Below are 57,671 nucleotides of genomic sequence, written 5' to 3' on the forward strand. Positions count from 1 at the left end.
CGATCGCGCAGGCGTAGTCGTACCCGGCCGCGCGCACGGCGGCCACCTCCCGGGGGCCGACGGCACCGTACGGGTAGCAGAAGCCCGCCGGGGCGCTGCCGGTCGTCGCGCGCAGCGCCTCGCGACTGCCGCGCACCTCCCGGCGCAACTCGTCGGCGTCGAGATCGGGCAGGGAGCGGTGCAGCAGGCCGTGCGAGCCGATCTCCACGCCCGCCCCGGCACAGGCCCGCACGCCCTCCGCGTCCAGCAGGGGCTTGCGCGGCCCCTCGGGGTCCCAGCGGTTGTCGGCGCCGAAGAGGCCGGGCAGGACGTACAGGCTGGCGGTGCAGCCGTGACGGCGCAGCAGCGGCAGCGCGTGTTCGGCGAAGTCGGCGTAACCGTCGTCGAAGGACAGGCCGACCAGACCGACGGAACGGCCCGCCGCGTGGGCCGCGAGGAGTTCCGCGATCGAGACACCGCGCAGTCCGCACCGGCGCAGCAGGGCCAGCTGGTGGTCCAGCCGGGCGGGGGTGACGATGAGCCGGTAGGGGTCGTCCCCGGGAGAGCGCGGGTACGTGACGGAGTGGTACATCAGCACCCGCAGGGGCGCGGCGGAACGGCGGGACCCGGGTGAGGCGCCGGTGGCGGGGACGCGGGCGGGGAACGACAGGGGCGGGATCATCGGTCGCGGCTCGCTTTCGGGGAGGGGCCGAGGGACGGCACCCGCCCGGGGCGGGTGCCGGACCACCGGTGAACGGCGGGCGGGAGGGGCGGAGGGCACCGGAAACGCGGGAGGGACCGTGGGCGAGGAGGTGACCGGCGTCGGACCGGGACGGGGCTGATCGCCCGTGCCCGCCGGACGGGGCGCGCCCATCGGGCGGGGCGGGGCGGCGCCGGGACGGCCCGGGTCCCCGGTCCCGAACGGCCCGCACGACACCGGGACGGCTCCGGTGCCGGTATGCGGCCGGGGCGCTCCGGGTGGGCCCGGCCCGACGACGGAACGCCCCGGCGGCACCGCCCCGGCCCGATCGGGGGGAACACCGGGACCGGGGGGACCGGGGACACCGGGGGGACCGGGGGGAATGAGGTCCCCGGTCCCGAACGGCCCACACGTCGCGGTGGGCCGACCGGCGGAAGCGGAGGCGGAACCGTCACCGGAGGGGTCCGGGGCACCGGCGGCGGCGGCACCGGCGGGACCGTTCCCACCTTCCGACCCATCGGGGCGTCCCCGACGGGCCCGCAGCGCCGCCGGAACCCCGCGCGCGCCGGGCACTCCGACCACGACACACACCGCCGCGAAGACGACCGCGCAGACCAACCCGCCCGTCGCGGCACCGAGCGCGGCGGCGGCCGGTCCCGCCGGTAGGAGGCCCGCCACGGCGTCGGCCGCCGATCGGGCCGCCGCGCCGGCCGGCAGGGCGGCGATCGTGAGCCGGGCCAGGTCCGCCAGTACCCGCCCCGGGCGGGTCGGCACCACCCGGAACCGGCCGCCGCACAGCATCAGCAGCGCCGTCACCGCGACTCCCAGCACGTTGGCCGCCGCGATACCGGGGGCGCCCCACCGATCGACGGCCGCCACGCCGGCCACCACCGTGACCGCCAGTCCCGCGCACATCACCGCGAAGGGATACCAGCCCGGCCGCCCCGCGGCGCAGTAGGGCCGGATGAGCGCCCCGACCAGGGTGTGGCCGAGGAGTCCGAGGGCGTAGACGCGCAGCACGTCGGCGGTGGCCGCGCCGGCCGCCGCGTCGAAGGCACCCTGTTCGAACAACAGACGGACCAGTTCCGGCGCGCAGGAGACCATCCAGGCGGTGCCGAGCAGGACGACCGCGCCGGCGAGCAGCAGGTCGCGCTCGACCCGGTCGCGGGCCCGTCCGAGGTCGCCGTCGGCCATCGCCCGGGCGACCAGGGGAAGCGTGACGGTGCAGATCATCAGGGCCGCGACCATCGGCAGCTGGCCGATCTTCTGTGCGTAGTTCAGGTGCGAGATGGCACCGGCGGGGAGGTCGGAGGCGAGATTCCGCTCGATCAGCACCTGGGACTGTCGGGCGAGTGCGAACAGCGCGACGGGCAGCACCACCGCGAACGTCATCGTTCCCGCGCCGTCCGGGGCCCGCGAACCCCGCGCGTCCCCCGGTTCACCCGGCTTCCCCGGCCCCTCCGGTCCCGGCACGTTCCGCTCGCGCAGGCGCCGCAGGACGAAGGGCAGTTGCACCAGTGCCATGAGGACCCCGCCCGCCGCGACGCCCACGGCCGCCGCCCGGATGCCCCACGCACCGTTCAGGGCGAGGGCGCAGACGACGATGCCGACGTTGTACACCGCGTACACGGCGGCCGGTGGGGCGAAGCTGCGGTGGGCGCGCAGCAGGGCGCTGAAGTAGCCGGCGACGCCGAAGGCGAGCACGGTGACGGCCGTCAGCCGGGTGCAGGCGATGGCGGCGGTCGGGTCGGCGAGACCCGGCGCCAGCAGGCGCACCACCAGCGGGGCGGCCAGGGCCGGGACGGCCGCCGCCGCGGCCAGCAGGAGCGCCAGTCGGGGAAGGGTCGCGGCGACCAGGGCCCGGACCGGGTCCGGTCCGCCCGCGGCCCCGCCGGGGAGGTCGGGGGTGCCGGGGACCCGCCGGGCGGCACGGTGGGCCAGGGCCAGGCTGAAGGCGGGGACGAGCACCAACGCCATGGCGTCCTCGATGAGGAGCGTGGAGGCGAACTCGGGAATCGTCCAGGCGACCAGGAAGGCGTCGGTCTCGTCCCCGGCGCCGTACAGACCCGCGATGGTCCGGTCACGGAGCAGGCCCAGCAGGGCGCCGGCGGCCAGCAGCAGACCGGTGACGCCCGCGGCCCGGGCGACGAACCGGTCCTCCCGGCCCGGGCCGGTGCCGGGCCCCGCTTCGCCTCCCGGCCCGCGCCCGCTCGCGCCGGAAGCACCGGGGGCGCCGCTCGTCCCGGCTCCGGTCCCGGTGCCCGGTCCGCTCACCGCCGCGCCCCGGTGTCCCCGACCCCCGTGGCGGACTCCGGCGCCAGCGCCCACCAGGCCGCCAGGCCGAAGGCCAGGCCGGTCACCACGGTGGTGGGTCCGCCGATGTCCGCGTACAGGAAGTTGACCAGTTGCCAGAGCAACAACCCCGTGGCGGCCAGACCGAGCCGACGGGACGGTCCCGGCGGGACGATCCGCAACCGCCGCAGGCAGCCCACCAGGAGGACCGCCCACGCGCCGAACGTCGCGGTCGCCCCCAGTAGGCCCTGTTCGGCCAGGACCAGCAGGTACATGTTGTGCGGGGAGAGCAACTGCTGCCGCTCGAACTCCCACCCCGCGCCACCGGTGTCGCTGCCGGAGGACAGCGCGACGGAGGCCGCCGCGTCCCGGTGATCGGCGAAACCGCGCGGCCCGACGCCGGTCCACGGCTCCTCTCGCCACATGGTCAGGGCCGCGTCCCACAGCGCGTACCGGTCGATCACCGACTGGTCGGGGGTGTCGGTGACACGAACGATGCTGGTGAGCCGGTCGGCGACCTGCCCGGAGCCGGCGGCGGCCAGGCCGACCGCGAGCACGCTCCCGCAGGCCAGCAGGAGCAGGACGCGCCGCGAGAGTCGCCCGGCGAGCAGCAGCATCGCCGCGCAGGCGACGGCCGTGGCGATCCACGCCCCACGGCTGAAGGACACCACCAGCGGCACCAGCAGCGCCACCGCGCACAGGGGCGCGGCGAGCGAACGCGTGAGCGCCCGGGGCGTGCGCGTTCGTCGGGCGTCGGGAGCGCGCGGTGGCCCGCCGAGCGCGAACGCGACGGCGACCACCATCCCGGCCGCCACCACGCCCGCCATGCCCATCACGTTCTGCGGGCCATAGGTGCCCACCGCCCGGATGTCCTCGCCCATATACGAGGCGCCGGTTCCGGTGAGGTACTGGATCGTGCCCACCGTTCCCTGGACCACGGCGGGCAGCAGGAGCAGTGCGGCGGCCCACCGGGCCGGGCCCGGCGCGCGCAGCGCCACCAGCAGCGCCAGGGGGATCAGGACGAACACCTGGAGGTGTCGGGCGAATCCGGGGACGGCGGCGAGCGGGTCGCCGGCCGCGACGGTCACCACCGCGCAGGCCACCGCCGGGACGGCCACGACGAGCAGGACCCGGGGCGAGAGCCGCTCCGCCCCGGCGGGCCGGGGCCGCAGCAGGAGCGGCACGCAACACAGCACCAGGAACAGAGAGGCGAGGTCGGCGACCCCGGTGGCGGCGGCGCCGGGCAACGGCAGAGGGACCGGCACCGCGAGCAGCAGCGTGACGGCGGCCATCGGGACGAGGACCGGAGCGCGCCGAATCGCCTCCGCCACACTCCGCGTCCGGGCACGTGGCCCGGCGGGGTGGGGACGGCCCGGCCGGTCACCCGGGGCGGCGCCCCGTTCCCCCGCCGGGCCGGGGACGGAAAGGACGGGCCCGGGTGGGGAGCCGCCGGACACCGCGACGGCTGCCCCGGCGGTCGTCCGACCGGAGCGGACCGCCGCCTCCGCGCCGCCGCAGGCCGTGGCGACGGAAACGGGACGAATCACCGTCCCCGCCCCGAACGGGGAACCGGCGGACCCGACAGCCGAGGGGAGGGTGACACCCCCCGCGTCTCCATAAACCCCGGCGGCGGACACCGTGGTGAGGGGAACCCCGCACACCGCCGTCCCCGCCCCGAGCGGGGAACCGGCGAACCCGACAGTCGGGGAAAGGGTGACACCCCCCGTGCCTCCGGGCGTCCCGGCGGGTGGAACCGCATGGACCATCTCCCCCGACGAATCGGCGGACCCGGCGGTCGGAAGGGGCGTATTGGAAGCGGAACCCGCCGACGCCCGGTCACCCGCCCCGGCCGACCGAACGGCCGCCGGGTCCGGGGAGAGGGCGGCGCCGGCGGGACGGACCATTACGACGGGAACCGGACGGTCCGCCTCACCCGCCTCACCCATCGAGCCCGACGCCGCCGCGCCGCCGGCGACCGGGGAGAGGGCGGCGCCGGCGGGTACCGGGGCGGTGGAAGCCGGACCGACCGTCGCCCCCACCGTTCCCGCCACCTCCGACGAAGCGCCGGTCCCGACGGCACCGGCGGCCGGGAGGGTGGGTCGGGGGCCCGCGCCGCCGGGGACGAGCCCGGCCGAAACCGGCCGGAACGGTACCCGGGCCCCCGTACCGGTTCCCCGGTCGGTGACCGGGGTCGCCTTCCGGCGCCCGACGGTGCCCCGCATGATCGGGGCGGGGTCGATGGAACGGAGGACCTCGGCGGCCCGGGCGGGCCCGGTGGAGCCGGCGATCAACCGACGCAGGACACGACGCACCATCAGGCTCCCTTGCAGCGCACGCACTCGGCGGCGGTCCGGGCGAGGATCCGCAGATCCCGCCAGAACGACCAGGTGTCGATGTAGTGGTTGTCGAAGCGGACGCGGTCCTCGATGGAGGTGTCCCCGCGCAGGCCGCTGGTCTGTGCGAGTCCGGTGAGGCCGACCGGCATCCGGTGGCGCTCGGCGTAGCCCGGGTACACCTGTCCGAACCGCTCGACGAAGTGCGGACGTTCGGGGCGCGGCCCGACCAGGCTCATCTCGCCACGCAGCACGTCCCACAACTGCGGGAGTTCGTCCAGCGAGGTGCGGCGCAGGGCCCGCCCCACCCGGCTCATCCGCCGGTCGTCGGCGATGGACCAGCGGGTGGCGGCCTCCCGGTCGTCGTTCGGTCGGAGAGTGCGGAACTTGTGGATGACGAACGGCCGACCGTCCCGGCCCACCCGTTCCTGACGGAAGATCACACCGGGTCCGTCGGCCAGCCGCACGGCCAGCGCGCAACCGGCCAACAGCGGCGCGCCGAGGACCAGACCGGTGGCGGCGCCGACCACGTCCACCGCCCTTTTGGCGGCGCCCGCCACCCGGCGACGCGGCGGGGGGTCGAGGCGGCGGCAGGGGTGACCCCACAGGTGCGCGCCGCGCACAGCGGTGCCGCCGGGTTCGGCGAGAGCGGGGCGACGCAGGGCGGGATCGGCCTCCACCAGCCAGGCGACGCCACCGCGTTCCCAGAGTCGGCGCAGCAGCGCCGCGTCACCGGGGCCGGCCGGGTGGTGGGTGAACAGCGCGTCGACGGGGCCGTGCCGCCCGATGAGCCGGTCCAACTCCCGGGGCACGGGCGGCACGACGGGGAGTTCGCCCGGGTCGACGGCCGGTCGTGAAAGCGGGCCCGGGGCACCGCGCGCCGACGCCCCTCCGGCACTACCCGTCCCACCCGTCCCACCGGCCGGTCCGGCGGGCCCGGCCGACCCGGCCGACCCGGCCGGGGGTGGGCCGGGTTCCCCCGCGACCACCCGGGCCACGGGCCGCAGGCCGTACTCGGGGTGTTCGCGCAGCACGGCGGCGATCCGTCGACCCGGTCGACCGGCGCCGATCACCACGGTCGGGCGGGGTGCCCGACGTGCCCGCCGGCTCCGGGCACGCAGCACGGCGGCCCGTCCCGCCCAGGCCAGGACCGTGTGGACGGCGATCAGGGCCGGCAGCGCCGGGGCGGCGCCGGCGCCCGTCCCGGGCCGGCTCATCGGTGGCTTCCCCCCGGGGTTCGCCCCGGGCTTCGTCGGGCGGCCCATCGGGTGACTCATCGGTGGGGTCGCGACCGCCGTGCCCGGTGGGCGGGGGGCGGTGGGCAGGGGCGGCGGTGGGCTCTCGGTGGTCATCGCCCGCCCGCCTCGCCGTCCGCCACCGGAGGGGTCTGCCCGGCCCGGACGGTCGGGTGGGGGCCCGGGGGGAGCCGGCCCGGTACGACGCCGCGGGGCCGGCGCAGGAACACCCGGGCGCCGGCCGGCAGGCCGGGACGGCCCCCGATACCCCCCGGCCCGACCGGTCCGACCGGTGGCGCCGGGTTGTTCCCCGCCCCGGTGACGGCGCCCGGTCGGGTGACAGCGCCCGGTCCGGCTCCGGCTCCGGTCTCCGGACCCCGACCGGCGGAGCCGGGAACGACGCCACCCGCCCGGCCGTGCGAAACCGGGACCGGAAGCGAGGCCGGAACCGGGGCCGGGAGGACGACGGGGTCGGGCGCGCCCGACCCGTCACCGCCGTCGGTCGGGTCCGTGCCGGGGGCCGGGAGGTCCGGCAGGAGCGTGCGGTACAGCTCGCGCACCGCCGCCGCCGTGCCCCGCAGGTCGTGATCGCGGCGGACCCGGCGACGGGCCGCGACGCCGAGGGCGACGCGCGCCGCCGGGTCGGCCAGCAGGCCGACCGTCGCCGAGGCCAGCGCCCGGGGGTCGCCCGGCGGCACCAGGCAGCTCGCGAGGTGTTCCTCCGGCAGGCACTCGCGGGCCCCGGCGACGTCGGTGAGCAGCACCGGCCGGCCGCAGGCCATGGCCTCCAGCGGGGTCAGCGCCATGCCCTCCCAACGGGAGGGCTGGACGACCAGGTCGGCGGCGGCGTACCAGGGACGGGGATCGTCCACGGCTCCGGCGAACAGGACGCCGCGCGGGGCCGCGATCCGCAGCGCCTCGCCCGCCGGGCCGTCACCGACCAGCACCAGGCGGGCACCGGGAAGCCGACGCGACACCCTCGGCCAGGCCCGCAGGAGCACGTCCTGACCCTTCTGTCGGGACAGCCGACCCACGCACACCACCAGGGGGGCGCGCGGGGGGACTGCGTGGACGGCGTGCAGTCCGGCGCGAACCCCGCGTCGCGCGGCGGAGTCCAGGGGTGTGAAGTGGGCGGTGTCCACGCCGTTGGGGATCACCGCTCCGTCCGCGACCACTCCGGCGTCCAGGCCGGCGGCGCGTTCCCGCTCGCTGACCCACAGCAGTCGGTGGGTCCACCGCACGGCGTGCCGCTCCCAGCGCGCGGCGACGGGGCGCAGCGGCCCGGCGGCCTCGAAGGACCACGCGTGCGGTTGGAAGACGGTGGGGTACCGGCCGCGCAGGGCGAGCCGACCGGCCAGGCCGGCCTTCGCGCTGTGCAGGTGGATCAACCGGGGGGAGAGTGCCTCGACGGCCCGGAGCACGCCGGCGGTCTCGCGGGCCAGGCCGGGTCCGGGCTCGCGCCCGGCGGGCCAGGGCAGCACGGTCGCGCCGAGTGCCCGGGCGGTCGGCGCGAGCGGGCCGGTGGGGGGACACAGGAGGGCGGGCCGCAGTCCGCCGGCGACCTGGTCGCGCAACAGGTCCAGGACGACGCGCGCGACACCCCCGGTGGTGGGCTGCACGACGTGCAGGACGACGGGCATCGCGGACACGGGAGGGCACGGGCGCTCCCGCCGATGGGTGGGTGGACGCGGATCGGGGTGGGGTGAGGAGTACCGCATGTCGGGGACGGGACCTTCCGTGCCGGGCCGGCTCAGCGGCGGTTCTCGGTCTCGACCTGCAGGAAGACCGCGCCCAGGTGGTAGCGGTCGCCGCGACCGGCGAAACGCGGGGACAGCCGGTTGGCGCCGTCCCCGAGGGCGGGTCCGAGGTCGAGGAGGTTGGAGTCGTAGCCGAGGGTGTTGCGGTGCGCCGGTTCACGAGCGGTGACGTGGCGTCCGAGATCGGCGATGGTGGAGTTCATGACGTCGTCGGCGGGCGAGGTCGCGTCGCCGAGGGCGACCGCCGGGCGGAGGTCGGGGGTGACGGTGAGGATGTCCCCGGCTCCCGGGTCGCCGTCGTAGCCGATGACGCCGAGGGTGCCGGTCGCGCCGGCGGGCGCGCGCAGGGAGTCGACGGTGAACGTCAGGTCCCCCTCACCGCGTCGGGCGGTAAGACCGGGCACCCCGGCGAGGCCGGGCGGCGCCGACGGCAGGTCGGCGACGAGGTCGCCGCCGTTCCCACCGACGGTGCCCCAGCCGTCCCACAGCGAGAGGACGCGCAGGGGTTCGTCGGGGTGTTCGTAGAGGACGACGAGGGTCCAGCCGCCCCAGGTGCCGACCGGGGAGTGGCCCATGGCGACGTTGAGCTGGGCGACGGTGTAGGCGCCGGGAGAGGCGTACCGCACGAGGTCGGTGACATCGGCGGAGGCGGTGAAACCGTCGTCGACGGCGGTGGGACGGTGACCGATGACGGTGTCGGCGAGGATTTCCTTGTAGTTCCCGCCGGGCTCGGCGAAGAGTACCCGGGCGTTGTCGGCGGCGGGTTTCCGTTCGCCGGCGAGGAGGTTCCCGCCCCAGTACAGGCGGGCCGTGGTGACCCGTGCGCCGGGGGGAAGTCGGAGGTCGGCGCGGCTGGAGTTGTAGGTGTTCGGATCGTCGTCGACGTCGATGTAGAACATCTCGTAGTCGCCGTTGGTCCCGGCCGCGCCGGCCCGTGCCTCGGGGCAGGGCACGGCGTCGGGGAGGGCCGGCGCGACGCAGGTGATCACCGAGTTCGCGGCACGCGCGATGCCGCCGTGCTGGACCACGCGGTACCGCTCGGTGAAGGGGAGTTCCGGTGCGTCGGGGGCCGCCACGGCGGTGCCGGGGAGGCCGAGGAGGAGCAGGAGCGCGGCCAGGGCGCCGAGCGGAGCGCGGAGTGCGGAGCGGCGGGTCCGGGCCCGGGCCCGGCGTCCCGTCGCCGACCGTCGATCGGGCTCCCACCGTGTTCCGGCGGGTGTTTCCGGAATTCCCTCCGGCGTCGGTCTTCTCATCAGTTCTGTCACCAGTGTCACCAACCCACATAACCAAGGATGATCGGAAATGCCGACGAGTCGGAAAATCGGTACCCGCGGGCCGGGAACGGCCTTTCGACCGGGCGGTACATGACTCTGACAGAAAGTAAATGCCCATTCCCGCACAACTCGCCGACCGAAAATGACCGTACGGAAAGAGGGAAAACAGGAAAAGATGAACACGCTGACTAAATGAACGAATGACAAAAGGGCCGTTCGCGTGACGCCGAACACCCCTCGCGCCCACCCCCGCGTCGCGCACACCCCCGCGCACGCCTCCGAGAGCACCCCGGAGCGAGAACCTCAGGCGCTCGGCGCGCCCGCCGGGGGGTCGGTGAGGCCGAGCCTGAGGTGCTCGGCGTGGTGCAGGGCGTGGTCGAGCAGGTCGGCGACGTGCCGGTCGTACAACGCGTACACCACCGACCGCCCCTGACGGGTGCCGGTGACCAGGCCCAGGTCCCGCAGCAGACGCAGCTGGTGCGAACAGGCGGACTGCTCCATCCCCACCTCGGTTGCCAACTCCGTGGCGGGTAGGGGGCCCTCCCGCAGGCGGGCGAGGATCAACAGCCGGGACGGGGTGGCCAGGGCGCGGAGCGTGGCGGCCACCCGCTCGGCGCCGGCGGCGTCCAGCCGCACGCGCGGCACGGCACCGCCGACACCATCCCGATCACCGGCGACGACTCCATGGCCCATGGGCGACAGGGTACCGGGGAAGCCCACACGGATGAATGAACGAATGAACACATGTTCATTGATTCATGTATGGTGGGGCCGCCCGATCGCCCCGAGCCGAGGAGCGCCCGTGTCCGCACCCCCCGTCGGCCCCTCCGCCGGACCGCCTTCCACCGGCCCGGCCCGCACCCCGGAGCCGGCCACCGACGAACCCGTCATCGGCCCCGCCCGGCGATCGGGCCGGCGCACCGCCCCCCTCGACCTCCCCGAAACCCGGTGGGCCGCCATCGCGCTCGCCCTCTTCCTGCTCGCTCTCCCGCTCCACCTGGCGGGCGCCCCCGGTTGGCTGTGGGGACCGCTCTACGCGGCCGTCTACGTCACCGGCGGATGGGGGCCCGCCCTGGAGGGGCTGCGCGCCCTGCGGGAGAAGACCCTCGACGTCGACCTGCTGATGGTCGTCGCGGCCCTCGGCGCCGCCTCGATCGGTCAGCCCATGGACGGCGCCCTGCTCATCGTGATCTTCGCGTCCTCCGGCGCCCTGGAGGCCATCGCCACCGCCCGCACCGCCGACTCGGTGCGCGGTCTGCTCGACCTCGCCCCCGCCCGCGCCACCCGCCTGCGCCCGCCCGGCGACGGCGGGGAGCGGGTGGAGGAGGAGATCCCCGCGGAGGAGCTGCGCACGGGGGACCTGATCCTGGTCCGTCCCGGCGAACGCCTCGGAGCCGACGGCACCGTGGTGGACGGTGTCGGCGAGGTGGACCAGGCGAGCATCACCGGCGAGCCGCTGCCCGTCGCCAAGGAGCCCGGCGACGAGGTGTTCGCCGGCACCCTCAACGGCTCCGGCGCGCTCACCGTACGGGTGAGCCGCGACCCGGCCGACTCGGTGATCGCGCGCATCGTCGCCATGGTCGAGGAGGCCTCCCGCACCAAGGCACCGACGCAACTGTTCATCGAGCGGATCGAACAGCGCTACAGCGTCGGCATGGTCGCCGCCACCCTGCTCATCTTCACGGTGCCGATGGCCTTCGGCGCCGACTTCTCCTCGGCCCTGCTGCGCGCCATGACCTTCATGATCGTCGCCTCGCCGTGCGCGGTCGTCCTGGCCACCATGCCGCCGTTGCTCTCCGCGATGGCCAACGCCGGCCGACACGGTGTGCTGGTGAAGTCGGCGGTGGTGATGGAGCGACTCGGCCGGGTGGACACCGTGGCCCTGGACAAGACCGGCACCCTGACCGAGGGCACGCCCCGGGTGACCGACGTGCTCCCGCTGCCGGCCGACGAGGGCGGCGGCGGTGACGGCGGTGACGGCCTCGACACCGACGGCCTCCTCGCCCTGGCCGCCGCCGCCGAGTACCCCAGCGAACACCCCATCGGCAGGGCCGTCACCGGGGCCGCCCGGGAGCGCGGCGCGCGCCCGCACACCGCCCGCGACTTCGCCTCCGTTCCCGGCTCCGGCGTGACCGCCCGGGTCGCCGTCAAGGACTCCGGCGAGCGGGGCGGGCACCCCGACCGCGCCGACCACGACGTGCTGGTCGCCGTGGGCAGTCCCCGCCTGCTCGCCGACCTCCCCGTCCCGGTCGCGGCCCCCGCCCGGCGGCTCGTCGCCGACCTGGAGGAACGCGGTCGCACCGCCGTCGTCGTGCTGCGCGACGGCCTGCCGGTGGGCGTGCTCGGCCTCGCCGACCGACTGCGTCCGGACGCCGCCGACGCCGTGGCCGGCCTCGCCGCCCTGACCGGCTCCCGGCCCCTGCTGATCACCGGCGACAACCCCGGCGCCGCCGGCCCGGTGGCCGCCGAGGTCGGTCTCGACCCGGAACGGGACGTGCGGGCCGGACTGCTGCCCGCCGACAAGGTCGCGGCCGTGCGGGAACTGGAGGCGGCCGGACGGCGGGTGATGGTCGTCGGCGACGGCGTCAACGACGCTCCCGCGCTGGCCGCCGCGCACACCGGCGTCGCCATGGGTCGGGCCGGCTCCGACCTGGCCATCGAGACGGCCGACGCGGTCGTGGTGCGCGACGAGTTGGGAGCCGTGCCCACCGCCGTGGCGCTCTCCCGCCGGGCCCGCCGGCTGGTGGTGCAGAACCTGGTGATCGCCGGCCTCTTCATCGTCGCCCTGGTCACCTGGGACCTCGTCGGTCACCTCCCGCTGCCACTCGCCGTCGCCGGTCACGAGGGGTCCACCGTGCTGGTCGCGCTCAACGGGCTGCGTCTGCTGCGGGAGTCGGCCTGGCGGAACGCCCGCCCCGGCCCGGCTCCCGCCCCCCGGAGGCCGGCGGCGGAGCGGGAACCCGCGCCCCGGGGCTGAGCAGCCGGCCGGGATCGAGCCGGCCGTCCGGATTCCCCCGGGCGGCCGGCTCGACACCGACGGGCACCGCGCGTACCGCGCCCCGGCGGGGACGAGCGGGGCGGACCCCGCCCCGGGCCCGTGCGTCCCGGGGCCGACGCGGGGAACCGGCCCCCGCCCCGCTACGCCGTCAGCGCGCGGCGCAGACGCCCGGCCTCGGTGACCAACCGGCTCCCGCCCTTCCGGTCGGCCAGGGGATGCAGCCACCCGTGCTCCCCCCGCGCCCCGCAGGTCTCCACCGCCTCGGCCGCCGCCGCCAGCAGATCGGCCGCGCCGCGCGGGGGCGTGCCGCCCGGGGCGAGCAACGCCGGCAACAACACCGAGAGCACCGCCCACGCCGTCGCCGGGGCACCGGCCGGGACGAGCAGGGCCAGGGCATCGGTGACCCGGTTGACCTTGACCGCCCCGAGCCCGACCAACTCGGCCAGATCGCTCCCCAACCGGGCCGCGTCGAACTCCCCCCGGCCGGCCAGGGCGAGGATCGCGTCCACCGTCGCCAACCGGTCGTCGGGGTGTCGAGCGCTCAGCCCGTAGGCGATCGCCAGGTGCAGGGCGGGCCCGGCCGGGCCCGGCGCCTCGGCCAGCGCGATCAACTGCCGGGTCTCGGGACGGTCGTTCCACAGAGCGGAGTTCTCCAGGTGCTGGATCAGATGAATCGCCACGCCGTCGGGACGGTGGGGCACCAGGGACGCCCAGTGCGAGGCGTGCGAGAGCGCGCAGTGGCACCAGAGGTGGGAACGGCCGGCGGCGGCCGGGCCGGAGAGGTAACCGTCGCCGAGCTCGCCGAGTGACGGCAGGAGTGCCACCGGGTGGGGGAACGGTGGTGACACCATCCGCAGACTCTCGCGCCCCTCCACCACCTCCGCCCTCACCCGCTCGGTCGGGAACGGGGGCAGGCCCGGGCCCTCCAACCATTCGGCGAACCGTGTGCCCTCCGGCGTCCCCACCTCCCGTGCCCGGGCGGCGAGCACCGAGGGGTCGTCGGGGCGGCGTGAGCGCAACAGCGCGACATCCAGGTCGATCGGGACCGCCGACACGCCCTCGTCGCGATACGACCGCAGGCGGTCCAGGAGGACCTCGGGGTCCAGCGCGCCGGACTCGTCGTCGGGCATGGACAACAGAAACGGCGGCACCGAGGTGAGCAGCGCGTACGCGATCTCGACGGTGCGTCGACGGTGGGGCAGGAAGAAGCGGATGTGCCGGCACCTCTCGTACTCCAGCGTCCGCCGGACCTTCAGAATGTCGTCGACCGTGATCCCACCGGCCGCCGCGGCCACCGGAAGCATCAGGTCACCACGGCCGTACTGAAGCCAGTTGGTCCCCTTCAACCACTCCGGGTGGGCCTCCGTGACCGGCGCCAGGGCCGCGACCAGCGCGGCGCGATCCCGATGGGCGAGCCGGACGAGACCGTCCAACACCCACTCGTACCCGAGGGCCGTGCCGCTGCCGCGCAGGTCGGCGGTGAGGGCGGCGTTGAGATCGGCGACGAACTCCTCCGGGGTCCCGGCGGGGGCCGGCAGCGGGAGCGGGGCCCGCGGTTCGGGCAGCGCGTCGATGTGCGAACCCGCCGGCTCGGGGCCGGGGAGAGCGAGGAGGTCGGGCGCGTCTAGGAGTTCGGCCGCCGTGTCCAGCAGACCGGGCCCCAACAACTCGGCGGCGGTGATCAACTCCTCGCACGCCGCCCGATCCGCGTGCCGAACCCGGCGACCGACCACCCTCAGGGCCCGCTCGCGCAGCGCGGTGTCGGTGTGACCGAACACCTCACCGATGGTGGGCAGCAGGAGGGAGACGGTCTCCGGGCGGGCCCGCATCACCGCGTCCAGCAGCGACAACTGCGTCCGGATCAGTTTCTTCTCGGTGCGGAAGAACACCGTCCGGGACGCCTCGGCGAGCCGTTCGACCGGCAGCCGGTCCTTCTCCCACAGGTCGCGCAGCACCTCCTGCGCGTACCCGGCCGCCGGGATCGGCGCGTCGGCGAGCAGACGCGTCCAGTTCCCCATCCGGTCCGCGGCCTCCTCGACGGTGGGCTCCAGCGCGCGCAACAACGCCACGTGGAACCGGACGTCGGGCAGCGTGTGGCCGGCGCGCACCGCCACGGCGAGCGCGGTCCCGATCATGGCCCCTCGATCGAGGAGCCCCTCCCCGGCCAGGTGGGCGAGGGCGCCGGGCCAGGTGTCCAGGGGATGTTCCACCCCGGGAGGGGGCTCGGGGAGGGTGTGCAGGCGGCCGGGGCACTCCCGGGTGTCCAGCAGGACCGGCATCAGGCGCGGGGTCAGCGGATCCTCCCGCAGGAGGGTGAGCAGGTCACCGTGCGGTTCGACGGGGTCGGTGGACCCGGGGTCGGGGTCGGTGGACCCGGCGGCAGGCCCCGGGGTCCCCCGCTCCCGCCGCGCCCGTCGGCGTCGCAGACGGGTCCGCTCGTGCAGCACCCCGTGGACACGCGTGCTCCATCCCGCCACGAACCCCTCGGTGGGGGGCGGTTCCACCCCCGCCGCGTCCGCCAGGCGAATCAGGAGGTCCACCTCCCACGGCTGCAACTCGGAGCGGTCCGCGAACCGTTCCACGACCTTCGCCAGGAACTCCGGCGGCCGACCGGCCAGAACCTCCAGGAACGGTGTCGTGTCCCGCCACTCGAAGAACTCGCCCCGAGCGGCCAACCATGTCGCGCAGGCCACCGCTCCGGTGTGACAACCCGCGCCGGCGAGGTGGGCGGCACGGTGTATCCCCGGCCTCCGCCAACGGTTCTCCCGACGCAGGCGCTTGAGTTCGGGTACCAGGGCGCGGCGCGCCGCGTCGTCGAGGTCGGCCAGCAGCGTCGGTATCTCCCGTTGGGCGGCCTCCTCCACCGCCGACACCAGCGCCGCGGAGGGCTCACCACCCGCCTTGCGCCGCAGCCGGGCCAGGGTCTCCGGGTCGGGGAGGCCGGCGGTGGCCCGGGAATCGGTCCGGCCGGCGGGGCGGTTGATCGTGGGGCTCATCGGGTGCTCCCTGTGGGGTTCCGGGTGGAGTCGGGATGGGGGACACCGGCCGCGCCCCGGCGGCGAACGATGCGGACGGCGAGGGCGTGCTTGCAGGGACCGCGCCGCCCCCGGTGGTCGGCCCACCAGCGGCAGGTGCAACTCGGCACGGGCTCACCGGGGGTGGAACGCACCAGGTGGACGCGCTCCCCCGACCGCACCCGGGCCGTGAACGCCCCGGACGGGTCGAAAGCTGTGACGCCGTCGGGCCCCCCGCCGTTCCCGCCGCCATCGAGGAAGGTCACCGCCCCCTCCGCCACCAGCGCCCGCGCCGACACCAGCCGGGGGTTGTGCCGCTCCACCCGGTCCGCCTCGTACGGCAACTCCCGGTGGAAATAGGCGGCCTCAAAGATGTCGTAACCGACGCGGCCGGCGGTGCCCAGCCGCACCAGCGCGGCCCACACCCGTTCGCGCGACAGCCCCGAGCCCTCGGCGAGTTCCGCCGGGTCCACGCGCGGCTCCCAGGCGAGCAGCACGGCGATCAACTCCGCGTCGGCCGCGGCCTCGTCGCCCGCCAGGGCGTCCAACACCGCGCCCTCACCGCTGAAACCGCGCGCGACGGCGGGTGACAGCAACAGCGTCAGCCGCATCCCGGGCAGCAGCACCTCCCAGGCACCGGCCACCGGCGCGCCGTCCGCCTCCACCGGCGGTCCGTACAGCCGCAGGCCGGTGACGTGCCGCAACACCCGGTGTAGGACGCCGAGTCGGACCGGACCCGGCAGGCAGACCGCACCGGGGGTCGGTCGACTCGAGGGCCGCAGACCGCGACCGGCCGGGACGAACCAGCGGACGGTCCCGTCGGCGCGACCGGCGCGACCGGCGCGCGGCAGCGAGCGCAGGAACCGGACCGCCTCGGTGGCGTCCAACTCGGCCCGCAGGTCGAAACCGGCGGAGATGACCTGGGTCTCGGCGAACCCGCGCAACCAGCGTTCGGGCAGCGGTACCTTCTTCTCGACGACCGCGCCGTCGAGGGTGGTCACGGCCAACTCCTCGGGACCGACGCGCAGATGCATCGGGTCCCCGGCGCCGACCCGGCCGAGGGCGTCCCGCAGCGGGTTGTTGACGTCCACGTTGGTCGTGCCGTGCAGCACCTCGCCGCCGTCCAGGCCGTCGCCGAGGATGTCCAGGCGGGCGTGGACACCGCAGCAGCCGGAGAAGGACTCGAAGCGCAACCGGTCACCGTGCGCGGTGACCACGGGGTCGCGCAACCGGGCGAGATCCGGGCGGTGATGGCGCGCGGCGGCCACGTCGGCCACCGCGAGCAGAGCCGCCGCGGCGGCGGCGGGACGGGTGAGGAAACCGGTGAAGAAGTGCGGTCGCACCGCCGGGCCGGCGGGGGTCAGGCCGCCGGAGGTCTCCAGACCGAGGGTCCCGCCGCACACGGCGGAGGGCCGGGCGTAGGCGTATGCCTGCACGTTGGACGTCATGTCGGGGACGCTAGAACGCCCCTCTGACAACCACCACCGCCGTCCACAACCGGGACCGGGGGAGTCACCGGCCGTGACGCGCGCCGGCCCGCGCGGCCCTCCTCGAACGGCGAACGGCGAACGGCGTCCGTCCGTTCCGCCGGGGCGCCCCGGGCCCTCTCGGCCGAGACGTCGCTCACACGGGAGGATCCCCACCGAACGGGGCCGGCCCGGGGCCGCGAACCGATGAACCGGTGCCCCGGGAGAACCCTCCACCGGGCAAAGCGAAGTGGGCGGCACATGTGTGCCGCCCACTTTTCTCTGTGCGCGAGGGGGGAGTTGAACCCCCACGCCCTTTCGGGCACTGGAACCTGAATCCAGCGCGTCTGCCTATTCCGCCACCCGCGCATTGGGTGTGTCCTCGGGTTCATTCTCCCACATTCCGAGGGGTGCTCCCGCACTTCCCCGGGTTGGCCCGTGAGGGCCTGTGGGCGGCGAACCCGCCGACATTCAGAAGGCTAGCACGGCCCCGGGGGTGCTCTCACACCCGTTTCCCCCGCGCGACCGGCACGACGGGGCGGCCGTCGACGGGCGGGCACCGGACGGAGCGGACGACCCTCCCTACCAGGGGGAACGTCCGGACCGAGGGAAGCGGAGGGACTGCCGGGGCTCCTCGGGCGGGGTGTGGCGGAGCACACTCGCGCCGGGAGGGAAGGTCGATGGAAACGTCGCACGGCGCCCCCGGGTTCGCCGGGATGTGACGAGGGGCGGTGGGTTTCGCCGGTGACGGCGCCGGAGGAGGGCGGCAGGACACGGGGCGTCGGAAGGGGGCGAGGGCGACGACCGCCCCTTGTTCACCGCCCGGGTCCGCGCCATCCACACCGGCCGACCCGTACCCGATTCCCCACGGGAGCCGGGCGGGCCCCGGGCCGGTCACCTCTTCTCCGGGTTCTCCGGGTTCTCCGGGTTTTCCGGGTTCTCCGGGTTTCCCTCCCCGGGCCTTCCCGCACCGTGCGGCCCGCTCCCCGGGGTGCCGCGACCCAACCGGGAACCGGCCCGCGTCGCGCCCCGGAGGGCAACGGATCGCGCCGCGTCGGGGCCCGAGTGCCCGGGCGTGCCCGGAACACCCGCGCGATGCGGGACACTGGGAGCCGCGAGGTTCACCGCGCACCCGCCCCACTCCGAGGAGTCCCGGCCGTCATCCGGCCGGGCACACCCGGAACACGGCGTTCCGCCCGGGAACCATCGCATCCCCCGCCGCGTGGATACGATCAGTAAGCACTACGGATCCCCCGTCGGGGTATCCGTGATCATCGTGACCTGCGATGGCGGTGAGGACGGCGGTCTCCCGGGTAGTCCCCCGGAGGGACCGCCCGGGGAAGCGCCGGGAGTCGAGACCGGGGTTCCGCCCGGAGAAGGAGGTGCACCATGGGACTACTGAAGCGCTTCGAGGAGCGCTTGGAGGGCCTGGTCAACGGCACCTTCGCCAAGGTCTTCAAGTCCGAGGTGCAGCCCGTGGAGATCGCGGGCGCCCTGCAGCGGGAGTGCGACAACAACGCCACGATCTGGAATCGTGACCGCACCGTCGTCCCCAACGACTTCACCGTCGAGCTGAGCCCCGGCGACCACGAGCGACTGGCCCCCTACGCCAACCAGTTGGGCGAGGAACTGGCGGGCATGGTCCGCGAGTACGCCAAGCAGCAGCGCTACACCTTCATGGGGAACATCGCCGTTCGCCTGGAGCGCGCCGAGGGCCTGGACACCGGCCTGTACCGGGTGCGCAGCCGCACCGAGGCGGGCAGTGCCCCCGGCGCGGGGCGGGACGCCCCCGGCCTCCCGCCCCGGCCACCGGCCGGCCCCCCGCCGATGCCTCTTCCCGGCGGCGGCCCACCGGCCCCCGCGTACGCGCCGCAGACCCGCGTCCGGCACTGGGTGGAGGTCAACGGCACCCGCCACCAGATCTCCCGCGCCACCCTGGTGATGGGGCGCAGCACCGAGTCCGACGTGCGGATCGACGACCCCGGCGTCTCCCGCCGGCACTGCGAGATCCAGGTCGGCGAACCGCCCGTCGTGCGCGACCTCGGCTCCACGAACGGCATCGTGGTGGACGGCCGACCCACCAAGCACGCTACGCTCCGCGACGGCTCGCGGATCATCGTGGGCAGTACGACCATCATCTACCGGCAAGCCGAAGGGTGAAGCGGGGGCCATGTCAGAACTGACCCTGACGGTCATGCGGCTGGGATTCCTGGCCGTTCTGTGGCTGTTCGTCATCGTGGCCGTTCAGGTCATCCGCAGCGACCTCTTCGGCACCCGGGTCACCCAACGCCGGGTCGCCGCCGCCGGGGCCCGTCGCGGCCCGGACCAGCGGGCCCCGCAGGGCCGCCGGCAGCAGCCGCCCGCCGACCGCTCCGGCGGCCGGCGGCGACGCGGCGCGCCGACGAAGCTGGTCGTCACCGAGGGTTCGCTGACCGGCACCACTGTCGCTCTGCAGGGGCAGACCATTACGCTCGGCCGGGCACACGACTCGACCATCGTGCTGGACGACGACTACGCCTCCGGCCGCCACGCCCGGATCTACCCCGATCGCGACGGCCGGTGGATCGTGGAGGACCTCGGATCCACCAACGGCACCTTCCTCGGTCGTTCCCGGCTGACCGGCCCCATGCCCATCGAGCCCGGTTCCGCGGTGCGAATCGGCAAGACGGTCATCGAGCTGCGGAAGTAGGGTCGGACCCACACATGACGACCAGAGGGCGGGCACCGTGCGGAGTTCCACGGAACCGATGGATGAGGCGAGCATGAGCCTGGCACTGCGATTCGCCGCCGGATCCCACACCGGCATGATCCGGGACCACAACGAGGACTCCGGCTACGCCGGTCCCCGATTGCTCGCCGTGGCCGACGGCATGGGTGGCCAGGCTGCCGGTGAGGTCGCCAGTTCCGAGGTCATCTCGTCCCTCGTCCAGCTCGACGACGACATCCCCGGTTCGGACATCCTCACCTCGCTGGACACCTCCGCGCAGCGGGCGAACGCCCGGTTGCGCGGCATGGTGGAGGAGGACCCCCGGCTCGACGGCATGGGCACCACCCTGACCGCCCTGCTGTGGACCGGCCGCCGACTGGGCCTGGTGCACATCGGTGACTCCCGCGCCTATCTGCTGCGGGACGGTCTCCTCACCCAGATCACCCAGGACCACACCTGGGTGCAGCGGTTGGTGGACGAGGGCCGGATCACCGAGGAGGAGGCCGGCACCCACCCGCAGCGTTCGCTGTTGATGCGGGCGCTGGGCAGCGCGGACCAGGTGGAGGCGGACCTCTCGATCCGGGAGGTGCGAACCGGCGACCGCTACCTGCTGTGCTCCGACGGCCTGTCGGGCGTGGTCAGCCACGAGACGTTGCAGCAGACCCTCGGCTCCTTCGCCCCGCCGCCGGAGACGGTGCGCGAGCTGATCGACCTGGCGTTGCGCGGCGGTGGCCCGGACAACATCACCTGCATCGTGGCCGACGTGTTGGACACCGGCCACGGCGAGGGCGACACCCTGGCCACCCAGCTCAACGACGCGCCGCAGATCGTCGGCGCCGTCGCCGAGGTGCGGCCGAACCATCCGGAGCCGGGAGGCGGCGGGACGCCGGCGGCGCGTGCCGCCGAGCTGAACCGTCCCGCCGGGGACGGTCGCAACGACGAGGACGACGTCCTGGGCTCCTTCGGGGACGAGTACCGCGAGCCCCGCCCCCGGCGCCGCTGGTGGAAGCGCGGGATGCTGCTGGTGCTGGTGCTCGGTCTGGTCGGCGCCGCCGCCTGGGCGGGGTGGCGCTGGACGCAGGAGCAGTACTTCGTCGGCGCCAACGGGGACCACGTCGCGGTCTTCCGGGGCGTCAGCCAGGACCTCGGCCCGCTGAGTCTGAACAGCGTGCACCGCGACCACCCCGAAATCGCGCTGGAGTGCCTGCCCGAGTACCAGCGGGGCCTGGTCGAGAACGCCATCCCCGCCCGCGACCTGCGCGAGGCGGAGGAGAAGATCGCCGAGCTGGGCGAGGACACCGCGACCTGCCGCGAGGACGCCGAGGCCGGGGACGCCCCGACCGAGGACCCCGGTACCGACCCGACCGACGACCCCGACGCCGAGGAATCCACCACCGAACCGGAGGGGCCGGACGACCCGGACTCCCCCGCACAGCCCACCGGCACCCCGGACACCGCGGACGCGGCCGGCGCCCCCGACCGCGTCCCGGCCCGCGCCGGGAGCTGACGCCGAACGAACGAGCCATGAGCAGCACGCGCACTCCGACCGGAACCCCCGGCGCCGCACCCGGCGCCGACCCGGCGACCGGCAACACCACCGTGGGCTCCCTCGCCCCGCCGAGCAGGCGCAACACCGAGTTGGCCATGCTCCTCTTCGCGGTCCTGATCCCCCTCCTGGCGATGGCCAACATCGGCCTGGCCAAGGACGGTTCCCTCCCCTCCGGCATGGTGGGGTACGGGGCGGGTCTGACCGCGATCGCGGGCATCGCGCACCTGGTGGTACGCCGCTTCGCCCCCTACGCCGACCCGTTGATGCTGCCCATCGCCACCCTCCTCAACGGGCTGGGCGTGGTGCTGATCTGGCGGCTGGACCTCGAGCCGGCCATCACCACCGCCCGCCTCGGCGGGGCGATGGCCCCCAACCAGCTGATGTGGTCGGCGGTCGGCGTGCTGCTCTTCCTGGGCGTGCTGATCCTCCTCAAGGACCACCGCATCCTGCAGCGCTACACCTACATCTCGATGGTGGTGGCGATGATCCTGCTGATCTCGCCGCTGTTCTTCGGCGAGGTCAACGGCGCCCGGATCTGGGTGACCATCCCCGGCGTCGGTTCCCTGCAACCGGGTGAGTTCGCCAAGATCGTGATAGCCGTCTTCTTCGCCGGCTACCTCATGGTCAAGCGGGACGCCCTCGCCCTGGCCAGCCGCCGCTTCATGGGGATGTACCTGCCGCGCGGGCGGGACCTGGGCCCGATCCTGCTGGTGTGGGCGCTGAGCCTGATGATCCTGGTCTTCGAGACCGACCTGGGCATGTCCCTGCTGTTCTTCGGGATCTTCGTGGTGATGCTCTACGTCGCCACCGAGCGCACCAGTTGGATCGTCTTCGGCCTGCTGCTGTCGGTCAGCGGCGCGGTCGTCGTGGCGAGCTTCAACAGCCACGTCGGCCACCGCGTGGACAACTGGCTCAACCCGCTGGCGCCGGGCGCCAACGGCGGTGTGACCGAGACCGCGCAGGCGATGTACGCCTTCGGCTCCGGCGGGCTGCTCGGCTCCGGCCTCGGCCAGGGCTACTCCCGACTGATCGGCGGCATCGCCACCAAGAGCGACTACATCCTGGCGACCGTCGGCGAGGAGCTGGGGTTGGTCGGCCTGATGGCGGTGCTGCTGCTGTACGGCCTGCTGATCCAGCGCGGCCTGCGCACCGCGCTGGCCGCCCGCGACCCCTTCGGCAAGCTGCTGGCCGTGGGGTTGAGCGGGGTGTTCGCGCTACAGGTCTTCGTGGTCGCCGGCGGCGTCACGGCGCTGATCCCGCTCACCGGCATGACCATGCCGTTCCTGGCCCAGGGCGGCTCCTCCGTGATCGCCAACTGGGCCCTGGTGGCGCTGTTGCTGCGCATCAGCGACACCGCCCGCCGCCCCGCACCGGAACCGGCGGCCGGGATCGACGCCGAACAGACTCAGGTGGTCCGCACATGAACAAGCCGATGCGGCGGGTCGCGATCTTCTGCGGCCTGCTCATGCTCGCCCTGCTCCTGCGCGTGAACTGGGTGCAGTTCGTCCAGGCCGACGAGTTGCAGACCGACCCCAACAACCGCCGGGTGGCGATCGAGCGGTACGCGCACCCGCGCGGCGACATCATCGTCGAGGGCACCGCGATCACCGGCTCGCAGGAGACCGACGGCACCGACTTCCGGCACAAGCGCACCTACACCGACGGCGAGATGTGGGCGCCGGTCACCGGCTTCGCCTCCCAGGTCTTCGGCACCACCCAACTGGAGAGCATCTACGACTCGATCCTCACCGGCGACGACGACCGGCTGTTCTTCAGCCGCACCATCGACATGCTGACCGGGAAGGACAAGCAGGGCGGCAACGTCGTCACCACCCTCAACGAGGCGGCGCAGCGCGCCGCGTGGGAGGGGCTGGAGGGCAAGAAGGGCGCGGTCGCCGCGATCGACCCGACCACCGGCGCGATCCTCGCCCTGGTCAGCGCCCCCTCCTACGACCCCTCCACCTTCGCCGGCGGCTCCTCCGAGGACGGCGAGGCCTGGTCGGGGCTCCAGCAGGAGAACAACGACAACGCCCCGATGCTGAACCGGGCGCTGCGCGAGACCTACCCGCCCGGCTCGACCTTCAAGGTGCTCACCGCCGCGGCGGCGCTGGAGAACGGCCTGCTGGCCGACGTGGACGAGTCCACCGACTACCCGGAGCCGTACGTGCTGCCGGACACCGCCGGCGTGGAGCTGGGCAACCAGATCACCGGGCGGTGCGAGGACGCCTCCCTGCGGATCGCGCTGATGGACTCCTGCAACACCGTCTTCGCCGGGCTGAGCGCCGACATCGGCAACGAGGGCATGATCGAGGCCACCGAGTCCTTCGGCTTCAACGAGGAGGTCTTCGTCCCGGTCCGGGCGGCGGCCAGCGTCTACCCCGAGGACAACCGGCCGCAGAACGCGATGGCCGGCATCGGCCAGGCCTCCAACCGCGCCACCCCGCTCCAGATGGCCATGGTCACCGCCGCCATCGCCAACGACGGCAAGTTGATGGAGCCGTACATGGTGGAGAAGTTGGAGGCGCCGAACCTGAACGTGGTCGAACAGCACCGGCCCTCCGAGATGAGCCGGCCGATGTCTCCGGAGAACGCCCAGTCGCTGCAGAGCGCGATGGAGAGCGTGGTCGAGGAGGGCACCGGGCAGAACGCCCGGATCGACGGCGTGCGGGTCGGCGGCAAGACCGGTACCGCGCAGCACGGCGAGGACAACGAGAACCTGCCGTACGCGTGGTTCATCTCCTACGCGATGCCGGAGGACGGTGGCACGCCGGTGGCGGTCGCGGTGGTCGTCGAGGACGGCAGCGCGGAGCGCGACCGGATCTCCGGTGGCGGTCTGGCCGCGCCGATCGCGAAGGCCGTGATGGAGGCCGTGGTCTCCGGCGGGTGATCCGTGCCGGGCGCCGGGGGTTCGCGCCCCGGACGCCCGGGACACGCCCGAACGGTGGGGGACGTGGCCGACACCACGGGGACCGGTGATCGACCGGTTTCCGCCGTGATGTCGCGCACCCCCGTCCCGTTTCCCGGGCGGTGGCCGGACCGTCCCGGGGCGTCGCTCGGCGCCGGGGGTGTGCGCGGGGGTGTGCGTGTGGAGTCGCGCGCCGCCCGGGCCGTGGTTCGAGACGGTCGTCCGGACCCCGGCCGGGCCACCGTTCCCGAATTCACTCCGATCCCGCGTGTTTCCCGTCCCGCGACACGTCCGGCGCAACCGATCGGCTTCCCGGACAGTCCTATCCGTGATGGCATCGAAAGGCGCCCCCCGATGGGGCGGGGCGTCACGGGTGCCGGACCCATTCGGCGGGCCGCTCGGGCGACCCGCGCACCGCGGTTCCGGTTGCACGTCGGCGGGTCTCCCCTGTAACGGGGCCCCGGCCGCGCCGGGTACCGTATGCGCGGGCCCCCGGGCCCGCAGCAGACCACTCGCCCGACCGGGGAGGCCGGGACCAACGGAGAGGGCTGGAAGCATGGAAGAGCCGCGTCGCCTCGGCGGGCGGTACGAGCTGGGACAGGTACTCGGACGCGGCGGCATGGCCGAGGTCCACCTGGCCCACGACACGCGTCTGGGCCGCACGGTGGCCGTGAAGACGCTGCGTGTCGACCTCGCCCGCGACCCCACGTTCCAGGCCCGCTTCCGGCGGGAGGCCCAGTCCGCCGCCTCGCTCAACCACCCCGCGATCGTCGCCGTCTACGACACCGGCGAGGACTACGTCGACGGCATCTCCATCCCGTACATCGTGATGGAGTACGTCGACGGCTCCACGCTGCGCGAACTGCTGCACTCGGGGCGCAAGCTGCTGCCCGAACGCTCCCTGGAGATGTGCATCGGCATCCTCCAGGCGCTGGAGTACTCGCACCGCAACGGCATCGTGCACCGCGACATCAAGCCCGCCAACGTCATGCTGAACCGCAACGGCCAGGTCAAGGTGATGGACTTCGGCATCGCCCGCGCCATGGGCGACTCCGGCATGACCATGACCCAGACCTCCGCGGTCATCGGCACCGCCCAGTACCTCTCCCCGGAGCAGGCCAAGGGCGAGACCGTGGACAACCGGTCCGACCTGTACTCGGCGGGCTGTCTGCTCTACGAACTGCTGGCGGTCCGGCCGCCCTTCGTCGGCGACTCCCCGGTCGCCGTGGCGTACCAGCACGTCCGCGAGGAGCCGCAGCCGCCCAGCGTCCACGACCCGGAGGTCCCCCCCGAGATCGACGCCATCGTGCTCAAGGCGTTGATGAAGGACCCCGACTACCGCTACCAGTCGGCGGACGAGATGCGCGCCGACATGGAGGCGTACCTCGACGGCCGCCCGGTGGCCGCCGCGGCGGCGATGGGCGCGGCCGGGTACGGCGGCGGGTGGGGCGAGGACCGGCCCACCCAGGCGCTGCGGGCGCAGTCCGGCGGTTCCGCCACCTCGGTGATGGCCCCGGCGGACGACGGCTACGGCAACGGTTACGACGACCGCGACTCCCGCCGCAGGAAGAACAACACCTCGACGATCCTGTTGATCGTCGCGGGCATCCTGGTGCTGATCGGCGCCGTCTTCATCGGCCGGGTGGTGTTCGGCGGTGACCCGCCGAACACCACCTCGGTGCCGAGCGTCCGGGGGCTGACCTACGAACAGGCGGTCAGCCGGCTGGAGAACCGCCAACTGGTGGCCGAGGAGGGCGGGGTCAGACCCTGCGAGGGCGTCGACGAGGGCCTGGTCTGCGAGACCGACCCCGCCGCCGAGGCGGAGGTCGAGCGGGGCTCCGCCGTCACCGTGTACACCGCCGCCGGGCCGGAGAACGTGTCGATCCCGGACGTCACCGGCGAGCGCTACGAGGACGCCGTGGCGACCCTGCGGGAGGCCGGCCTCGACACCGAGCGGCAGAACGAGGTCACCGACGAGGCCGAGGAGGGCACGGTCCTGGGCCAGGACCCGGGCGCCGACGAGGAGGTCGAACCGGGGACCACCATCACTCTGACGGTGGCCACCGCACCCGAGGACGCCGAAGTGCCGGACGTGGTCGGGCTCTCCTTCGAGGACGCCCAACGGCGCCTGGAACAGGAGGGCTTCACCGTCGCCCGCCGGGACCAGGAGAGCGGCGACGTGGCGGCCGGCCAGGTGATGACCCAGGACCCGAGCGCCGGTTCGCGCCGGGCGCCGGGCAGCCAGATCACCATCACGGTGGCGCTGGAACCGCAGCCCGAGCAGATCCAGGTGCCGAACGTCGTCGGCCAGTCCTTCGACCAGGCGCGCGAGCAGTTGGAGGGGCTCGGCCTACAGGTCGAACGCCAGGGCCCCGGCGGCGGCAACGCCGTGGTCGTCGGCACCGACCCCGGCGCCGGCAACCCCGTGCAGGAGGGGGACACCATCCGGGTGATCACCCAGCGCGGTGGCGGCAACGGCGGCAACGGCGGCAACGGGGACAACGGCGGCGACGACGGTGGGGGTGACGACGACGGTGACGACGGTGGGGGTGACGACGGTGGGGGTGACGACGAGGGCGGCAACGGCGGCGGCGGCTTCATCGGCGGTATCGGCAACGGCTGACGCCCACCCACACGCACGAGGAGCCGGAAACCGGCTCCGGGGGCGGTTCGATCACCACGATCGGGCCGCCCCCGGCCGTTTCCCGGGCCCCGGGCCGCCTTCCGGCGGGCCGCCGCGGAAAGGCGGGGGATCCCGCCGAACAGCGGGCCCCGGACGCGTCCCGGCGATCGACGAAGAGGTGGCCGAGCCGGGGGAACGGCGGGAGGCCCGCACCGGGAGGAGAGGGCCGGACACGGGCACCCGACGACCGGGGCGGCCGACGCCGGAACACCGGACGGGCCACCACCCGGAGAGCCGGGGAAGAGACGCCCGGCGGATACCGGAAGGGCCGCCCCCGGGGCCCGGGAAACGGCCACCCGGGGCCGGAGGAACACCGGGGAGGCCGGGAAGGAGACATCCGGCGGCCGACGACTCACGGCGTCACGAGAGGTGCCCGGGGCGGCCGACGCCGGGGAGGTTCGCGCCGGGAGAACCGGCGGAAGGGCCCCTACGGCCGGGGAGAGCCGCACCGGGGCGCCGGGAAACAGGGGCCGGGAGAGCGCACCGGGAAACGGGGACCGATTTTCACCCGGCCGGCCCCGGGGACGGGCCCGGACCTCCCGCACGCGCCCGGGCCCGTCCCGATCCGGGTGGATCGGGACGGGCCCGGGGGTGTCGTGCGGCGCCGGCCGGGAGGGGATCGGCGGGGGCCGCACGGGGTGGCTCGCGGTACACCGTGCGGAAGCGGATCAGGCCCGGTCCTCCGGGCTCTCCTCGCCCTCGCGGGTGTCGCCGGTCACGTCGGCCTCCGCCTGCTTGGCCTCGACCTCGGGGTCCAGGACCGCCGGCTCGTCCAGCACGCCCTCGCCCAGCTCGGTGGGGGCGGGGGGCTCGACCAGCCAGTCCGGGTTGGTCTGGCGGTCCCACCAACGCCAGGCGGCCCAGGCGCCACCGGCCACCAGGCCGGTCAGACCGACCCACTTCACGGCCTTGCGGGTGCGGGCCCGTCGCTCCCGACGGCGCACGGCGCGACGGATCTCGGCGGGGCTCACGACACCGCGCAGCGCCGCGACGGCGGCGGCCGAGCGGGCCACGACCTCATCACGGGCGGGTACGGCCTGCGTCCGGGCGGCCTCGATGCGCGGGGCGGCCGCGACCTTGGCCTGGCGGGCGCTCTCGACCGCGCGGTGCGCGGCGCGGCGGGTACCGTCGGCGGCGCGGTGGGCGGCCTCGTCGACGCCGTCGGGCAGCGAGTGGCGGGCACGCTCCACGTGCGGCGCGACGTGCGTGCGGTAGTTCTCCTCCGCCCGTCGAACAGCCTTGCGGGTTCGGGGGGCGAGGTAGGCGCCGGTTTCGTGGGCGTAGTGCAGCGCGTTGTCCTTGGCGGACGCGGCGTACGGTCCCACCACCTCCGCCGCGTGCCGCGCGGTCTCCCTCGCATGGTCGCCGGCGGCGCGCACACGTCCGTTGCGGGTCACGGTTCTTCCTTCCTGTCGGTGGCGGTCGTCATCGGCTGATCCGGAAGTTGCACGGGGCGGGCCCCGCCGGACACGCGGAGCCGATGGAGCCGGGGCGGCCGGCGCGGGTCCTGTGTCTCGCTTGTCCACCGGTACGCAAATCATGCAGCCTTCGCTTCGATTGGGCACGCGAAACGGGCATCCGGGGCAGGGTGTGTCGCGTGGGCCGCCGGCGGGTCCCGAAGGGAGCCGGCCGACATGGCAGTATCGGGTGCCGTCACCGCAAGGACGACGGCACCGCACAACCGACGGAAGGTACGACGTGGCCGAGAAGCTGTACGCCACCATCACGACCAATCACGGGCCCATCCGGGTGGAGCTCTTCCCCAACCACGCGCCGAAGACGGTGAAGAACTTCGTGGAGCTGGCCGAGGGCACCCGCGAGTGGACCCACCCGGCCACCGGCACCAAGGCCGCCGCCAAGCTCTACGACGGCACCGTCTTCCACCGCGTGATCAGTGGCTTCATGATCCAGGGCGGCGACCCGCTGGGCAACGGCACCGGCGGCCCCGGTTACGAGTTCGGCGACGAGATCCACCCCGACCTGGCCTTCACCAAGCCCTACCTGCTGGCGATGGCCAACGCGGGCCCGGGCACCAACGGTTCGCAGTTCTTCGTCACCGTGGGTCCCACCACCTGGCTGACCGGCAAGCACACCATCTTCGGCGAGGTCGCCGACGAGGCCGGCCGGAAGATCGTGGACACCATCGCGGGCCTCCCGACCGACGCCCGCACCGACCGTCCGCTGCAGGACGTGGTGATCGAGTCGGTCACCATCGAGCGCGCCTGAGGGCGGGCGGCCCCGGCGGGAACGCCGTGGCTCGGGAGGGGCGGACACCGGCGTCCGCCCCTCCCGCCGTTTTGGGGCGGTCCCCGGGCGGGTGTGAGGGGCGCGGGAACCGGACGGGTGGGACCACCCGGGAGGTGTTCCGACGCCGCCCGCGCGGAAAACGTAGGATCGACAGCCGGGTCGACACGCGGCGAGAGGGAGGCCATGGCGGATCAGGGACCCCCCGAGGGACCGCGGGGACCGGGAGCGGACCGGTCGGGGCCGCCGACGCCGGGGCTCGCCGTCTGTTATCGGCACCCCGACCGGGAGACCGGCATCCGCTGCGCCCGCTGCGAACGCCCCATCTGCCCGGACTGCATGGTGGACGCGCCGGTGGGCTACCACTGTCCCGAGTGCGTTCGGGCCGCGGACGCCTCGCTGCGCGGCACCCGGCCCCGAACCCTGGCCGGCGGAACCGTGCAGGCGGACCGACGCCTGGTCACCAAGATCCTGCTGGGCATCAACCTGGTCGTCTTCATCGGGGTGTTGGGCGCCGGGACCCCGCTGGTGCGCGACCTGGCGATGCTGGGGTACGCGCGCGCCGGGGCCTGGGACACCTCCACCATCGGCGTGGCGGCCGGCGAGTGGTACCGCCTGCTGACCTCGGCCTTCCTGCACCAGCAGTTCTGGCACATCGGCTTCAACATGCTGGCGCTGTGGTTCCTGGGGCCGAACCTGGAGGCGGCCCTGGGCCGGGCCCGCTTCCTGACGCTGTACCTGCTCTCCGCGCTGGCGGGCAGCACGCTGTCCTATCTGCTCTCGGCACCGAACCAGTTGTCGCTGGGCGCCTCGGGGGCGATCTTCGGACTGTTCGGGGCGATGGCGGTGCTGTTGCGCCGAATGCGGTACGACATGCGGCCGGTCCTGGTGCTGTTGGCGGTCAACCTGGTCATCACCTTCATGCCCGGCCTGAACATCGCCTGGCAGGCCCACCTGGGCGGGTTGGTCGCGGGCGCGGTGATCGCGTGGGCGATGGTGCACGCGCCGCGGGAACGGCGGGCCCTCGTGCAGTACGGGACCTGCGCGGCGGTGGGTCTGGTGCTGCTGGTGGCGTGCGTGCTGCGCACGCTGCAGCTGACCGGCTGAACCCGACCCCGCCCGGTTCGCGCCGGTGGGCCCGCCACGCGGGCTCCCGGTCGTCCGGCGGGCCCTCCCGCCGGGCCCTCCCGCCGGGCCCTCGACCGGCCGACCGAGCCGGCCCGCGCCGGCCGGTCGGTGCGGGCCGGGTGCCGGAAGAACCGGGTTATCCACAGCCGGCGCCGTGACCAGCGAAGAATGTGGATGATCACATCGATTATCCACAGCGAGCAACCCACGCCCCGAGCATCGCGTTTCCGCAGGCGAACAGGGGTGCGAGTGGATTCGCCGACCTGTGCGGATCGCTCCCGCCATACCCGGGAGTGGGAGGTTATCCACAGCTCGACAGAAGATCACACGATCTGTGGATAACCCCCCGGGGGCGTCCGGGGGCTATTTCCACTGGGTGGAGACGACGAAGCCACCGGCGATGAAGCCGAAGCCGACGACGATGTTCCAGTTGCCCAGCGCGCTCACCGGCAGGCTGCCCTCGGTGATGTAGAACACCACGATCCAGGCCAGGCCCACACCGAACAACACCAGCATCAGCGGCGCGACCCAGTTGAAACCGGAACTCATGTCCAGCTTGGCCGTCTGCTGCTTCTCGGGCTTCGCGGCGGAGCCGTCCTTCTTCTTGCGGATCCGGGACTTCGGCACGAGAGGTCTCCTGTCGGGTGCGCTGCCCCCCGGGGGCAGCGAGCGGCAGGTTGCCGCGGTACGTGGTGGTGGATAGTCCGTTAGCGTAGTGGTTCGAACGGCCGGGAAGGGAGCAGGGTGCAGTGAACCGGTTTCCCCCGCGCCTCCCGCGCCTCCCGCGGCGCATGCGCCCCCGCCCCGGGCCCCTGGGCACTCTCGCCGTCTTCACCCTCGCCGGACTCCTCTTCTGGACCGCGTTCAGCGTCTCCCGGGGCGCCGACCTCCGGAAGGACGACCCGCTGCTCCAGATGTCGGACCTCATCCGTGACCGGGGCCGCGAGAACACCCGTCAGGAGGAGGCCACCGGCCGGCTGCGCGAGGAGGTGCGCGCGCTCCGCGAGTCCGACACCGGCGTCACCGACACCGAACTCCGCTCCCTGACCCGCGCCGAGGAGGCCGCCGGGCTCGAGGAACTCTCCGGCGGCGGCCTGACCGTCACCCTCACCGACGCGCCGCCGGACGCCGTCCCACTCGTCTCCTGGGCCCCCGAACCGGGCCCCAACGACCTCGTCATCCACCAGCAGGACCTCCAGGCCGTGGTCAACGCCCTCTGGGAGGGCGGGGCCGCGGGCGTGCAGGTGATGGACCAGCGGCTGATCTCCACCAGCGCCGTGCGCTGCGTGGGCAACACCCTGATCCTCCAGGGACGGCTGTACTCCCCGCCCTACACCATCACCGCCGTCGGTGAGCGGGAGGACCTGCTGCGCGCCCTCGACGAATCCCCCGCCGTCGGCGTCTACCGGCGGTACGTGGACGCCTACGGCCTGGGCTGGAAGGTGGACGAACACTCCTCGGTCACCCTGCCGGGCTGGAACGGCACCACCGAACTCCAGCACGCCCGCCCCGTGGAGTGATCCGCGGCACACCCGCCCTCCCCGCGCCCCCGGCCGACCCCCGCGCCGTTCCGCCCCGCCTCCCCCGCTTCCTCCCCTCGGTCCGCCCCGGACGCGGCCCGGCCGCCCCGGGAGCCCCGCGCGAAGCCGGAGTTCACAGCGGTTTCGTGCCGGTTTCCGCCCCGGGACGCCTCGTCGGCCGGCCGCCCCGGGGCCCACTCCCGACGCGCCGTTCCGAACCCCCGGTCGACCGCCGGCCGGAACCGGTCCGGTCGACGCCACCCGGGGGCGGCCCGGCGCGTCGTACGCTGGGGGCGCGTCGGCGTGCCCCGGGACGGGTGCCCGGCGCCGCGGCCCCGGGCACCTTCCGGGCAGCGGAGGGGCGGGGGATCCGCCACGGGCAGAGAAGAGGGAAACGGACGGCATGTACGGCTGGATCTGGCGGCACCTGCCGGGCAACACGCCGGTGCGCGCGCTGATCGCCCTGTGCCTGGCGCTCGGGGTGGTCTACCTGCTCTTCACACACGTCTTCCCCCGGGCGGAGCCGATCCTGCCCTTCAACAACGTGACGGTCGAGGAGTGACCCGGGTGAGCGGGACGACCGGGGCGGTGGCCGGGCGCCGGTCCCCCCGCCCGGCCCCGCGCCGCACCGGGACCACCGAAGTGAGGACGACGCGCCGATGAGCACCCGGATTCTCGTCGTGGACAACTACGACAGCTTCGTCTGGAACCTCGTGCAGTACCTCCAGCAGCTCGACGCCGACTGCGAGGTGCTGCGCAACGACGCCGTGACCGTCGAGCGGGTCGCCGAGGGCGGCTTCGCCGGCGTGCTGCTCTCCCCCGGGCCCGGCACCCCCGAGGAGGCCGGTGTCTGCGTGGAGATGGTGCGGCACTGCGCCGGGGCCGGGGTGCCGGTCTTCGGCGTCTGTCTGGGCGTCCAGGCCATGGCGGTGGCGTACGGCGGGGTGGTGGACCGCGCCCCCGAACTGCTGCACGGCAAGACCTCGGCGATCGAGCACGCCGGCGGCGGGGTCTTCGCGGGCCTGCCCTCGCCCTTCACCGTCACCCGCTACCACTCGCTGGCCGTGGTCGAGGGCACCCTCCCCGACGAATTGGACGTCACCGCCCGCACGGCATCGACCGACGAACGTCCCGGTGTGATCATGGGCCTGCGCCATCGCGACCTACCGGTCGAGGGAGTGCAGTTCCACCCCGAGTCGGTGCTCACCGAGTGGGGTCACCGCATGCTCGCCAACTGGCTCACCGCCTGCGGTGACGCCGCGGCCGTGGAAAGGTCGCGGGGCCTGGCCCCGGTCGTCGGGGGGATCGGACGGCCCGGTCGGCCGGAGCCCGCGAGGTGACCGCGGTGCGTCCGGAACGGGACGGCGGGACGGGGAAGCCCGGATCGCCGCAGGTCCCACCGGCCGGATCGGACACCTTCCGGGCGGCGGTGGACGCCCTCTCCGACCCCCTCAACGACCCGCTGCCCGGTACGGGCACCGCGACCGGGGACGGCGGGACCGCCCCCGTGATCGACGATCGGTACGAGTCCGGCCCCCCGGTGTCACCGGGACCGGCCGACCCGTCGGGGGCGGGCCCCGGAACCGGCGGGGCCCCGTACGGCACCACCGGACACGAGGCGTACGGCACGACGGCGTACGGGGCCTCCGGCTCGGACGGGTACGGCTCGGACGGGTACGTGTCGGAGGGATACGGGTCGGACGGCTACGGCGCCGGAGGATACGGCGCGGGCGGCACCGACGCCCACGACACGGACGCCCGCGCAACCGGGGTGTACGGCGCCGAGCCGTACGGGTCCGCCGGCCACGGCACCTCCCCGTACCGGGACGAGACCTCCGGCACGTTCCCCGGTGACTCCCCCGGGCCCTCCCCCGGGCACCCGGCCTCCGGGCACCCGGGCGCCACCGGCGGGAGCGACCCCTACGGCACTCCGTACGACACGCCCACCGACCCGTACGGCGCCGACGCCCGGAGCGGGGCCGGTGCCCCGACCCCGGCGTTCCCGACCCCGGCCGACCCGTACATGTCCGCCGACCCGTACGCGTCCGCGGGCGCGCCCGACGAGACCATGGCGCTGCGGCGTCCCGCCGACCTGCGCTCCGCCGGCAACCCCTCCGCCTCCCCGGCCACCGTCCCCGACCGCTCCGCCGGCACCGGCGGACGGCGCCGCACCGCGCCGGGGTCGACGGGGACGCCGGAGACCCGTGCCGGGACCGGCGCGGGGGAGGGGCGCGCGGCCCGCCGCAAGGCGGAGAAGGCCCGCCGCTCCAGCCGGGCCAACACGTTCGCCAACGTCGCCGGCGAGCTGATGATGACGACCGGCGTCCTGCTCCTGCTCTTCGTCACCTACCAGTTGTGGTGGACCAACGTCGAGGCCCGCGCCCACGCCGACCGCGAGGCGGACTCCCTGGCCGATCTGTGGGAGGGCGGCTCCGACGGGGAGGAGACCGACAACCGCGACCCCGGTGTCTTCTCCGCCGGCGAGGGCTTCGCCCTGCTGTACCTGCCGACCCTGGACGTGCGGGTGCCGGTCGCGGAGAGCGTGGACGAGGCCACCGTCCTGGACAAGGGCATGGTCGGCCGCTATTCCGAGGCCGACCGTCTGCCCACCGCCATGCCCTGGGACGACGAGGGGAACTTCGGCCTCGCCGGCCATCGCAACACCCACGGTGAGCCGTTCCGCTACATCAACCTGCTGAACGAGGGTGACCCGATCATCGTGGAGACGGAGACCACCTACTACATCTACGAGATGCGCAGCCGGTTGGACTCCACCTCCCCGTCGAACATCACGGTGCTGGACCCGATACCCGAGCAGGGCGGGTTCACCGAACCCGGCCGCTACATCACCCTGACGACCTGCACCCCGGAGTTCACCTCCACCTTCCGGCTCATCGTCTGGGGCGAGATGGTCGCCGAACAGCCACGCGGCGAGGGGAAGCCGGATGCCCTCGTCGCCTGAGCCGGCGCGCCGCCGGGGCACCGGCCCCACGGCACCGGGCGGGGGTTCCGCGGCCCCCGGGGAACTCCGACCACGCGGACCACGCGGACCACGCGGACCACGCAGACGCGCAGCAGAACGCGGAGAACGATGAGCAAGCGGCCGATGACCACCCCCCGGGAACCGGCGGGGCCGGTCCACACGAGCGGGGCGCCGGGGACCGAACCCGGTGCCGACACCGCCCCGGGGAGCACCCCCGGGGCGACCGTGTCCCCCGACGGGACGGGGACGACCGACGCGGAGGGCGCCGGAACGGACGGGACCGTCCGGGTCCCCGGCCCCTACGCGGCCGACGTCGGTGACGCGTCCGCCCCGGGCGGCACCCCCGGGGCGACCGGAACGACCGGCCCGGCCGGGAGGGACCGCGACGGGAGGGCCGCCCCGGCCCTCGACAAGACGACCGACGCCCCCCGCTCCGGCGACGGCCCGGGCCGACCGGGTAACCCCGGCGGCCCGACCGACGCGGTCGGCGGCCCCTCCCCCGCCCCCCGCCGTCCCGGCCCGGTGGCCCTCGCCGTCGGCGTCTTCGGCGAGCTGATGATCACAGCCGGCGTCCTCCTCGGCCTCTTCGTCGTCTACTCCCTGTGGTGGACCAACGTGGTCGCCAACCAGGAGGCCAACAGGGCCGGTGACGCGATCCGCGAGAGCTGGCAGGCCGGTGGGGACACCGAGGAGAACGGGGACCCGGAGGAGCCGCGCGTCTACCGGCCCGAGGACGGCATCGGCTTCCTCCACGTCCCCACCATGACCGGCGACGAGATCCTCGTGAAGGAGGGCATCGACCTGCCCACCCTCAACGGCGGGATCGCCGGCTACTACGACCAGCCGGTGGAGTCGGCGATGCCCTGGGACGAGGAGGGCAATTTCTCGCTGGCCGCCCACCGGGACGGTCACGGCGCGAAGTTCCACGACATCCACAAGGTGCGCGAGGGCGACCCGGTCGTCTTCGAGACCAGGGACAGCTGGTATGTCTACCGGGTCTTCTCGATCCTGCCGGAGACCTCCCGCTACGACATCGGGGTACTGGACCCGATCCCCGAGGGGTCCGGGGCCACCGAGCCCGGCCGCTACATCACCCTGACCACCTGCACCCCGATCTTCACCTCCACGTACCGGTACATCGTGTGGGGCGAGTTGGAGCGGGTGGAACCCATGTCGGCGGAGCGCACCCCGCCCCCGGAGTTGACGGAGTCCTGACCCCGAGGGGTCGTCAATCGGTGTGCGACCCCGCCCCGGGCCCGTCGATTCGCGGACGCGTCGGGGGCGGGGCGGCGGCGGACCCGGGAACGACCACGGCCCCCGGAGGGAAACCCTCCGGGGGCCGATCGATCACCTGACCCGGGGCACCGGGTCGGTGGAGCGTAGGAGAGTCGAACTCCTGACATCTGCCATGCAAAGACAGCGCTCTACCAACTGAGCTAACGCCCCTCACCGGACCAGGGTACCGAATGCGGGCCCCGGTTTCCGACCGGGTATCGCCCCGCGCGCCCCGCCTCCGTAGGATGACGCGCACCTTCGCTCGGGTGAAGGCACAGGGCGGAACCGGGGACGACAGGGGAGACGCGATGGAGACAGCCCAGCAGGAGGCCGCGGAGAAGGCCCGCGAGCAACAGACCACCTGGTACGGCGAGCCGCTGGGCACGCTGTTCCGGCGTCTGATCGCCGACCTCGGTCTCAACCAGGCCCGGCTGGCCGTGGTGCTCGGCCTGTCCGCCCCGATGCTGTCCCAGCTGATGAGTGGTCAGCGCGCCAAGATCGGCAACCCCGCCGTCGTGCAGCGCGTGCGCGCGTTGCAGGATCTGGCGGCCGAGGTGCGGGCGGGCCGGATCAGCGCGGCCGAGGCGACCACCGCGATGGAGGAGATCCGACGCGACGCCGGCGGGAACGTCCTGGGCACCTCCACCACCACGCGGACCACCGGCACCGGTGTGCCGGCCAACCCGAGCAAGCGAGTGGTCCGGGAGATCCAGGCGCTGCTGCGTTCGGTCTCCGACGCCGGCGAGATCCAGAGCGCCTCCCGGATGCTCGCCGACTCCCACCCGGACCTGGCCGAGTTCCTGCGGGTCTACGGCAGCGCCCGGACCCGGGAGGCCATCGAGCACTACGAGCGGCACCAGGGCTGAGCCCACCCCCGTCCCGTCCGCCGACCCCCGCGCACGGCCACCGCGCCCCGGCCACCGCGCCCCGACGGGGAACCGGGAGACACCACCGTCGCGTCCCCGTGGACGGAAGGGCTCCCACCACCGGGCCGCCGCCGAACGGCAGCGGAACCGCAACAGTCGGAGGCCGGCCGGAAACCACCCCGGCTGCCTATGCTGGAACGGTTTCGTGCGGAACCCCGCACGGGGAGCCGAACCGGGTCCATCGGTCGAGGGGACCGGAACCCGCGGGTACCGGGAGGCACCGGCGGTATCGGTGCGCACCGGGACACACCGGCGCGGACGGCGAACGGGAAGCGAGCGGACGAAGGCGCGATGGGCGAGATCTTCGCGGGACGGTACGAGCTGATCGACCCGATCGGGCGCGGTGGGGCGGGCGCCGTCTGGCGTGCCTGGGACCACCGACGCCGCCGGTACGTGGCCGCCAAGGTGCTCCAACAGTCGGACGCACACGCCCTGCTGCGGTTCGTCCGCGAGCAGGCCCTGCGCATCGACCACCCGCACGTCCTGGCACCCGCCAGTTGGGCCGCCGACGACGACAAGGTCCTGTTCACCATGGATCTGGTCTCCGGTGGCTCGCTCTCCCACCTGATCGGTGACTACGGCGCCCTGCCGCCGCGCTTCGTCTGCACCCTGCTGGACCAACTCCTCGCCGGGCTACAGGCGGTGCACGACGAGGGCGTGGTGCACCGCGACATCAAGCCGGCCAACATCCTGCTCGAGCCCACCGGGCTCGGCCGCCCCCGGCTGCGCCTGTCGGACTTCGGTATATCGATGCGCAAGGGCGAGCCCCGCCTCACCGAGGCCAACCTGATCCCGGGCACGCCGGGCTACTTCGCGCCCGAGCAGATGCGCGGAGCCGAACCCGACTTCACCGCCGACCTGTACGCCGTCGGCCTGGTCGGCCTCTATCTGTTGACGGGAAAGAAGCCCGACTCGATCGGCCTGTACGGGGAGTACGAGGACGCCGGCGGGATGCCGGACGCCCCCGCCGGTGTTCCCGAGGCGCTCTGGCAGGTCCTCGGCACGCTGCTCCAGCCCGATCCGCAGGTCCGCTTCCGTACCGCCAACGGGGCGCGGAAGGCGCTGGCCTCGGCCGCCGAACTGCTGCCGGAGGCCGAGGAGCGGGAGGCCGTGGAGGTCTTCGACCAGATCGGGCCGCTGCCGGCCGGGTACGGACCGAACGGCCCGGAACGCGCGGACCCCGGCGTCGCGGGGGCCGGCGGGGCGGTCCCGGAGACCACCGGCTACCACCTGGCGCCGCCGGTGGCCGCGCTCCCGCCGGCCGGCCCGGCCACTCCGTCCGGTGGCACGCCCCCGCCGCCGGCCGGCCCACCGACCCCGCCCTACTCCCCCGCCGGCGCGTCGCCCCTCTCCCCCTACTCCCCCGCCGGGGCGTACGGGTACCCGCAGGCACCGCCGCCGGTACCCCCGCCGCCGGCCGGCCCGCCGGTGCACGAGCAGCCGACCACGCTCTCCCCGCCCGGCACACCCGCCGGGTACGGCGCGGCGGGTCCGCACACCCCGCCGACCCCGCTGATGGCCACGGCCTCCCCGGCGCCGTCCCCCGTGTCGGCCGGTGCGTCGGCGCCCGGCTCGCGCCGGGGACCGGGCCCCTCACCGGTGATCACGGTGACCCTGCTGGTGCTGGCCCTGGTGTTGATCGGCGCCGGCACCTGGGCCGTCGTCACCGCCTGATCCCCACCGCCCGCACCGGACCGCCCGATCGATCTCCCCCCGTCCGGCCACCTCCCGGCGCCGGACCGGGCGCCGGACGGGGAGGGTCGGGCACCGCGCCCCGGACGGACGACCGGGACGCGGAGGAGGCGGCGACGCCTACCTGTTGGACCCGGCCCGGGCCCGGCGACCCCCGGCCCGGGGGCCGTGCCAGTCCAGGCACACGACGGTGGCGTCGTCCTCCAGGTGTCCGTCACAGGCTTCGAGGACCGCTTCGGCCATCGTCCGCACGACCTCCCGGGGGTGTTCGTCGGCGGTCTCGTGGATCAGGCGGGACAGGTCGATGATCTCCGCCTGACGTTCCTGCATTCCGTCGGTGTACAGCACGAGGCGGTCACCGGGGCGCAGGTCGAGTTCCTGCACCCGGTGCGGGATGGGCGAGGGGACCCCGAAGGGCAGGTTGGCGGCCAGGGACACCTCGCTCACCGTGCCGTCGCGCAGGCACAGGGGCCGGCAGTGGCCGGCGTTGACGATCTGCGCGCCGGTCCCGTCCAGGGCGACGCGCAGGAACTGACCGGTGGCGAGGGTGTGGTGTTCCCGGTCGAGGAGGGCCTCGTGGGCCCGGCGGGCTTGCTCGGCCAGGTCGGCTCCGGCGCGACGGGCGCCGCGGGAGGCGTTGACCAGGAGGGTGGCCATCAGGGAGGCGTCGACGTCGTGCCCCATGGCGTCGGTGATGGACAGGTGCAGGGTGTCGTGGCCGAGGGCGTAGTCGTAGGTGTCCCCCGCGATGGAGTCGGCGGGCACCAGGGTCGCGGCGAGGGTGAACTCGACGGCCTCGAAGGAGGGTGCGGTGGGCAGGAGTTGGCTCTGGATCTCGGCGGACAGGCTGACCGTGGTGGTACGCCGGTTCCAGTGGTAGATGTCGGTGAAGCGTCGATCGGTGGCGACGATGTACGCCAGCGCGTGGGCGGCCTCGCGGATCTCGTCCACCATGTCCTCGGTGACGTGCGGCAGGGTCAGCTCCAGGACCCCGATGGTGTCACCGCGGTTGGTCACCGGGGCGATCATCCGCTGTTCGTCCCCGCCGTTGGCGATCCGCACCGGTTCCTGGGTGCGCAACACGTCCTCGTAGACGCTGCCTGCCAGCGGGATCGACTCGAGGGGGCGGCCGGGCCACGAGGCGATCCCCTCGTCGACCCGGGCCATCCGCACACCGGCGAAGTCGACGAACAGGAACGACACCGCCCGCGCGCCGAACCGATCGCGTAGATTGCGCGCCACCACGGCGAGGGACGCCGAGGGCGTCGCGTTCTCCGCCGCCGCGAGCACCTCGGCCAGGCCGATCCGGTTATCCATCGTTGTCGCCTCCCAACGTCCTCGTTCGCCTGCCCCGACTCGACCGCGAACACCACCCTCGTCCGATTTCACACTTCTTTCACCTTGTCCGAGGGACCGGCGCACCCGGCCACTCGCCCGCGTGACCGGTGGGGGAGGTTCCGCGGGAGCCCTCGGGGGAGGCGCCTCGCGGGAGACGGTTCCGACGCGCCTGCCGGGTGGAGCCTACTCCCGACCACTTCACGAAGCGGTGGAATGCCCCCATCGTCCGACGTGCGGAGTCACCTCTTCCGCACACCGGGATCACCGCTCGCCGTCCGGGGCCGCTCCCTGCTCCCCCGCGTCGGGCGACCGCCGACGACGAACGGCGGCGGGGCCGCCCCCGGCCGGGAGCGACCCCGCCGCCGTCGGTGGTCGGGGAACAAACGACCGTCAGCCGCTCCTCGCGGCGGATCGCCGCCCGAGCAGGGTCCAGCCACCGAGCACCGCCAGCAGTGCCACCCCGGCGCCGATCCCGGCGAAGCCGAACAGCTGCCGGGTGTCCCGCCGGTCGGCGGCGATGTCCGCTTCGCTCAGGCCCTCCTCGGCCTGCCGACGGTCCTCCTCGGTCACGCCGAACCCGGCCGCGAAGGGGTCCCCGTCGTACAGCGGCGGCTCGACCGGCGGCTCACCCGTCACCGACAACCGGATGGTCAGACCGATGGATTCGATGTCGGTGACCTGCTCGACCTCCCGGTGCAGGTGGATCACCAGGTAGTGCCAACCGGCGAAGCGGGCGCGGGTGACCTCGCTGTCCCCCTCGAAACGGTGGTCGTAGGCGACCGGGGCCGGAGCGAAGCCCTCCACCAGGGTCTGCTCACCGCTGTAGGAGCTGTCCACGCCGACGATCCGCGCCCGCGCCGGGTTGTAGACCTCGGCGATCAGGGCCCGGTAGACGGAGGTGAAGCCGTCCCCGGTGGGCGCGTTGGCCAGTTCCACGGTGACCGCCGGCTGCTGGTGCCAGTCCACCGGCACCCGGTAGAAGAGTGTCTGCCCGGGGGCGATGTCGTCCCGCCACACCCCCTCGCCGATGGAGCGGGCGTCGTTGAAGCCGGTGCCGCCCGTGACCCGCTCGGCGGTCCCGGTGGGCGCCGGCGGCATCTCGTCGAGCCAGGTGCCCGGGTGCGGGGCGGCGGTGTCGCCGCCGAGCACCTCCGGTTCGCGCATGACCCGTAGTTCCAGCGGCCACGGGGCCGGGTCGGAGGTGGCCTCGCTGGTGCGGGACACCTCCAGCAGGTACGTGCCGGCCGCCTGGCAGGACCGGTCGGGGTCCACCACCCGGGTGCTCCAGGCCGCGATCGGACGGGCCGCGTCGTCGGCGGCGAAGGTGCGGCTGTCGTTGTTGCAGCTTTCCCCACCGGTGGATCGCAGCTCGGTGCGGATGCCGTCCGAGGAGGCGACCCGGGTACCGGGGGCCGGCGCGGCGACGGCCGAGAGGAACCAGCCGGAGACATCGTCCAGGACGACGCTGTAGTACAGCGTCTCGTTCGGCTCGATGGAGTCCGTGTAGAAGGAGTCGGCCTCGATCCGGGGCGCGTCGGCGGTGCTCGCCGTGCCCTCCACCGGCTCGGCCTCCGCCGCCGTCGCGTAGCGTGTCGGGCCGGCGGTACCGGCTCCGTCCCCGTCGTCCTCCGCGTACGCGGCGCCGGCCGACACCGGCAGCAGGGCCGCCGTACACGCCGCCACCGCCGCCGCGCGCAGGCCCCGGCGCACCCGTCCGGCGGGCGCGCCGGTGGCGGGTGCCGCACCCCGGGTGGGCACCGCGTCATCGGTGGGTACCGCGCCCGCCGGCGTCAGTCCGTGTCGTACCGCCCCCATCACCGGTCACCCCTCGTGTCGTTCGTACCGTCGTGCGTGCCGCCGGGGGCCCCCGGCGGGATCCCGGCCACGCCCCGACCGGCCGCCGGACCGGCCACCGCCCCGGTGGCCGGTCGTGCCGGGGCGGGGCGCGGCGCGCGGGCCCGGGCCACCGCGAAGGCGATGCCGGCGATCACCAGCACGGCTCCCGCACCGGCGAGCGCCGCCAGCAGCGGGGCGCCCCATCCTGCCCCGTCGGCGGCACCGGCGTCCCCGGCGGTGCCGGAATCGTCGCCGCCGTCACCGTTTCGTTCCCCGTCGGCATCGCCGTCACCGGCCCCCGCCTCGTCCCCGTCACCGGCGGCCACCGGTGTCGCGTCGTGGCCGGGGCCGGTCAGCTCCTCGCCCACCACGTCCACCCGCAGCACGACACCGATCGCAGCGTTGCGCGCGATCTCCGTCGCGCCGGGCCCGAGCGAGACGGCGATGTAGTGGTCGCCGGGCGCCCGCACCGGAGCCACCGCGGCCGAACTCTCGTACCGGTTGGTCCAGGTCACCGGCACCGTGCCCATGTCCACCGCCGACTCCTCGCCCCGGTAGGGACGTTCGGTGCGGAAGTCGCCGCGCCCGATGGGCGCGCGGTGCGGCGCGTACGCCACCGTTCGCACCCACGAGGACCCGGGGCTGCCCTCCAGCGTCGGCTCGTTGCCGAACTCCACCCGGTACCGCAGCTGTTGGCCCCAACCCACCGGCACCCGGTAGAAACGGGTCTGGGCGGGGAGCAGACGGTCGCGGTGCACGCCCGGGGCGAGTTCCACCGCGTCGTTGAAGCCGGTGCCGCCCTCGATGTCCACGGGCTCGTCGGTGGGCAGCGGGGCGTCCGGGCCGGCCGCTCCGTAGGAGGTGGCCGAGGCGGCGGGACGCACCCCGTCCGGCAGCGGTTCCTCCACCGCCACCCGCAACTCGATCGGCCAGTGGGCGCCGTCGGAGTCCTCCTCGCTCTCCCGCTCCACCGACAGCAGGTACCGGCCGGCCGCGTCACAGGTCGAGGTCCCGCCGGGACTCGGGACCCGGGCCACCGCCCCGGTCAGGATCATGGCGCCCTCGTCGTCCCCGAACCGCACGTCCTCCCGGACGCAGCGGCGCAGTTTGTCGGAGGAGTCGGAGAGGGTCAGGCGCAGGCCGTCGCGGCGGTTCACGGCCACCCCGGGGTGGGGCACGGCGGTGACCGCGAGATCGGCGGTGGACACCTCGTCCAGGTCCACCCCGTACCAGCGGGTCTCGCCGGGGCCGATCCGGTCCAGGTACCGGCCGGGCTCCAGCGCGGGCGCGGCGCCGGCGTCCGGGCCGCCCTCCACCTCCTCGCCCTCGAAGCGGTAGCCGTCGGCGGAGAGCCGGGCGGCCCGCTCCAGCTCGCGGCCCAGCGCCTCGCCGTCGGGGGCGTCGTAGTAGGTGCCGTGACCCGCCTCGGCGACGCACTCCAGTTCGGCGCGGCCCTCCTCGCCGATCCGGAAGCCGACGGTGTCGATCCGCAGGTCCACCCCGTCGCCCGCCAGGCGCTCGGCGACCTCGCAGGGCGGCTCCTCGTCGCAGTTGGACTCGCCGTCGGAGATCAGCAGGACGGTGCGGCGGGCGATGGCCCCGTGCGGCACCTCCGGCAGGTCCTCCACGGCCCGCTCCAGGGCCAGGGAGGTGGGGGTGTTGCCGGTGGGGCCGACCGAGCCCAGGGCCTCCCGGATGGCCCCGGGATCCACCGGCCCGACCGGCTGCGCGAGCCGGGTGTCGGTGCAGTCGCTGCTCTCGGAGCCGTACAGCCGCAGACCCGTGGGATAGCCCTCGGGGAGGGCGTCCACGGCGGTGCCCAGGGCCTCCCGGGCGTCGTCCATGCGGGTGGTGCCGGTGCCGTCGTCCTCGGCCATCGAACCGGAGGCGTCCAGCACGAGAATCAGGCCGCCGGGAAAGTCCGCGGGGGCGGCGTGGGCCGTCGTCCCGGCCGGTGATCCCGGCGGGAGCGCCGCAGGCAGGGCCGCGGCGAGGAGGGTCCCCGTCAGAACGGTCAGGGCCGCGAGGGCGGGGACGGGGCGCCGCCCCGCCCGGAACACCCCCCGACGCGGCACGGGCGCGGAGCGGGTCCCTCCGCCCGGGCCACCGGCGCCGCGGGCGGCGTCGGCCCCCGCGGAGCCCCCCGCGTGCCGACGGTCCCGGCCGTCGTCGCCGGTCGATGCCCCCGGTATCGCGCCCATGCGTGCTCTCCCCCTCGTGGCTCGCCCCGCTCACCGGCCGGGCCGCGCCGGGCTCCGGCGGGGTCCACCCCGGCGCGAACCCCGATGAGCACCGTACGAGTTTGCACGCGCACACAACAAGCCGAGGTGTGTCACGGTCTCGCCACAACCACCCCGACATGATCACGAAGGGGCGGCGGGCCTCCACCGGCCGGACGGCGGCGGGGAGTTCACACCGACGCCATCACCCCCGCACACGCCCGACCCCGGGTACCGTCCGCCCGTGAGCCGATCCGGCCCCGGACGCGCCGCGGGCCCCGCACCGCCGGGTGGCGATGGGGGCCCGTCACCGGTCCGACCCGCGGCCGGATCGGCTCACGGGAGGCTCCGGAGGCGCTCAGTTGTCGGTGGTGCCGACACCGGCGGGAACGGCGTCGCCCGGAACCGGGTCGGTGGCGTCGGTCCACAGATCCTGCTCGGCCTTGCCCTGCTGGATCTGGCGGTACACCAGGATGCCGCCCGCGGCGACCAGTGCGACCAGGAGGAGCTTCTTCACCGTGCTACCTCGTCCTTCTTCGACATCATGTGGAGCATCCGGCGCCGATGATACCCAATCGTGTCCTGTCCGACGGGCCCCGCTCGCCGCGCCGCGACACCCGTTTCCCGGACCTCCGGGGGAGGTTGGGAACGAGACCCCGGCCCACACCGGCGAGCCGGCTCGAACCCGGGCGGCCGGTCGGGCCCGGCGGCACGCGACGGCGTCACCCCGGGTGACGACCGCGGAGGACGACCGTCACCGTCGACGGAGCCCCGAACAGGACGCCGGCGTCAACCGATGGCGTCGAAGAGGCCCGACCGGAACCGGTCGGGCCTCTTCGCGCTGGTGGGGCTAACAGGACTTGAACCTGTGGCCTCATCCTTATCAGGTCACCCCCCAGGCGGGTATGCCCCGCTCCAGCGGTCCCCACCTCGCAGGAGCCCTGTATATAGAGGACAGGGGACCACCACCACCGTCCACCACCGTCCACCCCCGTCCGCTGCTGTTGGCGTCACCTATGGGCGTCAATGGGCGTCACCGTCTTGAAGCTCCACGCTTCCCACTCTCTCGAAGTGTTACCAGCCCGCAGTCATGGCACTCGAGCATTTACCCCCTCGGGGTCCGGAGTTTCTTCCCGAGCCTTCAACCTGCCGTTGGCCCCGGTACTCCCTCAACTCCACTGCGTCATGCTCTGCACAATTCTGCCCCCACGTTCCACCCTCTCAATTAGAAATTATTTCACTTTTCTCATCCCACCGCCGCCCTCGACGACCCGGAATCGGCCAAGGAAGGTCATTGATACTCATCCCCCTTTCACCATCTTCGCGAGAAGTGACACCAGACCACGCCCGAAGCTGCTCTTCGGTCATTCCACTAAACAGCCCTTCCTCTCGAATCAATTCGCCACCATCAGAGAACGACATTCTGGCCCGATCTTCCCTCTGGGGAACCCAAAGACCCCCCAGAGGAGAATCATCGGGATGGTGGTATATATACCTTCGAGAATTCTTAACGGTCTCTTGATTGATTACTTTTTCCATCTGGGTAGTTCCCGACACTTCAAAGTCCGGAGCCCGAGACGCATCACCAAACTTCGACGCAAGGTGACGACGTGGCTGAATGGCCAAAGCAACCCGACGGCTGAGGGGAACGAGAAAGACTCCCGCCGTGAGAATTCCCACCCCTTGCCATTTTGGATAATCTGAAGAGACAACCAGGGAGACAGGATGATCCGATGTAACGAGAGAGCGTCTATTAAATCGGTAAATCGTCCAATGTGAGTCACACAGGTAAGCAGCGGTATCAGGCAGGAGATTCCCCACCATGACCATGTGCTGATTAACATTCGGAGCTAGATCGGGCCCGCCTGGCTTAGTTATATCCCGCCACTCCCAGTCCAACTCCTCATCAGAAACGACCCTTGATTCTGATTCCTGAATCAAGGAACGCAAAGCTTCTTTACCGGAGGCACCGACCACTATTCTAATAAAACCGGCACTAAGGCTTCCCTGGCTGCTTCTAATGTCTTCGCTGCGAAGATGCTGCAAGGCAACCCAGGTAGCAAATGCCTCTCTATGCTCTCCTTCGATCAATTCACCAGAAAGAACCTTCCGAAGTGCCTCGGCAGCCACACCTTCGACCTCACCGAAAAGCTTCTCGAAATGGTCCGACTTTGAGCCATCCGGCAACGTAATGGAATAAAAATCCTTAACGACCGTTGCGTCACCGATTGACTGAACAATTGACGGGTGTCCGGGTAGCGAAACTCGGCAAATACGTTCCGCATCACTGGCAAAGCCCTTCAAGTAGAACTTTGATACCGTGTGCTGTCGACGCACCCGCTTAGCCACTCTTCCTCCCAAATGTGCACAGAACATTTTAGCCTCCCGGAGAACGATCATTGCTCTGGTTGCCACCCTTGAGATCACTGAGCCCGGAGGTGGCAGGGGCATGTGAAGCTGGAAGATGCATTCCGAGAAAGGAGAGAGGATGCCACAGGCCGCTCCACGGGGTAGGTATCTGGAGGTTGCTGGCAAGCTCCGGGACCGCATCCAGGACGACACCACCATGGTCAAGTTGCCACCGGTCTCGGCATTGATGACCGAGTACGGAGGGGTCTCCCGCACGCTGATCAACCGGGCTCTGGCCAAGCTGAAGGCAGAAGGGCTGGTCATCTCGGTTCAAGGGGATGGCTGGCACGTCGTGCGAGCCGGACAAGACAGTCGGCCGCTTGACGAGCGGATGTTGGACGTCTTCGCACACGACGCCTTGGACGTGGGCAGCCGGTTCCCCAGCGAGAGCAACCTGTGCCAGCGATTCGGGAAGTCTCGGACCGCTGTCCGAAGCGCCCTCGCTCAGCTCGAAGGCGCCGGGCTACTGAAGCAGGACCCGGGCAAGCCGCGGGTAGTGATGGCACTACCCACAGACAGGAGGAAGCCTCAGTGAGCCTTACCGCATGGGCCTACCCGCTCGCCGAATCCCTTCTCGCAGAGCCGCTTCCACGCCGGTGGGCCCACTCCCTCGGGGTCGCCGAGCGGGCCCGCAGCCTCGCGCCCATGCTGGGCGATGACGCCGAGCTGCTGGAGGCCGCCGCCGTCCTCCACGACATCGGCTACTCGCCCGATCTCGTGGCCACCGGTTTCCACCCGCTGGACGGTGCCCGGTACCTCCGGAGCCTGCCGGAAGCCGATGAGCGCGTGATCCGACTGGTCGCCCACCACTCGTGCGCCCACATGGAAGCGGACGCCCGGGGTCTGCGCACCGAGCTGGAGACCGAGTTCCCCCGTGAAGACGCGCTGCTCAACGACGCGCTGTGTTACTGCGACATGTGCACCACGCCGGATGGCACACCGACGAACCCGGTCGATCGGATCAACGAGATCGCGGGGCGGTACGGCGATGACAGCCTGATCGGCCGGTTCATCCGCCGGGCGGAGCCGGAGATCCTGAAGGCGACGGCCCGCACCATGACGCGGGTGGCGGAGAGCAAGCTTGCTGTTCAGCCGATGTAGGGCTCGGTGCGGGTGCGGTCCATCGCGTGCTCGATGCGCAGGCGCATGGTCGGGTGGATGTCGAGTTCCTTGAGGTCCGCTGGGGAGACCCAGCGGACCTCTGTCGTCTCCGAGCTGGTCCTGATCGCCCCGCCGATCGGCCGGGCGCGGAAGCACATGCTGAACTGTTGGCGAACCTCGCCGTCGTCGTAGGCCATGACGTGGCCGGGGTCGGTGTAGATGCCGGACAGGCCGATGACCTCAATGTCTATACCCGTCTCTTCCTTCGCCTCCCGGAGCACCGTGTCGGCGATGAACTCGCCCGCGTCGTGGCCACCACCGGGCAGGGCCCACCGGCCGTTGTCGGAGCGCCGGATGACCAGCACCCGGCCTTCGTCGTCCTGGACGAAGGCGACGACGGAGGGGACCACGGAGTTGGCCGGTGGGGCATCGGGGTCGTGCAGGTAGTCGATGCGTCCCATGTCAGCCAGCCTTCGGGAAGTCGTCGTCGGTCACGGGTCGGGCACCTTCCCAGGTGCGGTCGATGCTCTGAGCGTACGTGTCGAAGAGGCCCGCGCCGGGCAGTCGGCGCAGGTGTAGCACGGGGGCGAGGTAGGCGCCGAGGCCGTAGACGTGGGTGTTGACCAGCATCTCGTCATCGGCACGGAAGATGCTGTTGTAGAGCGTGGTGCTGTGGAGTCGGAAGCCGATGTCCGGTGCTCGCCTCATCAGCGGCCGGTAATTGACCAGGGCGTTGCGCACCTTGTGGCCCATGGCCATGTGTCCCTCGTCGATGCCCCGCTGGGAGACGGCCTGGCACTCGGGATCCCCCAGGAGCATCCGTATCTCGGCAGTGCTCGCCTTGTGCTCCAGCACGGAGAAGAACAGCGGGTCCTCCGATAGAAAGCCACCGGCGTAGGCGAGGACGTCCAACCGCTTCTCCGCGCGCTGGTACATCTCCCGCCACAGACCGCCGGGGACGACGTGGCGGTGTGGGTAGACGGTGACGATCTCGGCTCTGCTCAGGTCTGCGGCGCTGGTTACGGTCCGCTCGTCCTCCGGCCACAGGAGTGCCGCATCCACACCCAAGGCCGAGGCGGTCGCGTACTGGTGTCGCCGGTAGGGCGTGATGCCCTTGGTGATCCAGCGTTCGACGGTCTTCGGGTCCACTCCGAGCCGGTCGGCGAGGTCACGCACCGAGAGTCCTCTCGCCAGGATCGCGGACCTCAACTTTTCGTTGGGCATCTCCACTCCCACAGGGACGTCTAGGGGCGTCTTGAGGCTACGAAGACATTCCCGAGATGTCCATGGCCGTGGTCCCGAACTCCCTTGAGCTGCGGTGATGCTGAGGGCACACCAGGAACCAACCCGGCCGGGAACAGCAGGACCCGGCGCAGACTTGACAACCCTCTAAGCGAGACATGTAATACATGCATTGCTTTGGCGTCCGGAGGACTCGGAGACGGGTCCGAAGGCAGCGCTTGGTGCTTGAGAACTGAACAGTCGTGGGTCGCCGCCTCCCTGACAAAAGGCGGTAGATCGGCCTCTCACCTGTGGTGATGCCGGTCGCTTGAAGGATTTCTGCGGGCTCTGATGCCTGCCCGATCCGCCAGTCCGGTACCGGCGGTGAGGGGAGCTGTCAGCTCCGTGAAACCAGACGGCCCCGGAAGGTGCGCGAACACCGGCCGGGGCCTGGACCACCCACACCTACCTGACTAGGGAGTGATCCTGCCGTGGATCGTATCGCCGTCACCGCGCTGACCGACAAGGAGCGCGAGGAGTTGCGGCGCAAGGTCGCCGAGCGCAACGCCCAGTCCCGCCGCGACGCCCAGCTCAAGGGCAACCGTCGCTGACCGTCCGACCATCCAGCCCACCCGTGGCGCCCCACCCCGATCCGGGGGTGGGGCGCCGTGTGGTGTGTTCCGACAGGAGAGACCTGCTGTGAAGAGCTTCATCGGTCGGCACGAGGTGCGCGACCACCACGACTACCTCGAACTCTCGCTTGGCACCGACCCGGCCCTGTGGTTGGGCGTGGAGGGGGAGAGCGCGAGCGAGCGGGCGGCCCGGCTTGATGCGGGGTTGGACATCCTGGCCGATGACCCGGACCTGGCCCCGGCCGTGGTCGCGGTCATCACCGAGGCCATCGGTCATCGCCCCGGCCCCCTGGTCGCCGTCCTCGCCCCGGTCGGGGGTGTGCGATGAACCAGCCGAGCACCACGGCGGCCGGGGCCGCCCGGGCCGCCGCCGAGGCCATCCGCACGCTCAACCACCTGACCTTCCGCCCCGACGCCGAGGCGGAGTGGGAGATGCCGGGGGACGTCTACTCCGTGATCGGCGCCCTGGCCGCCCTGGCCGAGCGCCTGCCCCAAGCCCTCGGTCAGGCGGGCGAGTTGCTGGAGGCGCTGCACGCCACCGGGCGGTTGCGGCACGACTCCGGGGACCCGGCCCGCCTGGACACCGATGTCCACAACCTCCACGCCGCTACCGAACAGGCCACCACCATGGCCAACCTGCTGGCCCGTGCCCTGTCGGACGCGCACAACGACCTGGCCCGCATCGGCTACCGGGACGAGGAGGAGCGGTGATTCGGATCGTGACCGCCCGCCGCCTGCGGGAGACCGAGGGCCGACTGACCGGAGCCCGGGCACGGGCCCAGAAGGCCGAGACCCGGGCCGACCAGCTCACGGACCGGGCCGTGGCCGACCTGGCCGCCGCCTCGGAGCGGGCCGAGGCGGCCGAGCGACGCGCCGCCACCGCGCGTTGGGACGCCGAGCTGGCCCGGGCCGCGCTGGAGGACGTCCGAACCGAGGCGGCCGGGTGGCGCGGGGAGCTGGAGGCGGTGTTGCGGGGCCCGGTGGTGGTGGTCGTGTTGCTGCACCGCGGGCGGCTGCACAGTGTTCACGCCCGTGAGGAGGACGCCCGCCGAACGGCTGAGAGCGACCCCGTGGCCCCCGCCGATCCGGGCGGCTGGACGGGATGGAAGCCGTTGGCCGAAGCCCCGAAGGAGACCATCTGGTGTCTGCGGCGGGTCAGCGTTCAGCGCCCCGCCCCCAGTGCTCACGACACCCCGACCGGTGTTCACGGCGTTCCGGCCGGTGTTCACGGCGGGCCGGTGGGGGGTGGTCGGGATGGATGAGCGCACGTTGCGGGAGGCCGAGCGGGTGTTGTCGGTCGGTACCTGGCTGATCGTGTTCGGGGCGGTGGTGTTCTCGGTGCTCACCGTCACCCCGCTGGTCGCCCGGGTGACCCCGGAGGGGTGGAAGTGGACCGCTCCGCTGCTGCCCATCGTGGTCGACGCCGCCGTGGTCATCGTCGTGCGCCTGGACGCCGCGCTGGCGCGGGTGGGGGGACGTGCGGGGGGTTGGCCGGTGCTGCTGCGCTGGATGACCGGCCTGATGACCCTGGCCCTGAACACCGGCGCCTCCGCTTTGAAGTCGGATTGGGTGGGGGTGGCGGTGCACTCGGTGGCGCCGTTGCTGCTGATCGTCGCCTCCGAGGCCGGGTTGGCCTATCGCCGCGCCCTGGCCGCCGCCGTCGCCGCGAAACGTGCCGAGGAGATGGCGCAGAAGGCGGCCCGTGAACGGGCTCGGGTGGAGCGTGAACAGCGTGAGCGCGCCGAACGCGAAGCCGCCCGGGAACGGGAGGAGCGGCGGGAGCGGGAGGAGCGCGAGCACGCCGCGCGGTTGGCCCGTGAGGAGCGGGAGCACGCCGCCGCGCTGGCCCGTGAACAGGCGCAGGCGGAGCGTGAACGCGAGCGGCTGCGGCTTGAACACGAGCAGCGGATCCGTGAACAGGAGAGCGCCGAACGCGAACGCCAGCGGGTCGAGCGTGAACAGCGCGAGCGGGCCGAGCGGGAGGCCGCCCGCCGGGCGGAGGCCGAACGCGCCGAACGCGAACGCCACGAGGCCGAACGCCGGAGGGCTGCCGAGGCCGAACGGCGTCGTCTGGAAGAGGCCGAGGCCGAGCAGCGGCAGCGTCGTGCGGAGGCCGAGCGGGCCGAGACCGCCCGCCGGGATCGCGAGCGCATCGAGGCGGCCGAGCGGCGCCGTGCCGAGCTGCTGGCCGCAGGGCCCGCCACCGTCAAGCAGCCCGAGGAGGAGGCCCGGCAGACCGTGGCCGACGCCCACCAAGCCGGACTCTCGATCCGTCAGGCCGCCGACCTGTGCGGCTGGTCGGTCGGATGGGTCACCGCCCGCTACGGCGAACTGCGCCAGGCGGTGCCCGCATGATCCGGCGTCGTGTGCTGGACCTGTGCTGCGGCGCGGGGGGCGCGGGGCGGGGATACGCCCGGGCCGGGTACGAGGTCACCGGCGTGGACATCCGCCCCCAACCGAACTATCCCTACCGCTTCGTTCTCGCGGACGCGATCGACCACCTGGCCGACCTGATCACCGGCGGCGGGATCGAGCGCTACGACCTGGTGCACGCCTCCTGGCCGTGCACCCGGTACGCCCGGGTCACCGCCTGGCGCGGCTCCCGCGACTCCCACCCGGACCTGCTGACCCCCGGTCGGGAGCTGTTGGAGCGGTGCGGGCGGCCGTGGGTGATGGAGAACGTGCCCGAGGCCCCGGTCCGCCCGGACTACCTGTTGTGCGGCTCGATGTTCGGCCTGAACATCCGCCGCCACCGGGCGTTCGAGACCTCCTGGGGCGGGGGCGGGGAACTCCTCCCGCCCTGCTGGCACCGGCCCGGGCTCTTGCCCTTCGCCCACAAGGGTGAGCGGGCCTACGCCGACGCCATGGGCTGCACCTGGATGACCAACACCGAGGGCCGCCAGGCCATCCCACCGGCCTACACCCAATGGATCGGCCACCGCGCGATCGACCACGCGGCCGAGCCGGTCATCTGAATCCCCGCCCCACTCCGGTGCCCGGCCGCCCCTACCCGGCGGCCGGGCACCGCCCCTTCCCCGACCTTCTTCGACTCCGGGAGATACGACGTGCACCACCACCACGACGACCACATTCCCGATGACCTGGGCGGCCTCTACCACGACGGGCACTTGCGCTCGATCATCACCTCCTACGGCAACGAGCACCACGACGCGCCCACCGGCTCCGCGCTGCTGGCCGACGCCCGTACCCTCCCCGCTCTCCCCGGCCCGGTGGACCGGCAGGGCCCCGGGACCACCGGCCGCGACGCCACCATCCGGCGCGAGGTGATGAACACCCCCGGTGCCCGGCGCCTGGTGCGGCACACCGCCGAGAAGGCCCGGCTGCTGTTGGCCGCCCTCCCGGCGTGGGCCGGACACGACTTGATGCGGGTCGATGTGCACGTGGTCGACGACCACGGACACCACCGCTCGGTCGCCCTGGCCGAGGAGATCGCCGCCCACCTGCGCGCCCACGGCATCGGCTGCCTGGTCGAACACCGCCACCTCCACCACCCCACCCCGAAGGAGGACCGGTCATGACACAACCCACCACCACCGCCGAGGCCCCACCGACGCCACCCGACACCACCCCGCCCGGGGCCGGACCGACCCCGACCACCCCCGAGACCACCACGCCGACCACCCCGGCCGCTTCACCGAAGCCCGAAGTGCGGCACACCCCCGGCGGCCTTCCGGCCGTGCCGGTGGCGGTCAACACCGCGAACACCCTGATCGGCGGCCTGTCGGCGGGGGCGATGACGTTGGGGCCGGTGGCCATGGCCGCGTCCGCCGTGGGCATGACGGTGGTCGCGGCCGGAAGCGCCGTACTCGCCCGCCGGGCCGGTCGGGCGGGCAAGGGGCGCCGGGATCCGAGGTATGGCTCCCACGGTTCGCGGTCGGGTGCGGGTCGTTCCGGCTCCGTCCCGGGGTTGCGGTTGGGGGCTGCCAACCTCCGCACCGGGGCCCGTTCCGGCGGCTCGAACCCTCGTCCCGGTTCGGGTTCGGGTTCGGGTTCGGGCTCGGGTGGTCGGGGTGGTGCGGGTCGGTTGCCCGGTGCCCGCACCGGTTCCGGCTCGGTCGGCCTGACCAAGCCCAAGCCCGGATCCGGTGGCGGGTCGGGTGCGTCGGGTCGGTCGGGGACCTCCCGGTCGGCCGGGGCCGGGTCCCGGCCCGCGGCTGCCGGTGGCCGCTCCGGTGGCCCGGTGGGGGCGGTGCGTGATCTCCGGCGGGAGCGGCGGGCCGCCGATGCCGGACGGACGCGGGCCGAGCGGCGTCGGCGGCAGGTCGCCGAGCGTCGGGCGGTGGCCGATGCGCGCCGGGCGTCCCGACGCGGGCACCTCGCCTCCCGCCTGCCGGGGGCCGGTTCGCGGTCGGGTGGGGGTGGGTTGCGGGGTCGGGTGCGGCGGGCCCGGCACGGGGCGCTGATGGCATCCCGGCGGCGCCGGGATGCCGGGCACCGGATGCGGGTTGAGAAGGCCCGCCGGTTGTTGCGCACCGCCGCCGCGCGGCGGCGGATGCGGCGCCGCCTGGCCAGTTCGTGGCTGCGTTACCGGGCCCGGACCCTGGCCGCCGCCGCCCTGTCCCTCCCGGTCGGGGCGTTGGGGTTGCTCACCACGCCGTTGGGCCGCCGTCTGGGGTGGCCGTGGCTGATGTATCCGGGGCGGCGCCTGTACCGGGTGCTCGCCGGAGGTGCCCGGGCCGCCCATCAGGGGCGGATCGGCGCCGCGCTGGATGAGGCGCGGGCCATGGACACCGCCGCCGAGCGGGAGATCACCGAGCGGGTGCCGCGCGCACCCCACCACCACCGTCAGGGAGTGAACAGCGTGTCGGAAAACACCGAGAGCACCGAGAACAGCGGTCCGGGCTTCCTGTTCGGGGAGGCGGCCTCGGAGATGGAGTCCGCCGCCCAGGGCTATGACCCCGACGGCATGATGCAGGTCCTCTCCACCGTGGAGGCCATGCCCGAGGCGCTCCAGTCGGTGGCGAACGTCTTCCAGATCCTCGCCGAACGCTCCGATTCGGAGTTCCCCCTTGAGAAGGAGGTCGGGGAGGCCCTCTCGGAGGTCTACACCCACCTGATGCTCGCGGTGAACGCGGCGGCGGACGTGCCCACCACCTTCCGCAACGTCCACGAACAGGACATCCGCCGCCACGAGGACCCCCGCAACAACGCCGAACACAAGTGGGACACCACCAACAACCAGTAACCCCCATCCCGCGACGCCTCGACGGGCGGGTCACGGCAGGCGCCGTGACCCGCCCGTCGGCGCATCCCCCCATTGGTCGAGGAGAAGTTCGTGTCCGAGCATCAACTGAATCTGAAGAACCTGCCCAAGCGCAAGAAGAACAAGGAACGTGCCGGGGTGCCGGTGGACTGGGCGGCCCACCACGGGCCGGTCAGCGGGGCGATCTCCGCGACCACCGGCGCCGGGGCCGCCGCCCTGCTGGGCGCGGCCGTCGGCGCCCCGCCCGCGCTGCCGCTGGTCATCGGCGCGGCCGGGGCGCTGGGGCACGGGGTGGGGCACAGCGTCTTCCGTCGCCTGACCGGGCGCACCATCGCCACCCGGGCCGCGTCCTGGCTGCTGGCCGGGGGCTGGACCACCTGGGCGATGACCACCGGCCCGCTGTCCTGGGCGGCGGCCGGATCCCTGACCGCACTCGGGGTCGGGATCGCCACCGCCGCATCCGGAGCCGCCGCGCGGGAGGAGGCCGCCGAGGAACTGCGGATCTCCCAGCAGGCCGCGAAGGAATCCGCGGCCCTGAACCGCGAGCGCCTGGCGGTGGCCCGGGAGTGGGAGGACCGCATCTGGCGGGTGTGCCGGATCCGGGTGACGGTGTTCGCCGTGGAGCACTGGCCCACCGGCGCCGGGTACTCCATCGCCGCCGAGCTGCCCGGCGGCGGGGCGATGTGGGAGCAGATCGCCCAGCGCTGCCGGGCCCTTGCCACCGACGCCCGCCTTCCGCTGGGCTGCACCGTGCAGGCCGAGGAGGGCGACGTGCAGGGCCGCGTCGTGCTGGATGTGGCGACCCGCAACGTCATGGCCGAGACCATCACCTACCCCACCCCCTACACCCCGCTGTCGATCCTCACCGGCATCCCCTGGGGGGTGCGGCCCACCGGCGAGGAGATCCGGGTCTTCCTGCGCGAGGCGTGCGCGTTGATCCTCGGCCCGCCCGGCTCGGGGAAGTCCACCTTCATCGACGCCGTGATCGCCGGATTCGCCCGCTGCGTCGATGTGCTGGTGTGGGTCATCGACCTCAAGGCCGGGGCGGCCGGTATCCCCTGGATGCGGCCCTGGCTCGAGGCCAACGGACTCACCGAGCCGCTGCCCGGCCTGCCCGCCGCCCCCGAGGGCACCCGGCCCGGCATCGACTGGCTGGCGTCCACCCCGGCCGAGGCGGCGTTGATGCTGGACGCGGCCCTGGCCATCAACGCCGCCCGCCAACAGGGCTACCAACGGCTGATGGCCGAGGAGAACACCACCCTGCTCCCGATCGGTGCGCACATCCCGCAGATCATGATCGTGGTCGACGAGGGTGCCGAGGCCCTGACCGCCTCCCACAAGGACCCCGCCCGCAAGGCGGTCGGGGACAAGCTGCGGCAGGTCATGCGCACCACCCGCGCCATGGGAGCACGGTGCGTGCTGACCGCAGTCGACGGAAACGTCTCCGCGATCGGCGACACCCAGGTCCGCAAGTTCTCCCCCATCGGCGTCGCCCTGACCTCCGGTGAGACGGTCGGCAACAACCTCGGCAAGCTCTTCCCCCGCACCCGCATCGACACCGCCCAGCTCTCCCAAAAGGGCGCCGGGGTCATCGGCGACGGCGGCGCCGAGGGCTTCGCCCCCACCCCCTTCAAGGGCTGGAAGACCGGCCCCGGCATGGTCCGCGACGTCATCCTCGCCACCAACCACACCCGACCCGAACTCGACGAGATCTCCGCCGAAGCCGCCGGAACCGCCTACACCGAACGCTGGTCCAAGGCCCGCGCCGGATGGCTGTGGAACAGCAGCGGCCCCGACCGCCCGGCCACCGCACCGGCCCCGCCCACCGCCCGACCGGAAACCGGACAGGGCGGGGTGCCGGGGCTGAACCTGTCCTACAAACGGCAGACCGACCCCCCGGCCGGGCAGTTGGACGCCGACGCCATGGCGGCCCGGCTGATGGAAGAGATCGACCGGGAATTCGGCACCACCAACGAACCCACCCGGCCCGCACCGGCCGCGCCCGGCCCCGGGCTGAACCTCTCCTACAAGCGGCAGCCCGACGCCCCGCCGGAGCCCGACGCCCGCACCGCCGCCCTGCGGCTGATCATCGACGCCGGGCCCGAGGGCACCGGCGCCTCGGCCATGGAACGCGCGCTCGCCCCCGATCACGGCACCCGCCGCCCGGTCATCCAACGCTGGCTCAAGGAATGGGCCGAGGAGGGGGAGATCGTGCGCGTCGGGGAGGGCTCCAAGGCCCGCTACGTCCACCACACCCACGCCCCCACCCCGCCCACCGACCACTGACACCCAACCGCCTGTCTGTCACCTGTCACCCACCCCGCAAAGCGGCCCACAGGGCCCCCAAAGGGCTGTCATCCCGCCTGTGAACTGCGGATTACAGGTGACAGACAGGTGACAGTGACAGACAGGGTGACAGGCCGATGACACCCCCGAGGGAGCCCTACGTGCCCGCTTCCGAACGCATCACCCTCATGGCCGCCGGAGAACTCCGCGACGCCCTGACCGCCCACCGGGCGGGGGACACCGCCGCCGCCGTCGCCGCCCTCATGTCGATCGACCCCGACTCCTGGGCCGCCATCGAACGACGCCTCGCGGCCATGGGCGGCACCGTCACCGAGCTGCTGCCCGACACCCACTGACCGCACCAAGACGAGAGCGGCCCCCTCACGCCAATGACCGGGGCCGCCCTCACACCTTCCCAACCAATAATCAGGAGGTTCCTCCAGCATGACCCATGACCCCCGTTCCGCGCTGCTGCGCGCCGCCCTGGAGGCGGCCGAACGCGGCTGGCCGGTCTTCCCGCTGCGGCCGGGCACCAAGCGCCCGGCCCTGCACCGGGAGGACCGCTGCCCCGCAACCGGCCCCTGCGCGGCCGGACACCTGAAGTGGGAGCAGCGCGCCACCACCGACCCGGCCCGTATCCGTGCCGCGTGGTCGAGCCGCCCGTTCAACGTCGGCATCGCCACCGGCCCGGCCGGGCTGGTCGTCATCGACCTGGACCGGCCGAAGAACGGATCGGACACGCCTT

45 protein-coding genes and 2 tRNA genes (2 of these 47 only partly in view) are annotated in these 57,671 nt (G+C 73.4%); 28 read left to right on the forward strand and 19 right to left on the reverse strand.

Annotated features, from left to right (window positions below; all coding sequences use genetic code 11):
* The 6 genes from LZF96_RS27005 to LZF96_RS11045 all read right to left on the reverse strand — a co-directional run.
* A protein-coding gene (locus LZF96_RS27005) for a lipid II flippase MurJ (RefSeq protein ID WP_308294183.1) crosses the window boundary here: on the reverse strand, positions 1–2,953 show its 5' portion. 155 nt of this gene lie to the left of the window's left edge; only the first 2,953 of its 3,108 coding nucleotides appear in the window; its start codon is at positions 2,951–2,953; its stop codon lies beyond the left edge, outside the window.
* Positions 2,950–4,263, reverse strand: coding sequence for an O-antigen ligase (locus LZF96_RS11025; RefSeq protein ID WP_233869553.1), 1,314 nt, complete (start codon positions 4,261–4,263; stop codon positions 2,950–2,952). The genes LZF96_RS27005 and LZF96_RS11025 overlap by 4 nt, the downstream gene beginning before the upstream one ends.
* A gap of 1,022 nt (positions 4,264–5,285) precedes the next feature.
* On the reverse strand, positions 5,286–6,521 hold the full coding sequence (locus tag LZF96_RS11030) for a sugar transferase (RefSeq protein WP_233869556.1): 1,236 nt from the start codon (positions 6,519–6,521) through the stop codon (positions 5,286–5,288).
* A gap of 131 nt (positions 6,522–6,652) precedes the next feature.
* Positions 6,653–8,179 (reverse strand): glycosyltransferase, encoded by a 1,527-nt coding sequence (locus tag LZF96_RS11035; protein WP_308294184.1) that lies wholly within the window; start codon positions 8,177–8,179, stop codon positions 6,653–6,655.
* A 110-nt stretch (positions 8,180–8,289) separates the two neighbouring features.
* Positions 8,290–9,549 (reverse strand): DUF3344 domain-containing protein, encoded by a 1,260-nt coding sequence (locus LZF96_RS11040; RefSeq protein WP_233869559.1) that lies wholly within the window; start codon positions 9,547–9,549, stop codon positions 8,290–8,292.
* Between the two features lie 324 nt (positions 9,550–9,873).
* Positions 9,874–10,263: a helix-turn-helix transcriptional regulator gene (locus LZF96_RS11045; protein ID WP_233869562.1), complete on the reverse strand. Its 390-nt coding sequence runs from the start codon at positions 10,261–10,263 to the stop codon at positions 9,874–9,876.
* A 196-nt stretch (positions 10,264–10,459) separates the two neighbouring features.
* Here LZF96_RS11045 and LZF96_RS11050 point away from each other — a divergent pair, with 196 nt between their 5' ends.
* Positions 10,460–12,547, forward strand: coding sequence for a heavy metal translocating P-type ATPase (locus tag LZF96_RS11050; protein ID WP_374203194.1), 2,088 nt, complete (start codon positions 10,460–10,462; stop codon positions 12,545–12,547).
* A gap of 161 nt (positions 12,548–12,708) precedes the next feature.
* On the opposite strand, the gene LZF96_RS11055 is transcribed toward LZF96_RS11050, so the two are convergent.
* The 3 genes from LZF96_RS11055 to LZF96_RS11065 form a co-directional block, all read right to left on the reverse strand.
* Positions 12,709–15,564, reverse strand: coding sequence for a DUF6493 family protein (locus LZF96_RS11055; protein WP_233869568.1), 2,856 nt, complete (start codon positions 15,562–15,564; stop codon positions 12,709–12,711).
* Positions 15,561–17,030, reverse strand: coding sequence for an SWIM zinc finger family protein (locus LZF96_RS11060; protein ID WP_233869571.1), 1,470 nt, complete (start codon positions 17,028–17,030; stop codon positions 15,561–15,563). Before LZF96_RS11060 ends, LZF96_RS11055 begins: the two co-directional genes overlap by 4 nt.
* A 303-nt stretch (positions 17,031–17,333) precedes the next feature.
* Positions 17,334–17,417: transfer RNA gene (locus LZF96_RS11065), tRNA-Leu, on the reverse strand.
* A gap of 1,020 nt (positions 17,418–18,437) precedes the next feature.
* On the opposite strand from LZF96_RS11065, the gene LZF96_RS11070 reads away from it, so the two are divergent.
* The 6 genes from LZF96_RS11070 (at position 18,438) to pknB (ending at position 26,832) form a co-directional block, all read left to right on the forward strand.
* The gene (locus LZF96_RS11070; RefSeq protein WP_233869574.1) at positions 18,438–19,208 is read left to right on the forward strand and encodes a DUF3662 and FHA domain-containing protein; all 771 of its coding nucleotides are present in this window, start codon (positions 18,438–18,440) and stop codon (positions 19,206–19,208) included.
* A gap of 10 nt (positions 19,209–19,218) precedes the next feature.
* Positions 19,219–19,737 carry an FHA domain-containing protein gene (locus LZF96_RS11075; protein WP_233869577.1) on the forward strand — a complete coding sequence of 173 codons (519 nt, stop codon included), beginning with the start codon at positions 19,219–19,221 and terminating at the stop codon, positions 19,735–19,737.
* 73 nt (positions 19,738–19,810) lie between these two features.
* On the forward strand, positions 19,811–21,262 hold the full coding sequence (locus LZF96_RS11080) for a PP2C family serine/threonine-protein phosphatase (protein ID WP_233869704.1): 1,452 nt from the start codon (positions 19,811–19,813) through the stop codon (positions 21,260–21,262).
* 137 nt (positions 21,263–21,399) lie between these two features.
* Complete coding sequence (locus tag LZF96_RS11085; protein WP_233869707.1) at positions 21,400–22,728, forward strand: FtsW/RodA/SpoVE family cell cycle protein; 1,329 nt, start codon at positions 21,400–21,402, stop codon at positions 22,726–22,728.
* Positions 22,725–24,191, forward strand: coding sequence for a penicillin-binding protein 2 (locus LZF96_RS11090; protein WP_233869580.1), 1,467 nt, complete (start codon positions 22,725–22,727; stop codon positions 24,189–24,191). The genes LZF96_RS11085 and LZF96_RS11090 overlap by 4 nt, the downstream gene beginning before the upstream one ends.
* 574 nt (positions 24,192–24,765) lie before the next feature.
* On the forward strand, positions 24,766–26,832 hold the full coding sequence (gene pknB / locus LZF96_RS11095; RefSeq protein ID WP_233869583.1) for a Stk1 family PASTA domain-containing Ser/Thr kinase: 2,067 nt from the start codon (positions 24,766–24,768) through the stop codon (positions 26,830–26,832).
* A gap of 728 nt (positions 26,833–27,560) precedes the next feature.
* Here pknB and LZF96_RS11100 read toward each other — a convergent pair.
* Complete coding sequence (locus LZF96_RS11100; RefSeq protein WP_233869586.1) at positions 27,561–28,289, reverse strand: DUF5324 family protein; 729 nt, start codon at positions 28,287–28,289, stop codon at positions 27,561–27,563.
* Positions 28,290–28,590: 301 nt separating this feature from the next.
* On the opposite strand from LZF96_RS11100, the gene LZF96_RS11105 reads away from it, so the two are divergent.
* Together LZF96_RS11105 and LZF96_RS11110 are read left to right on the forward strand one after the other, a co-directional pair.
* Positions 28,591–29,118 (forward strand): peptidylprolyl isomerase, encoded by a 528-nt coding sequence (locus LZF96_RS11105; protein ID WP_233869588.1) that lies wholly within the window; start codon positions 28,591–28,593, stop codon positions 29,116–29,118.
* A gap of 204 nt (positions 29,119–29,322) precedes the next feature.
* Positions 29,323–30,243, forward strand: a complete 921-nt coding sequence (locus LZF96_RS11110; RefSeq protein WP_233869590.1) for a rhomboid family intramembrane serine protease — start codon at positions 29,323–29,325, stop codon at positions 30,241–30,243.
* Between the two features lie 384 nt (positions 30,244–30,627).
* Here the strand turns inward: LZF96_RS11110 and crgA are convergent, their stop codons facing one another.
* Complete coding sequence (gene crgA, locus LZF96_RS11115; RefSeq protein ID WP_233869592.1) at positions 30,628–30,891, reverse strand: cell division protein CrgA; 264 nt, start codon at positions 30,889–30,891, stop codon at positions 30,628–30,630.
* Positions 30,892–31,055: 164 nt separating this feature from the next.
* On the opposite strand from crgA, the gene LZF96_RS11120 reads away from it, so the two are divergent.
* From LZF96_RS11120 to LZF96_RS11140, 5 genes are all read left to right on the forward strand, one after another.
* On the forward strand, positions 31,056–31,784 hold the full coding sequence (locus LZF96_RS11120; protein ID WP_233869594.1) for a DUF881 domain-containing protein: 729 nt from the start codon (positions 31,056–31,058) through the stop codon (positions 31,782–31,784).
* Positions 31,785–32,187: 403 nt separating this feature from the next.
* A complete protein-coding gene (locus LZF96_RS11125) occupies positions 32,188–32,346 on the forward strand; it encodes a hypothetical protein (protein ID WP_233869596.1) in 159 nt (52 codons plus the stop codon).
* A gap of 97 nt (positions 32,347–32,443) precedes the next feature.
* Entirely contained in the window at positions 32,444–33,124 is a 681-nt protein-coding gene (locus LZF96_RS11130; protein ID WP_233869598.1) for an aminodeoxychorismate/anthranilate synthase component II, read from the forward strand.
* Positions 33,121–34,746: a class E sortase gene (locus tag LZF96_RS11135; protein ID WP_233869600.1), complete on the forward strand. Its 1,626-nt coding sequence runs from the start codon at positions 33,121–33,123 to the stop codon at positions 34,744–34,746. The genes LZF96_RS11130 and LZF96_RS11135 overlap by 4 nt, the downstream gene beginning before the upstream one ends.
* 576 nt (positions 34,747–35,322) lie before the next feature.
* The gene (locus LZF96_RS11140; protein ID WP_233869710.1) at positions 35,323–35,982 is read left to right on the forward strand and encodes a class E sortase; all 660 of its coding nucleotides are present in this window, start codon (positions 35,323–35,325) and stop codon (positions 35,980–35,982) included.
* 158 nt (positions 35,983–36,140) lie between these two features.
* Here the strand turns inward: LZF96_RS11140 and LZF96_RS11145 are convergent.
* A tRNA-Ala gene (locus LZF96_RS11145) sits at positions 36,141–36,213 on the reverse strand.
* Positions 36,214–36,350: 137 nt separating this feature from the next.
* Between LZF96_RS11145 and LZF96_RS11150 the strand changes: the two genes are divergently transcribed.
* Both LZF96_RS11150 and LZF96_RS11155 read left to right on the forward strand, forming a co-directional pair.
* Positions 36,351–36,908: a DNA-binding protein gene (locus tag LZF96_RS11150; RefSeq protein ID WP_233869603.1), complete on the forward strand. Its 558-nt coding sequence runs from the start codon at positions 36,351–36,353 to the stop codon at positions 36,906–36,908.
* A 351-nt stretch (positions 36,909–37,259) separates the two neighbouring features.
* Positions 37,260–38,642, forward strand: a complete 1,383-nt coding sequence (locus tag LZF96_RS11155; RefSeq protein ID WP_233869606.1) for a serine/threonine-protein kinase — start codon at positions 37,260–37,262, stop codon at positions 38,640–38,642.
* A 138-nt stretch (positions 38,643–38,780) separates the two neighbouring features.
* On the opposite strand, the gene LZF96_RS11160 is transcribed toward LZF96_RS11155, so the two are convergent.
* The 5 genes from LZF96_RS11160 to LZF96_RS11180 all read right to left on the reverse strand — a co-directional run bounded on the left by LZF96_RS11160 (position 38,781) and on the right by LZF96_RS11180 (position 46,402).
* Complete coding sequence (locus LZF96_RS11160; protein ID WP_233869609.1) at positions 38,781–39,977, reverse strand: PP2C family protein-serine/threonine phosphatase; 1,197 nt, start codon at positions 39,975–39,977, stop codon at positions 38,781–38,783.
* Positions 39,978–40,388: 411 nt separating this feature from the next.
* The gene (locus tag LZF96_RS11165) at positions 40,389–41,813 is read right to left on the reverse strand and encodes a hypothetical protein (protein ID WP_233869612.1); all 1,425 of its coding nucleotides are present in this window, start codon (positions 41,811–41,813) and stop codon (positions 40,389–40,391) included.
* A complete protein-coding gene (locus tag LZF96_RS11170) occupies positions 41,813–44,035 on the reverse strand; it encodes a VWA domain-containing protein (RefSeq protein WP_233869615.1) in 2,223 nt (740 codons plus the stop codon). The genes LZF96_RS11165 and LZF96_RS11170 overlap by 1 nt, the downstream gene beginning before the upstream one ends.
* Positions 44,036–44,411: 376 nt before the next feature.
* Positions 44,412–44,570, reverse strand: coding sequence for a DLW-39 family protein (locus LZF96_RS11175; protein ID WP_233869618.1), 159 nt, complete (start codon positions 44,568–44,570; stop codon positions 44,412–44,414).
* Between the two features lie 704 nt (positions 44,571–45,274).
* Positions 45,275–46,402: a DUF4238 domain-containing protein gene (locus LZF96_RS11180; protein WP_233869621.1), complete on the reverse strand. Its 1,128-nt coding sequence runs from the start codon at positions 46,400–46,402 to the stop codon at positions 45,275–45,277.
* Positions 46,403–46,541: 139 nt separating this feature from the next.
* Between LZF96_RS11180 and LZF96_RS11185 the strand changes: the two genes are divergently transcribed.
* Together LZF96_RS11185 and LZF96_RS11190 are read left to right on the forward strand one after the other, a co-directional pair.
* Positions 46,542–46,997: a GntR family transcriptional regulator gene (locus LZF96_RS11185; protein WP_233869624.1), complete on the forward strand. Its 456-nt coding sequence runs from the start codon at positions 46,542–46,544 to the stop codon at positions 46,995–46,997.
* Positions 46,994–47,563 carry an HD domain-containing protein gene (locus LZF96_RS11190; RefSeq protein WP_233869627.1) on the forward strand — a complete coding sequence of 190 codons (570 nt, stop codon included), beginning with the start codon at positions 46,994–46,996 and terminating at the stop codon, positions 47,561–47,563. Before LZF96_RS11185 ends, LZF96_RS11190 begins: the two co-directional genes overlap by 4 nt.
* Here the strand turns inward: LZF96_RS11190 and LZF96_RS11195 are convergent.
* Together LZF96_RS11195 and LZF96_RS11200 are read right to left on the reverse strand one after the other, a co-directional pair.
* Positions 47,551–48,024, reverse strand: coding sequence for an NUDIX domain-containing protein (locus tag LZF96_RS11195; RefSeq protein WP_233869630.1), 474 nt, complete (start codon positions 48,022–48,024; stop codon positions 47,551–47,553). The genes LZF96_RS11190 and LZF96_RS11195 overlap by 13 nt on opposite strands.
* 1 nt (position 48,025) lies before the next feature.
* Entirely contained in the window at positions 48,026–48,787 is a 762-nt protein-coding gene (locus LZF96_RS11200; protein WP_233869633.1) for a helix-turn-helix domain-containing protein, read from the reverse strand.
* 696 nt (positions 48,788–49,483) lie between these two features.
* Here LZF96_RS11200 and LZF96_RS11205 point away from each other — a divergent pair.
* The 10 genes from LZF96_RS11205 to LZF96_RS11250 all read left to right on the forward strand — a co-directional run.
* On the forward strand, positions 49,484–49,744 hold the full coding sequence (locus LZF96_RS11205; protein ID WP_233869636.1) for a hypothetical protein: 261 nt from the start codon (positions 49,484–49,486) through the stop codon (positions 49,742–49,744).
* Positions 49,741–50,127, forward strand: a complete 387-nt coding sequence (locus LZF96_RS11210) for a hypothetical protein (RefSeq protein ID WP_233869639.1) — start codon at positions 49,741–49,743, stop codon at positions 50,125–50,127. The genes LZF96_RS11205 and LZF96_RS11210 overlap by 4 nt, the downstream gene beginning before the upstream one ends.
* Positions 50,124–50,678: a hypothetical protein gene (locus LZF96_RS11215; RefSeq protein WP_233869641.1), complete on the forward strand. Its 555-nt coding sequence runs from the start codon at positions 50,124–50,126 to the stop codon at positions 50,676–50,678. The genes LZF96_RS11210 and LZF96_RS11215 overlap by 4 nt, the downstream gene beginning before the upstream one ends.
* Positions 50,671–51,771, forward strand: coding sequence for a DUF2637 domain-containing protein (locus LZF96_RS11220; protein WP_233869644.1), 1,101 nt, complete (start codon positions 50,671–50,673; stop codon positions 51,769–51,771). Before LZF96_RS11215 ends, LZF96_RS11220 begins: the two co-directional genes overlap by 8 nt.
* Complete coding sequence (locus LZF96_RS11225; RefSeq protein WP_233869648.1) at positions 51,768–52,391, forward strand: DNA cytosine methyltransferase; 624 nt, start codon at positions 51,768–51,770, stop codon at positions 52,389–52,391. The genes LZF96_RS11220 and LZF96_RS11225 overlap by 4 nt, the downstream gene beginning before the upstream one ends.
* A 90-nt stretch (positions 52,392–52,481) precedes the next feature.
* Positions 52,482–52,955 (forward strand): RNase adapter RapZ, encoded by a 474-nt coding sequence (locus LZF96_RS11230; RefSeq protein WP_233869651.1) that lies wholly within the window; start codon positions 52,482–52,484, stop codon positions 52,953–52,955.
* Complete coding sequence (locus LZF96_RS11235; RefSeq protein WP_233869654.1) at positions 52,952–54,622, forward strand: hypothetical protein; 1,671 nt, start codon at positions 52,952–52,954, stop codon at positions 54,620–54,622. Before LZF96_RS11230 ends, LZF96_RS11235 begins: the two co-directional genes overlap by 4 nt.
* A gap of 90 nt (positions 54,623–54,712) precedes the next feature.
* Positions 54,713–56,926, forward strand: coding sequence for a hypothetical protein (locus LZF96_RS11240; protein WP_233869656.1), 2,214 nt, complete (start codon positions 54,713–54,715; stop codon positions 56,924–56,926).
* 137 nt (positions 56,927–57,063) lie between these two features.
* Positions 57,064–57,282 (forward strand): hypothetical protein, encoded by a 219-nt coding sequence (locus tag LZF96_RS11245; RefSeq protein ID WP_233869659.1) that lies wholly within the window; start codon positions 57,064–57,066, stop codon positions 57,280–57,282.
* 88 nt (positions 57,283–57,370) lie between these two features.
* A protein-coding gene (locus tag LZF96_RS11250; protein WP_233869662.1) for a bifunctional DNA primase/polymerase crosses the window boundary here: on the forward strand, positions 57,371–57,671 show its beginning. The gene runs 596 nt beyond the window's last position; the window shows 301 of its 897 coding nt (coding positions 1–301); its start codon is at positions 57,371–57,373; the stop codon falls past the right edge of the window.

It is taken from the genome of Streptomyces sp. ST2-7A, assembly GCF_021390475.1.
In the GTDB taxonomy this organism is placed as follows: Bacteria; Actinomycetota; Actinomycetes; order Streptomycetales; family Streptomycetaceae; genus Streptomyces.

Coding starts and splice junctions, on each gene's coding strand:
- LZF96_RS11025 (WP_233869553.1), bottom strand. CDS start 4,263: ATGGCCGCCGTCACGCTGCTGCTCGCGGTGCCGGTCCCTCTGCCGTTG.
- LZF96_RS11030 (WP_233869556.1), bottom strand. CDS start 6,521: ATGAGCCGGCCCGGGACGGGCGCCGGCGCCGCCCCGGCGCTGCCGGCC.
- LZF96_RS11035 (WP_308294184.1), bottom strand. CDS start 8,179: ATGCCCGTCGTCCTGCACGTCGTGCAGCCCACCACCGGGGGTGTCGCG.
- LZF96_RS11040 (WP_233869559.1), bottom strand. CDS start 9,549: ATGAGAAGACCGACGCCGGAGGGAATTCCGGAAACACCCGCCGGAACA.
- LZF96_RS11045 (WP_233869562.1), bottom strand. CDS start 10,263: ATGGGCCATGGAGTCGTCGCCGGTGATCGGGATGGTGTCGGCGGTGCC.
- LZF96_RS11055 (WP_233869568.1), bottom strand. CDS start 15,564: ATGAGCCCCACGATCAACCGCCCCGCCGGCCGGACCGATTCCCGGGCC.
- LZF96_RS11060 (WP_233869571.1), bottom strand. CDS start 17,030: ATGACGTCCAACGTGCAGGCATACGCCTACGCCCGGCCCTCCGCCGTG.
- LZF96_RS11070 (WP_233869574.1), top strand. CDS start 18,438: ATGGGACTACTGAAGCGCTTCGAGGAGCGCTTGGAGGGCCTGGTCAAC.
- LZF96_RS11075 (WP_233869577.1), top strand. CDS start 19,219: ATGTCAGAACTGACCCTGACGGTCATGCGGCTGGGATTCCTGGCCGTT.
- LZF96_RS11080 (WP_233869704.1), top strand. CDS start 19,811: ATGAGCCTGGCACTGCGATTCGCCGCCGGATCCCACACCGGCATGATC.
- LZF96_RS11085 (WP_233869707.1), top strand. CDS start 21,400: ATGCTCCTCTTCGCGGTCCTGATCCCCCTCCTGGCGATGGCCAACATC.
- LZF96_RS11090 (WP_233869580.1), top strand. CDS start 22,725: ATGAACAAGCCGATGCGGCGGGTCGCGATCTTCTGCGGCCTGCTCATG.
- pknB (WP_233869583.1), top strand. CDS start 24,766: ATGGAAGAGCCGCGTCGCCTCGGCGGGCGGTACGAGCTGGGACAGGTA.
- LZF96_RS11110 (WP_233869590.1), top strand. CDS start 29,323: ATGGCGGATCAGGGACCCCCCGAGGGACCGCGGGGACCGGGAGCGGAC.
- LZF96_RS11120 (WP_233869594.1), top strand. CDS start 31,056: ATGCGCCCCCGCCCCGGGCCCCTGGGCACTCTCGCCGTCTTCACCCTC.
- LZF96_RS11125 (WP_233869596.1), top strand. CDS start 32,188: ATGTACGGCTGGATCTGGCGGCACCTGCCGGGCAACACGCCGGTGCGC.
- LZF96_RS11130 (WP_233869598.1), top strand. CDS start 32,444: ATGAGCACCCGGATTCTCGTCGTGGACAACTACGACAGCTTCGTCTGG.
- LZF96_RS11140 (WP_233869710.1), top strand. CDS start 35,323: ATGATCACAGCCGGCGTCCTCCTCGGCCTCTTCGTCGTCTACTCCCTG.
- LZF96_RS11150 (WP_233869603.1), top strand. CDS start 36,351: ATGGAGACAGCCCAGCAGGAGGCCGCGGAGAAGGCCCGCGAGCAACAG.
- LZF96_RS11155 (WP_233869606.1), top strand. CDS start 37,260: ATGGGCGAGATCTTCGCGGGACGGTACGAGCTGATCGACCCGATCGGG.
- LZF96_RS11160 (WP_233869609.1), bottom strand. CDS start 39,977: ATGGATAACCGGATCGGCCTGGCCGAGGTGCTCGCGGCGGCGGAGAAC.
- LZF96_RS11165 (WP_233869612.1), bottom strand. CDS start 41,813: ATGGGGGCGGTACGACACGGACTGACGCCGGCGGGCGCGGTACCCACC.
- LZF96_RS11170 (WP_233869615.1), bottom strand. CDS start 44,035: ATGGGCGCGATACCGGGGGCATCGACCGGCGACGACGGCCGGGACCGT.
- LZF96_RS11185 (WP_233869624.1), top strand. CDS start 46,542: ATGCCACAGGCCGCTCCACGGGGTAGGTATCTGGAGGTTGCTGGCAAG.
- LZF96_RS11195 (WP_233869630.1), bottom strand. CDS start 48,024: ATGGGACGCATCGACTACCTGCACGACCCCGATGCCCCACCGGCCAAC.
- LZF96_RS11200 (WP_233869633.1), bottom strand. CDS start 48,787: ATGCCCAACGAAAAGTTGAGGTCCGCGATCCTGGCGAGAGGACTCTCG.
- LZF96_RS11210 (WP_233869639.1), top strand. CDS start 49,741: ATGAACCAGCCGAGCACCACGGCGGCCGGGGCCGCCCGGGCCGCCGCC.
- LZF96_RS11220 (WP_233869644.1), top strand. CDS start 50,671: ATGGATGAGCGCACGTTGCGGGAGGCCGAGCGGGTGTTGTCGGTCGGT.
- LZF96_RS11225 (WP_233869648.1), top strand. CDS start 51,768: ATGATCCGGCGTCGTGTGCTGGACCTGTGCTGCGGCGCGGGGGGCGCG.
- LZF96_RS11235 (WP_233869654.1), top strand. CDS start 52,952: ATGACACAACCCACCACCACCGCCGAGGCCCCACCGACGCCACCCGAC.
- LZF96_RS11245 (WP_233869659.1), top strand. CDS start 57,064: ATGACACCCCCGAGGGAGCCCTACGTGCCCGCTTCCGAACGCATCACC.